The organism is Vibrio sp. 10N.247.311.12 (assembly GCF_041467515.1).
GTDB classification, from domain to species: domain Bacteria; phylum Pseudomonadota; class Gammaproteobacteria; order Enterobacterales; family Vibrionaceae; genus Vibrio; species Vibrio crassostreae_C.
Map to the genome: position 1 here is coordinate 114,823 of NZ_JBFSUV010000003.1, position 56,430 is coordinate 171,252.

The following is a 56,430-nucleotide window of genomic DNA, read 5'->3' on the forward strand; positions in this document are numbered from 1 at the left end:
AAACAACCCAATCGAAGGCTTAAACGATTCAAAAAAACTGTCTGAGAAAAAGCGCCTTGCTCTGCTTCCTGAAATTAAAGAGAAAGCATTGGCGTGGTCGGTTGGTCGTTGTTCACCACAAGAAATTGATGAGTTGAACATCCTGCAGGCAACCATGGTCGCCATGCAGCGCGCTATCGCTGGGTTGAGCGTTCAGCCTGACATGGCACTGATCGATGGTAACCGTGTTCCTCAACTTCCAATGGACGGTCTGGCTATTGTAAAGGGCGATTTACGAGTAGCAGAGATCAGTGCGGCGTCTATTATCGCTAAAGTGGTTCGCGACCAAGAGATGGAAGAACTCGATAAGCTTCATCCGGAATTTGGCTTTGCTAAACACAAAGGTTACCCGACTAAGGCGCATTTTGAAGCCATTGAAAAGCACGGTGTTACCGAGCATTACCGCAAGAGCTTTAAGCCAGTAAAGCGTATTCTTGGTATAGATTAAACGCTACATGGCTCAGAGCTAAGCTTCGAATAAATTTGCTTACTTGCTGCAGAAAAAAATAGAATACACTCAGTTGTAATCCTAGGCCCTAGCCTAGAACTCAGGAAAAATAATGTCAGATCCAAAATTTGTTCACCTACGCGTACACAGTGACTTTTCTATGGTGGATGGCCTGTCTAAGGTGCCACCGTTAGTTAAGAAAGTCGCTGAAATGGGTATGCCCGCCCTAGCATTGACCGATTTCACTAACCTGTGTGGTTTGGTGAAGTTTTACGGTACTGCCCATGGGTGTGGGGTTAAGCCAATTATTGGTGCTGATTTCCTCATGCAATCTCCAGAATTTGGAGATGAACTGACGAAACTGACGGTGTTGGCGTCTGATAACAAAGGTTATAACAACCTTACCTTGCTGATTTCAAAAGCTTACTTGCGTGGTCACGTGCAACATCAGCCGGTGATCGACAAAGAGTGGTTAATCGAAAACGCTGAAGGATTGATCATCTTATCCGGTGCGAAGGAAGGTGAGATCGGTAAGGCATTGCTGAAAGGTAACCGTGATCTCGTCGCGAGCAGTGTCGAGTTTTACAAGACTCACTTCCCCGATCGCTTTTATTTAGAGTTGATTCGTACAGGGCGTGCCGATGAAGAGTCTTATCTGCACTTTGCACTAGAACTTGCTGAGCAGGAAGACTTGCCTGTTGTTGCAACCAACGAAGTAGTATTCCTAACTGAAGACCTGTTTGATGCCCATGAAATCCGCGTGGCAATTCATGATGGTTTCACTATGGTCGATCCTCGTCGTCCTAAAAATTACAGCGCGCAACAGTATCTTCGTAGCGAAGAAGAGATGTGCGAGTTGTTCTCCGATATCCCTGAAGCACTTGAGAACAGTGTTGAGATTGCTAAGCGTTGTAATGTAACGGTTCGTCTGGGCGAGTACTTCCTGCCTAACTTCCCAACGGAAGGTTTGGCGATTGAAGACTTCTTGATCAAGAAATCTGAAGAAGGCCTTGAGCGACGTCTAGCGTTCCTATTCCCAGATGAAAAAGTGCGTGCTGAGCGCAGACCGGAATACGATGAGCGACTCAAGATTGAGCTCGAAGTTGTTAACAACATGGGTTTCCCAGGTTACTTCTTGATCGTAATGGAGTTCATCCAGTGGTCAAAAGACAACGATGTGCCAGTAGGTCCTGGCCGTGGTTCTGGTGCCGGCTCTCTAGTCGCTTACGCCTTGGATATCACCGATCTCGATCCACTTGAATACGATCTACTTTTCGAACGTTTCTTGAACCCAGAACGTGTATCCATGCCCGATTTCGATATCGACTTCTGTATGGATAAGCGTGACCAAGTTATTGATCACGTGGCTGAAATGTACGGTCGTGATGCCGTTTCTCAGATCATCACCTTTGGTACCATGGCGGCAAAAGCGGTAATCCGCGATGTAGGCCGTGTACTGGGTCACCCGTTTGGTTTCGTCGATCGAATTTCAAAGCTTGTACCGCCAGATCCGGGTATGACGCTAGAGAAAGCATTCCTTGCTGAACCTGCATTGCCAGAGCTTTACGATGGCGATGAAGAAGTTCGTGAGCTGATCGATAAGTGTCGCATCCTTGAAGGTTGTACGCGAAATGCCGGTAAGCACGCGGGCGGTGTTGTTATCTCACCCACCACGATCACCGATTTTGCGCCAATCTATGCCGATGCAGAAGGTAACTTCCCAGTAACGCAATTCGATAAGAATGACGTTGAAACCGCCGGTTTGGTTAAGTTCGACTTCTTGGGTCTACGTACTCTGACCATCATCGATTGGGCGTTAGGCCTTGTAAACCCTCGCCTGAAGAAAGAAGGCAAAGAGCCGGTTCGTATCGAGTCGATTCCTCTTGATGACCAAGCGTCATTTAACCTATTACAAAATTCTGAAACCACCGCGGTATTCCAGCTGGAATCGCGTGGTATGAAAGACCTTATCAAACGTCTACAGCCCGACTGTTTTGAAGATATTATCGCATTGGTAGCCCTGTTCCGTCCGGGTCCTCTGCAATCAGGCATGGTAGATAACTTTATCGACCGTAAACACGGCCGTGAAGCGGTTTCTTACCCTGATGAAACGTGGCAACACGAATCGCTGAAAGAGACGCTAGAACCTACGTACGGCATCATCCTGTATCAAGAGCAGGTAATGCAAATCGCACAGATCCTTGCTGGCTATACGCTTGGTGGAGCGGATATGTTGCGTCGTGCGATGGGTAAGAAAAAGCCAGAAGAGATGGCAAAGCAGCGTGGTACCTTTAAAGAGGGTGCTGAAGCCAATGGTGTTGATGGCGAGCTGGCCATGAAGATCTTTGACTTGGTAGAGAAATTTGCGGGCTACGGCTTTAACAAATCTCACTCCGCAGCATATGCACTGGTTTCTTATCAAACGCTATGGCTGAAAACGCACTACCCAGCGGAATTTATGGCTGCGGTAATGACGGCAGATATGGATAACACCGAGAAGGTTATTGGCCTTGTTGATGAATGTTTCCGTATGAAGCTCAAGCTTTTACCACCAGATATCAACTCGGGTCTGTACCGCTTTAACGTGGATGAAGATGGCGCGATTGTTTATGGCATCGGTGCGATCAAAGGGGTCGGTGAAGGCCCTATTGAAGCGATTATTGAAGCGCGAAATAAAGGTGGTTACTTTAAAGACTTATTCGACTTCTGTGCACGTCTTGATCTGAAGAAGGTTAATAAACGTGTTATCGAAAAGTTGATTCTATCCGGAGCCTTAGATAGATTAGGTCCTCACCGAGCGGCGATGATGGCATCTTTGAAAGATGCGGTGAAGGCAGCGAGTCAACATCACCATGCCGAGTCTTTTGGTCAATCTGATATGTTTGGCGTGTTGACCGACGCTCCGGAAGAGGTTGAACACAAGTATACCCAAGTGCCTAAATGGCCTGAGAAGGTTTGGCTTGAAGGTGAACGTGAAACGCTTGGTTTGTATTTAACGGGTCACCCGGTTAACGCTTACATCAAAGAGTTAGCGAAATACACCAGCTGTCGTTTGAAAGATGCCACGCCAACGCGTCGTGACCAATCACTAACAATTGCAGGCTTGGTGATTGCTGCGAGAGTGATGACGACGAAGCGCGGCACGCGAATTGGTTTGATGACACTTGATGACCGTTCGGGCCGAATGGAAGTGATGTTGTTCTCGGATGCGCTCGATCGCTACGCAGAATTGCTCGAAAAAGACAAAATTGTGGTCGTTTCCGGACAGGTCAGCTTTGATGATTTCAATGGCGGGCTTAAAATGTCCGCGCGCGAGGTCATGGACTTAGGAAGCGCCCGTGAGAAATATGCTCGTGGGGTGTCGATATCTATCGACCAATCCCAAATTAACGGTCAATTTTTTGAACGCTTTAGTCAAATCTTAGAACCTTATAGAGCCGGAACGGTCCCAGTCAATGTATACTACCAGCGTGCCGACGCTAGAGCGCGGTTAACATTGGGCACAGAATGGCGCGTGACGCCAAGTGATACATTACTAGACGAATTAAAACAGCTGCTTGGAAATAGCCAAGTAGAACTCGAATTTAACTAAAATTTAGCTTCGCGAATGCGGAGCTGAATCAACAAGGATTCATAGATGAGCCTGAACTTTCTAGAATTTGAAAAGCCTATCGCTGAACTTGAAGCAAAAATCGAAGCGCTACGTGACGTTTCGCGTCACGGTGGTGACACAGCGGTAGATCTAGACAAAGAAATCGAACAACTAGAGAAAAAAAGCTTAGAGCTTAAACAGAAAATCTTTAGTGACTTAGGTGCATGGCAGGTAGCTCAACTTGCTCGTCACCCTCAACGTCCTTACACCAAAGATTACCTGGAGCATGCATTCACAGAGTTTGAAGAGATGGCGGGCGATCGCGCTTACGCTGACGACAAAGCTATTGTGGGTGGTATGGCTCGTCTAAATGGCCGTCCTGTTATGGTTATTGGTCACCAGAAAGGTCGTGAGACTAAAGAGAAAGTGATCCGTAACTTTGGTATGCCAAAGCCAGAAGGTTACCGTAAGGCGCTACGTCTAATGGAAACTGCTGAGCGTTTCAACATGCCTATTATTACTTTCATCGACACAGCGGGCGCATACCCAGGTGTTGGTGCTGAAGAGCGTGGTCAATCTGAAGCTATCGCTAAAAACCTAAAAGTGATGGCTGGCCTTTCAGTTCCTGTTATCTGTAACGTTGTGGGTGAAGGCGGTTCTGGTGGCGCACTAGCGATTGGTGTTGGTGACTACGTGAACATGCTTCAGTACTCTACGTACTCAGTAATCTCTCCAGAAGGTTGTGCTTCAATCTTATGGCGCGATTCAGATAAAGCACCACAAGCAGCTGAAGCGATGGGCCTGATTGCTCCTCGTCTTAAAGAGCTTGAGCTTATCGACGAAATCATTCCTGAGCCTCTAGGTGGCGCGCACCGCGACCCTGCACAAACCGCTCAAAACATGAAAGACATGTTAGTTAAACAGCTAGAAGAGCTAGAGCAGTTTGATAACGAAACGCTGCTTGAGCGTCGTTACCAGCGTCTAATGAGCTACGGCTACTGCTGATAACTTGCCTTAGCGATAAGGCTAGCTATACGAACAAATGATGAAAGGGTTGGACTCAGTGCCAACCCTTTTTTATTATTAAAACATTATCCCTTAAAACACGATCTCTTGGTTTATTAGCCTCATGACACACTTAATTGATACCTTCACATCTGTACTTGATCAAAGCGCGCTTAAGCCTTGTCGGTTGATCGTCGCTTTCAGTGGTGGTGTCGATTCACGAGTGTTGTTGGAGTTGGCTGCCCAATTCGCTAAGTCCCATCACATCGATTGCTGTGCGGTACATGTTCACCACGGCTTAAGCAACAATGCTGATTATTGGGCAGAGCAGTGCAAAACATGGTGTGATGCTTTGTCGGTATCCTTGTTCATTGAACGAGTCTCGCTAGATATTAGCCGTGGAGAAAGCGTTGAAAAGCTGGCTCGAGACGCGCGATACCAAGCCCTTAAAAAGCATATTAGACAAGGTGATGTGTTAGTGACAGGCCAGCACATCGATGACCAAGTCGAGACCTTCTTGTTAGCTCTTAAGCGTGGCAGTGGTCCGAAAGGGCTCTCTTCAATGGCGAAAGTGATGCCATTTTCAGGTGCTCATATCGTTCGCCCACTGCTGTCGGTGACGAGAACGGATATTGAAGTGGCGGCGCGCGATATGGCTTTAACTTGGGTAGAAGATGAGAGTAATCAAGACGTTCGCTTTGACCGTAATTTTATTCGTCATCAAGTCACTCCGACACTGACCGAGCGTTGGCCTAGTTTTCGAGAATCGGTCAGTCGTAGTGCTCAGCTATGTGCAGAGCAAGAGTTACTGTTGGATGAGTTGTTAGAATCTCACTTACAACAAGCTTTGACTGAGAAGCACAGCTTAAGTATTGAGGTATTATCTCAGTACTCTGATTTACTGCGTGCACGCTTATTAAGAATGTGGCTGAGCCGCTGTAATCAACCGATGCCGAGCCAAAAGCAGCTCAAACTTATATGGGATGAGGTGGCATGTGCTCAGGCAGACGCCAACCCTAAGCTGGTGTTGAATGAGGTTGAGGTTAGACGTTTTAATCATCAGCTCCATGTCGTAAAAGAGACCAAAGACTTGTCGAACTGGCAAAGTGATATCTCGATGGAAGAGAGCTTAGTTTTGCCTGGCGGTTTAGGGGAACTACACTTAACTTCAGCGGCGAGTGATGGTGTATCTAACCACTGTGATGCGCAACATTTTAGTCTCAACACAACGAGAGGAACACTGCGAGTTATATTTAACCCTGAGGGATTGTCAGCACACCCTGTTGGGCGCGGTCATAGCAGGAAGCTTAAGAAGTTGTTTCAAGAGTACCAAGTACCCAGTTGGTTAAGACGCAGAACGCCGATATTAATGGATGGCGATCGAGTGATCGCTGTTTTAGGCTTATTCGTAGATAAAAACTACGAAGGTCAAGATTGTGAAGCGCTTTGGAGCAAGTAGAAAAAGTTTATGTCACAATTCACCGTCACTTTAATAAAAATAATTAATGGAATATGCAATGAAGAAAATTACACTAGGATTAGTTCTTGGATTTGGACTATTGAGTGGTAACGCTCTGGCGGCTGATGTTGCTGCGGGTCAAGCTAAAGCAGCAATCTGTGCGGCATGTCATGGTGCAGACGGTATCGCAGTGATCCCTGGCTATCCAAACCTTAAAGGTCAAAACGAGCAATACATCGCTTCATCAATTAAGGCCTATAAGAATGGCCAGCGCACCGGCGGTTTGGCCGCTGTAATGCAGGCTCAAGCTTCAATGCTGAGTGATGAAGACATCGCGAATCTAGCCGCTTACTACGCAAGCCTTAAGTAAAACCTTCTCAAAGCGCTGATTAAACAAGATGATAAATTTCGAGCCAGAGCTTTAAAGCTCTGGCTTTTTTCATTGAATGTTTACTATAGCTAACCGATAATGAGCCATTCGCACAGTTTAAGGGATGAACATGAAAAAGATTGAAGCCATTATCAAGCCATTCAAACTTGATGATGTACGTGAAGCACTTGCAGAAGTGGGTATTACGGGTATGACAGTATCTGAAGTTAAAGGCTTTGGACGTCAAAAAGGTCATACTGAGCTATATCGCGGCGCAGAGTACATGGTCGACTTTTTACCTAAAGTGAAACTAGAAATCGTTGTGACCGACGAAGTGGCTGACCAATGTGTTGATACCATCATTGAGACGGCTCAAACAGGTAAAATTGGTGACGGTAAGATCTTCATTACTGAAGTTGAACGTGTGGTACGTATTCGTACTGGCGAAGAAGACGAAGACGCCGTATAAAAAAACTATTACCCTAAAAGGAGCGTTTATCGCTCCTTTTTCATCTCTGGTAGGGTGCTGTATGTTTAAGAAAACCATCATTGTTATCACGTTATTGATAACGCTTGCTGTCGTTAGTTTTCATTTTATCTTCGTGATCCCGAATAAACCCAACCTGATCATTTCCTCTCAAAGTACCAGTAACGACATCTACAGTTGCTACCAAAACTCTGCACCGAAAGCGATTGATGTGTCTGATGGCTTAGACATTACGGTGTGGAATATCTACAAGCAAAACCGAAATAATTGGCAGAGTGAGTTAAATAAGCTGTCGGCAGGTAGCGATTTAGTCTTGCTGCAAGAAGCTAGTATGACAGAAGGACTTCGCCAATGGGTAATGAGCGGACAGTGGGGAAGCACACGTGTTAATGCGTTTGAGGCCTTTGAGAAAAGTGCTGGGGTACTCAACCTAGCAACCCATTTACCGATTGAAGCGTGTGCTTATACTCATGAAGAACCTTGGCTTCAACTGCCTAAATCGGCGCTTTGGTCGCGTTACCAACTAAACAATGGCGAAGAGCTGGCTGTGATTAATATCCACGCTGTGAACTTTACCTTTGGTACGGAAGATTACGAGGCTCAGCTCAAGAGCTTAACTGACAATCTGCAAAAGTATCGTGGGCCGGTTATTTTTGCTGGGGACTTTAATAGCTGGAGTGAAGCTCGCTTTGCTGTATTGAAAGATGCGTTGGAGAAGGTTGGTTTGACGGAAGTTGCCTTTGAGCCAGATAACAGAACTCAGTTCATTACAGGACTGGTGCTCGACCATGTGTTCTATCGAGGGCTAGAGGTAGAAAAAGCAAAAGCGCCCATTACGGACGCTTCTGATCATAACCCTATGCGAGTGACCTTTAAGGCTAAATAGTGATTAGCTATTAGTCATTGGAACTTAACCATTCGCACGGTGGTTACCTTGGGAAATCTAACGGAACAATAGGCTAGAGAGTCTTCGCTAGCCTTATCTCTTCTACTTAAAAGATTAAAATGTAGAGCGCCCAGATTAGGTAGTAGCCAACCCATGGTAAGCCTGAAATCACAAGCGCTTGCCCGCGTTCAAACTCAGTCCACGTTAATACCGCAGCATAACCTAGCACGATGTACCATGGCAGAAGCAGTGGTAATGAGCTAGCAAACTGTGACCAATCATTAGTTAGCGGTAACTTGATCAAGCCATTTAAGCTGTTCAAGTCGGCAGCGTAGTTCATCACATGTCCATGCTTGAGTATCAGGCTTGCGTAGCTTGCTACATCACCTAAAACAGCTGGGAATATAACAACCGATGCCGCTGCAAACCATCGCCAAAAGCTGTGCTGATGTTGGCTTGGCTTGGTTGCTAGGTTAAACCAGAATGCCAATAGAACGATGGTTAATGTTCGGCCAAATACGTCGCTGATGATTTCACTTGCGAGTAAGGTATTGCTGTCAAGTAACGCCAATTGGTCAGGGTTCGTTTGAGCCAGTTGCTGCGAGAGCTCTGCACTTAACCATGCAAAATCTACATTCGAAAAATAAGCACCCCAAAACAAAAATGGGCTGAGCATTAATACGACGTAGGGTTGCCATCCCCAAGCACTTCGTTGATAAAGCGCTAAGAAACAAGCTGTTGGCGAACGGAATATATCCAACAGCATGACGAGTGGGTTACTTGACGGGTTCATACACTTACCTTAGTTACATCAACATACAGCTTCAGTTTTTGTCCTGGCTGTAGGTATTTTTTGTTCTGCAAAGTGTTCCATTTTACAACATCTGTACTTTTTACTTTGAACTTTGATGCAATACCGCTGACTGTGTCACCCGATCTTACGTTATAAAAGATCGTACGGATGATGGCGCCGTCTGAGCCGTTCTTCCAAATGACCAGTTCTTGACCAACTCTAAGCGTGTCGCGTGGTCCCATGCCATTCCACTTAGCCAGTGATTGATGAGAGACCTTATTTGCGCGTGCAATCGTCCATAGGCTGTCACCACTTCTTACAGTATGGCTGAGCTTATATTGACCACGACTCTTCGACTGTGTGCTTGCTAGGCGGTTTGAGGCGCTTAGGGCGTATGTCTTGTCGTCTTTGGTGGATGTTGGGATAAGTAAGTGCTGGCCAATACGAATATTGTTGTTGCTCAAACCGTTTGCAGAGCGGATCACTTTGCTGGTGGTGTTATATTTGCTTGCCAGTACGCTAATGCTGTCACCAGATTGAACCTTGTAACGCACCAACTTCATGCCTTTGCCTTTATTGGCAGCGACTTCTTTGTTGAATTTCTCAACTGAATCTAAAGGAAGTAATAGTTGTTGGTGTTTCTCTGGTGCCGTTGCCCATTGGTTGTAAGCCGGGTTGTAACCTTGAAGTTCTTTGACAGGAATGCCTGCGTAGTTCGCAGCAATGGCTAAATCAAGCTGTTCTTCAGGGTTAACCAGAGTCAGCACTGGCTTATTCGGGATCGCCGGAATATCGATGCCATACTTTTCTTGGTTGGCAATGACATCTGCTAGAGCAAGCAGTTTAGGTACATAGCTGCTGGTCTCTTTTGGTAAGTCCAAAGAGAAAAAGTCGATTGGCTTGCCAAGCTTCTTGTTCTTGCGGATTGCGCTGTTTACTCGACCACCACCACTGTTATAGGCAGCAATCGCATGATTCCAGTCGCCATCGAAACGTCGGTTAAGATCTGAGAGGAAGTCCAATGCGGCGTCGGTAGAGGCGGCAACATCGCGGCGGCCGTCATACCAAAAGTTCTGTTCAAGCCCGTAGTCTTTGCCAGTGCCTGAAATGAATTGCCATAGACCAGCAGCACTGCCATGAGAGTAGGCAAACGCATCGAAAGAGCTTTCTACAACGGGTAGTAGTGCCAATTCTAGTGGTAAGCCTTTTTCTTCAATCTTAGTCGTGATCAGATACAAGAAAGGTTCAGCACGCTTTGATACTGTTTTTAGATGACTCGGGTGCTTGAGATACCAAGTTCGGTAGTAGTCGACCTTCTTTTGGTCTGGCACTTCCATTTCAAGTTGCATCGCAATGCGTTTCCAAACATCTTCTTGTGTTTGTGGAGTAACGACAGGTGCTTCAACTTTTTGATCTTCTTTGGCTGTTGCTTCTGATGAAACGTTCGCTTGAGAAACTTCTTTAGTAGGAGATGTGTTGGTTTGCTCGGAAGCTTGGTCTGGATTCTCTGACTGAGTTAATTGGCAACCAGAAAGTAGTAATACCAAAGCCCAGCTGTACTTAACTCGCATGTTACAGCCTTTTTAATTAACGGCCGGTGATAATACTTGCCACCCCCTATGAGTGACAAGTCTGTATTTGTTAAAATTCGTTCTTCCACGCACGTAAAGCGGTAAATACCGATAAAGGATCGGTCTGCTCAGTACGATTAGATACTGATTTCACTACACTTGGCTCGGTATAGCGCAAGAAAGGGTTCACAAACTTCTCTTGTCTCAAATTTGTGGGGATGGTCGACTTATTCTGAGCTCGCAGTCGGTTCACTTGGTCGCGATATTGCTGCAAATGTTGGTTGTCAGGCTCAACAGCCAGTGCGAAAGCGATGTTCGCGGCGGTGTATTCATGAGCACAGTAAACCTCGGTTTCTTGAGGAAGTGCTGTGATCTTGTTCAGTGCATCGAACATCTGTTGTGGTGTGCCTTCCATGATTCGGCCACAGCCCGCAGAGAACAACACATCACCACAAAACAGTTTGGCATCGCCCACATAACCAATATGACCCGCAGTATGGCCACTGAGCCCTAGGACGAGGAATACTTCGCCAAACAGTTCTAATTGATCACCATCATCGACCTGATGAGTTAAGGTAGGGATAGGTTCATTCCTTGGACCGACAACATCCACGCCGGGAAATTGTCTAACGAGTTCTGGAACACCACCAATGTGATCGTGGTGGTGGTGTGTAATCAAGATTGCATCTAAAGTTAGCTCATGGTGTGCCAAGTACTCTAATACTGGAGCCGCATCACCAGGGTCGACGACAGCACAACGGCGATCGCTATTTTGAATCAGCCAGATGTAATTGTCGTTAAATGCAGGTATGCTTTTGATATGTAACATTATTGGTTCTCCAGTCACTTTTAGTGCGACAGAATAAGTGAGACAGATTATTGATGAAGCCAGCACGTAGCAGAAAGAAGTTTGAACGTCCTTACACTTGGGCGCAATTGCACAATGGGGACTGGTTGAGAGAATCTATTCAAACTCGACTCGATGAGTGGTGCCCAAAGCTATTTGGTTACCATATGCTCAAGCTCGGTGGCCTCAGTAGTGAGATTTCTAGCTGCACATGCAACATTCAACATCAAGTAAACCTAGATATCCAGAACCCATTACATAATGTGATAGCGGATGGCTATAATTTACCCTTTTTGGAGAAAAGCTTTGATGTTGTAGTGTTGAGTCATCAGTTAGATTATAGCAATGACCCGCATCGATTATTGAGAGAAGTCGATCGAGTGATGATGGACGATGGCTATATCATTATCACCGGCTTCAACCCAATCAGTGTCACTGGGCTTGCCAGTTTGATGCCTTGGCGAAAGAACAGCTTGCCTTGGAGTGGGCGTATGTACACGCCAAGTCGAATTAAAGACTGGTTAGGTGTACTTAACTATGAAGTAATTCATTGTGACACCTACGCGCTGTTTCCGATGAGTAAGTATCAAGCGATGTGGACGTGGTTGGAGAACAGCTTAGGTGGTTGTGCATCCTTCGCCGGAAGCCAATACTTTATTGTTGCTCGTAAGCGTACTTACCCGCTAAAACCCATCAAACCACATTGGCACCTTAAGCGACGTTTCTCGCCTGTTGGGGCAAGTTTTAGAACCAATACGCGCCGTACAATGGATTCAGCCAAAGCGTCATATCCGCTAAAAACAGAAAAAGCCGATTAGTTGTCGGCTTTTCATCTATCAATTCGATTGAGAAATTGTCAATTAGTTTAAGAAATTATAAATCGCTTTCTGAAATGTGCGTCTAATTAAAAAGACGATTAGCTTGGTTGATAGCCCGTATCTTCTAGAGTCGGATTCTCCGCTGCATTTCGCGCTAAATCATCACACATTTCGTTTTCTCTGTGTCCGGCGTGTCCTTTTACCCAGCGCCAATCAACGTTATGGCGAGCGGTTTCTTTATCGAGCCTTTGCCACAGATCGGCATTTTTAACCGGTTTCTTGTCGGCTGTTTTCCAGTCACGCTTTTTCCAGTTATGAATCCACTGTGTGATGCCTTGACGCACGTATTGGCTATCTGTGGTCAGAATCACAGAGCAAGGTTCTTTGAGGGTTTGCAGAGCCACGACAGCGGCGAGCATTTCCATACGGTTATTGGTTGTTAGCGTGAAACCTTCTGCTAGCGTCTTCTCGACTTTTTTGTAGCGAAGTACGATGCCATAGCCGCCGGGACCAGGGTTGCCTAAACAAGAACCATCAGTGAAAATTTCAACTTGTTTCGTCATGATTTGATACTATTACCTCAAGCACATTATCGGCATAGTCTGACACAGTTATCCTTATGAATACCAGTAGCACTCCAGAACAAAGCACGAACGAAAAAAACAGTTCGAACGAAAATAAGCGCATTGTTGTACTCGATACCGAAACCACCGGTATGAATACAGAAGGTGGCCCTCACTATATGGGTCACCGCATCGTTGAAATTGGTGCAGTAGAGATCATCAACCGTAGGCTGACCGGGCGTCATTTCCACGTCTACATCAAGCCCGATCGTGCGATTCAAGAAGAGGCGATTGGCGTTCACGGTATTACCGATGAATTCTTGATTGATAAGCCTGAATACCAAGACATTCATAAAGAGTTTCTCGACTTTATCAAAGGTGCGGAGCTGGTGGCTCATAACGCGCCCTTCGATACGGGCTTCATGGACTATGAGTTTGAGAAGCTCAACCCAGCGATAGGTAAAACGGATGACTACTGTAAAGTTACCGATACCTTGGCAATGGCGAAGAAGATATTCCCAGGTAAAAGAAACAACCTAGATATCTTATGTGACCGTTACGGTATCGATAACTCGCACCGCACTCTCCACGGCGCATTGCTCGATGCGGAGATCCTAGCCGACGTCTACTTATTGATGACGGGTGGTCAAACTTCGCTGCAATTTAACGCTGGTCAACAGGAAGGTGAAGCCGAAAGCATACGAAGAGTAGAAAGTGGTCGAAAATCCCTAAAGGTTTTACGAGCTACGGCCGATGAAGTAGAAGCGCATCAAAGTCGTTTAGATCTCGTCGAGAAAAGCGGAAGCTGCCTCTGGCGTCAGTAGGGAGAAAGTATGTTAAGGGTATTTGCTACCGGTTGCTTATTGCTGTTAAGTTTTGGCTTACATGCAGCAACAGAATCCGTTATGAGTTTATTGGACAACCGTTTTCGAGTTGATCCCAGTATTGAACAAGTCACCTTTGTGATTTATCGAGCCGATAACTCTAAACCTGTCGTTTTGGTTCGCCCTGATGGCAAGAAATACTACTCTTGGCGCAATGCTGATAATGTCCGTTGGTACGAAGAATCGTCCATGGACATTATCTCTATCGACAATCCGATGCCCGGCCCTTGGCAAGCGATAGGTAAAGTTTCCCCTAAGAACAATATCAAGCTGCTGTCTCATCTTGTTTTGGATGCTAATGAGTTCCCAGATAAGTTGTATCAAACAGAGCGCATCAAATTTACCGCTCGACTGACTTCTGATGGCAAGCCGCTGGTGCTGCGCGATTTTCTCGATCGCGTGAAGCTTAAGGTTACCTTTACTAAGTTTGTTGAAAACGAAGAGTCTTTGGTGAGAGAAGCGCGCCCGGTGCCGGTTGTGATGGGCGAGTTTGCCGATGATGGCGCTGATCTTGATGAAAAGGCCGGAGATGGTGTGTTCACTGTCTCTTTGCCAATTGATATCGAGCCCGGTAAATACCGAGCGCGTATTACCTCTGGTAATGGCGTGTTCCTGCGAGCGCAAGAGCAAGAAGTCTTGGTTTACCCAACACCGATCACTAGCACCTTCATTCAATCACGAAAAGAGGGTTTACCTCATACTATTGTGGTGTCTGGTGAACAGGGGATGATCGCACCGAGCTCGTTAGCGGTTCATGTTGAGCACAAGGCTCCTGATGAATATGTGATGTACAAGCAGGGGCAGGCTGAAGTCGACGCAATGAAAGTCGCTTTAGAGGTGCCTTATAATGGCGATTTAGGAATTTATAATTGGTCAGGGATGGTTTATGCCACTGATGCTTCAAGTCAGCGCCCGCTGATTTTTCCAATTACCGAGCAGTCGTACAGCGTTGTTGAAGATATCGACTTAGCAGAGTCACGACGTCTTCAAGAAGAAGCTCTTGCTGAACAGAAGCGTATCGCAACAGAGTTGATGATCCTTCAAAAACGTGAAGATGACAGACAGCGCAGTATTATCATTATTGCGGTGGGTAATGTGGTCGCGATTCTATTGGGCTTATTGATTTGGTTTGTGGTTCGTAAGGTCAAGGCGAAGAAAAAAGCTCAACCAGAGATGCAGCTTAAGGCTCCTAAGTAACTAGCCTATATTATTAGAGTTGTCTTGAGAGAGCAAACTTCGAGAGAACAAATCTCGAGAAAGTAAGCCTCGAGAAAGTAAGCATTAAAATTTGTGACAACGATGTCATGAACAAAAAAAACGGGACTCATAGGAGTCCCGTTTTTGTTTCTTTTTCTGGCCTTAAGCGACGTTATCAATCGATTGGTCTGGGTACTGAGATTTTGCTGCAAGCTCCTCTGGTGAGAAGTCATCCACGTTAATCGTGTACAGTCTATGTTCCTCAGCGCTAATCAGAAGATTTGCTTCGTCTTGCGTTAAGATACCTTTCTCAAGTCCCAACTGAGCAACAAGATCAAGTCGTAAGAAGGCACGTTTTTGATGTGTCTCTTTGCAGACTTTGTCGAACAGAGGTTCAGCTTGAAGAATCACTTCTAGCGCTTTTTCAATCTTACCTACTGGGTTGTATTCCGTCGCTTCTAGGTATTGGCCGCGACCTATACGAGAGCGTGTTTCGCTTGGTGTTTGTAGAATGTGCGCAACTTTGCTATCGAGCTTGTCGTTTGGAGCACGACGGATACGACCAAATGGCATTAGCACAACACGAAGCAGACGACCAATCACAGGGTTAGGGAAGTTCGCTAAGAATTCATCAATCGCCACTTCAGTCTGACGTAAGCTATCTTGCATCCCCCAATGTACTAACGGTAGATCTTCTGCGTGGCTGCCTTCACTTTCAAAGCGCTTCAACGTTGCTGAACCGAGGTAAAGTTGACTTAAGATATCACCCAGTCTTGCTGATAAACGTTCTCTACGCTTCAGTGATCCGCCTAGAACTGCCATTGAAATATCAGACAGTAGCGCTAGGTTTGCACTGTAGCGGTTTAGCTGTTGGTAGTAACGCTGTGTCTGTTTATCTGTTTTATTTGAAGGTGTTGGCGCATCAGAACCACGACCATCGGTTAAACCAAACCACAAGCTGCGGACTAGGTTGCTCATCGTAAAGCTAACGTGCCCTGCTAACGCTGAATCAAACTTATCAAGCGCATCGCTGCTTTCAGAATAAGCCGCTTCCATTTCGTTCAGTACGTAAGGGTGACAGCGAATCGCACCTTGACCATAGATGATCATTGAACGAGTCAGGATGTTTGCGCCTTCAACCGTAATCGCGATAGGTGAGCCTTGGTAGCCACGAGCTAGGAAGTTCGATGGGCCTAAACAAATGCCTTTACCACCGACGATATCCATCGCATCAATGATGCTGCGTTGGCCACGGTGCGTACAATGGTACTTAACGATTGCAGAGATAACCGAAGGCTTTTCGCCAAGGTCAATACCTGCGACGGTTAGGTTACTTGCTGCGTCCATTACATAAGCGTTACCTGCAAGGCGTGCAAGTGGCTCTTCAACCCCTTCCATGCGGCCAATAGGCTGTTTGAACTGACGGCGGATACGAGCGTAAGCGCCAGTTGCAAGCGCGGCAGACTTGATGCCACCAGTTGAGTTTGAAGGCAGTGTGATACCACGACCAACCGACAGGCACTCAACCAGCATACGCCAGCCTTGACCGGCCATTTTCTGACCGCCAATGATGAAATCGATAGGCACGAAGATATCGTCGCCTTGCGTCGGGCCATTTTGGAAAGGTACGTTTAGTGGGAAGTGGCGGTTGCCAATTTCTACGCCTTTTAAATCCGTTGGGATAAGCGCACAAGTGATACCAAGATCTTTTTGATCACCAAGCAGGCCATCCGGGTCACGAAGTTTAAAAGCTAAGCCTAATACCGTCGCGACAGGCGCGAGAGTGATGTAACGCTTGTTCCAAGTTAGGCGCATGCCGAGTACTTCTTCGCCTTGCCAGTCGCCTTTACAAACCACACCGTAATCTGGAATAGAGCCAGCGTCTGAGCCAGCTTCTGGGCTAGTTAGTGCGAAACAAGGGATCTCTTTACCTTCCGCTAGGCGAGGCAGGTAGTGGTTTCTTTGTTCTTCTGTACCGTAGTGTTGTAAAAGCTCACCAGGGCCTAATGAGTTAGGTACGCCAACCGTCGATGACAATACACTAGAAACGCCTGTTAGCTTCTGTAGAACCAAAGATTGAGCGTAAGCTGAGAACTCTAAGCCGCCGTATTTTTTCTTGATGATCATGGCGAAGAATTTATGGTCTTTCAGGTATTGCCATACTTCTGGTGGCAAATCAGCAAGCTCATGAGTGACTTGGTAATCATTGACCATTTCACACACGATATTTACTGGACCATCTAAAAACGCTTGCTCAGCTTCAGAGAGTTTCGGGTCAGCAATGTTCTGAAGTTTCTTCCATTCAGGTTTGCCTTTGAACAGCTCTGCTTCCCACCATACTGTGCCGGCTTCTAGTGCTTCTTTTTCTGTCTGAGACATCGCCGGTAGAACTTTCTTAAATAAAGAGAGTGCTTTTTGGCTGATCAGTGTCTGACGAATGGTCGGTACAGCAAAGATCGCAACGGCTAATAGATAGCAAAGCCAGCCGGTAACAGCCACGCCGCCAAGCAGTGTTAATGCTACCATTGCGCCGGTTAATACAACTAATGCACGTACCAGACTAACTCTATGGTAAAGACAGACGCCTAAGATGGCGGTCATGCCGAGTAGGGAGAGCAATATGTTCATGATCGATTTCCTTTTCAGAGATCACTTATTGTTATTAAGTTTTAGGTAAGAGGTCTAACCAGTCAAGTGTAAACAAAATATTAAATATTTGTAAAACTCCAAGGTGAGTAAAAAGTGATCTCAATAGAGTTAAAATTCTAATTGTGAGAGGTTGGTGGCGAATATTTGGACGGATTTACAACGACAAGTTAATTAAGGTGGCAATCTTTGGGCTTAAGTGTCGACACTATTTCATGTTTGTGGGTAAACTCAGCTATAAAGAGGGAAAAACCCTCAGCTCTCATTTCACGTACCTTAAGTTGCGTAAAAAAAATATAAGAGATAAGCCTTATGTACCAAGACCTAATCAAAAGTGAATTGAACGAAGCTGCTGACGTTCTTAACAAGTTCTTGAGTGATGATCACAACATTGCTCAAATTGAAGCGGCTGCAAAACTGATTGCTGACTCATTCAAACAAGAAGGCAAAGTGCTTTCTTGTGGTAACGGTGGCTCACACTGTGATGCGATGCACTTCGCGGAAGAGCTAACAGGCCGATACCGTGAAAATCGCCCGGGCTACGCTGGCATTGCGATTTCAGACCCTAGCCACTTATCTTGTGTGAGTAATGATTTTGGCTACGACCACGTGTTTTCTCGCTATGTAGAAGCGGTGGGTCGTAAAGGTGATGTGTTGTTCGGTCTGTCGACTTCAGGTAACTCTGCCAATATTCTAAAAGCGATTGAAGCGGCTCAAGCGAAAGGCATGAAGACGATTGCATTGACGGGTAAAGATGGCGGTAAAATGGCGGGTTGTGCGGATATCGAAATCCGAGTACCACACTTTGGCTACGCAGATCGCATCCAAGAGATTCACATTAAGATCATCCACATTGTGATTCAGCTTGTCGAAAAAGAGATGGAATAATAGTTTTACAGACATTTGGAGCCCAGCTTTTTGGCTCCATTGGTTTTAATAGGGAGTAGATTAAACCATGTGTGAATTGCTCGGTATGAGCGCGAATGTGCCAACTGATATTTGTTTTAGCTTTACTGGTCTTATGCAGCGTGGAGGCAATACTGGCCCGCACCGCGATGGCTGGGGTATTACCTTCTATGAGGGAAAGGGTTTTCGTACATTTAAAGATCCTAACCCTAGCTGTGAATCTAAGATCGCTGAGTTGGTTCAAAACTACCCAATTAAAAGCCAAGCCGTTGTCAGTCATATCCGTCAAGCGAACCGTGGTGGTGTTAATCTAGAGAATACACACCCTTTTACTCGTGAGCTTTGGGGGCGATACTGGACCTTTGCTCACAATGGTCAATTAACGGATTACGACGATCTGATTAGTGGTCGTTTCAGACCGGTTGGCGAGACAGACAGTGAGCTCTCCTTCTGTTGGCTACTCAAACAACTTGAAGAGCGTTTCCCTGAGCCACCTCAAGATATGGAAGGTATGTTTCGCTTCGTAGCGGAATGTTGTGACCAGCTCCGCGAGAAAGGCGTTTTCAACATGTTGTTGAGTGATGGTGAGTACGTGATGACTTACTGTACTAACCATTTGTACTGGATAACAAGGCGCGCACCTTTTGGTAAAGCGAGCCTGATTGATGAAGATGTTGAGATAAACTTCCAAGAAGAGACTACGCCAAATGATGTGGTGACGGTGGTAGCAACTCAACCTCTTACGGACAATGAACAGTGGTTTAGAATGAAGCCGGGCGAATACGCACTGTTTCATTTTGGTGAGCTGATTGGCAACAACCATCAAGCGTTAGAAGATGTTGCTTATGCGCCGAAAAAGGTAGCGAGCCAAGCACCGACAGAGCCATTAAGCTAATGCTGTAGATCGTATTGCTTGAACCCGAACAAACGAAGGCCGCTTACTGCACTAACCAGTCAGTAAGCGGCCTTTTTGTTTTTCAGCAATTTGTTGTCTGAGAGTCGTTTGACGAATTACTCTTCTGCGTAACCGTGTTTACCTAATGCTTTACCGTCTAACACAGCCTGTCCATTGACCATTGATAAACGGTCTTCCGCGAACCACTTGCAGACCATAGGGTAAATGCAGTGTTCTTGAGTCAGCACTCGGCTTGCCAACATATCAGCATCATCATCTTCAAATACCGGCACCTTAGCTTGCAAGATCACAGGGCCGCCATCGAGCTCCTCGGTAACAAAGTGGACGCTAGTACCGTGTTCTTTGTCTTGCGCATCAATGGCACGCTGGTGGGTGTGTAGGCCTGGGTATTTCGGCAACAGAGAAGGGTGGATGTTGACCATTTTCCCTGCATAGTGACGAACAAACTCTGAACTCAGGATTCGCATGTAGCCAGCGAGTACGATTAAATCTGGCTGGTAAGCATCGATCTGAACCATCAATTCATGGTCAAACTCTTCACGTGAACCAAAGTCTTTTGGATTCACTGAATGTGCGCCAACACCTGCGGTTTTCGCTCGTTCTAATCCAAAAGCCTCTGCTTTGTTTGAAAAGACAGCCTTAACTGAAGCATCAATCATATTGTTATCACAGGCATCCAAAATTGCCTGTAAGTTACTTCCGCTTCCTGAAACTAACACAACGATGTTTTTATTAGAGTGACTGGTTTTATTTGAGTGATTGTTTTTCATAGAGTGGGTCATACGATTGATTAACTGAATTGTTTACAATGTACCTACATAAACTAAGGTTTTCTGCGGGCTAAATAGCAAAATGAGGACCATTAGGTCCTCATTGATTAACTAAGTAAGTGAGCGTATCACTTATTTAATTTCAACTTGCTCTTCGCCAGCTTCAGCGTTTGCGATCTCACCGATAACCCAAGCGTTTTCGCCTTCAGCTTTCAGTAGTTCAACAGCAGCGTCTGCTTGATCTTTAGGTAGAGCAACAACTAGGCCTACACCACAGTTGAAAGTGCGGTACATTTCGAATGTCTCCACGTTACCTTTCTCTTGTAGCCAGTTGAAGATAGCAGGCCATTCCCAGCTCTTGCCATCAATGACTGCTTTAGTACCTTCAGGAAGTACGCGTGGGATGTTTTCCCAGAAACCACCACCTGTGATGTGTGAGATAGCATGAATGTCATGCTCTGCAATCATCTTAAGCGCTGATTTGATGTAAATCTTAGTTGGTTCTAGTAGGTGCTCACCGATAGTGCGACCTTCTAGTTCTTCACTCTTATCAGCCCCAGAAACTTCTAGAACTTTACGAATTAAAGAGTAACCGTTTGAGTGTGGACCACTTGAACCAACAGCGATAAGTGCGTCGCCTGCTGCTACTTTAGTGCCGTCAATGATGTCCGCTTTTTCTACAACACCAACACAGAAGCCAGCTACATCGTAGTCGTCGCCTTCGTACATGCCTGGCATTTCAGCAGTTTCACCACCGATAAGTGCACAACCAGCTTGAACACAACCTTCAGCGATGCCAGAAACAACGTCTGCTGCTGTGTCTACATCTAGCTTACCTGTTGCGTAGTAGTCTAGGAAGAATAGAGGCTCACCACCTTGAACGATTAGGTCGTTCACACACATTGCCACTAGGTCGATACCAATGGTGTCGTGTTTTTTCAGATCCAAAGCAAGGCGAAGTTTAGTACCAACACCATCAGTACCTGAAACAAGTACTGGCTCTTTGTATTTCGTTGGAAGTTCACATAGGGCGCCAAAGCCACCAATACCGCCCATTACTTCAGGGCGACGAGTGCGTTTAACAGCACCTTTAATACGGTCTACTAGTGCATTACCTGCGTCGATATCAACACCAGCGTCTTTGTAGCTTAGAGAAGAAGTATTACCACTCACGGGATAGTCCTCGAACTTAAGTTGGATGTGAAAACGGCGCTATTCTAACAGGGCTTGAATATGAAGAGCAAACGTTTGCGCGGTTTTTTTTATTAGAATAAAGATTCTGAAATAACCTTAGAGTTCGTGTATAATTTACAGGTTTGTTTAAATATTGCCGGAGTTGGAAATGAAAGTTGTTGAAGTGAAACACCCGCTAGTAAAACATAAAATTGGCCTGATGCGTGAAGGTGAGATTAGCACTAAGCGTTTTCGTGAGCTAGCGACAGAAGTGGGTAGCCTTCTAACATACGAAGCGACATCAGACTTTGAAACTGAACGTGTAACTATTAATGGTTGGGACGGCCCAGTTGAAGTTGACCAAATTAAAGGTAAAAAAGTAACAGTAGTGCCAATCCTACGTGCTGGTCTAGGCATGATGGACGGTGTTCTTGAGCACATCCCAAGCGCACGTATCAGCGTTGTTGGTATCTACCGTGACGAAGAAACGCTTGAGCCAGTTCCATATTTCAACAAGCTTGCATCTAACATCGATGAGCGTATCGCTCTAGTGGTAGACCCAATGCTTGCAACGGGTGGTTCTATGATCGCGACTATCGACTTAATGAAAGAGAAAGGTTGTAAGCACTTCAAGATTCTTGTTCTTGTAGCGGCTCCTGAAGGTATTGCGGCTCTAGAAAAAGCGCACCCAGATGTTGAACTTTACACAGCTGCAATCGATGAGAAGCTAAACGACAAGGGTTACATTGTTCCTGGTCTTGGCGATGCTGGTGATAAGATCTTCGGTACTAAGTAATTCGGTTTCAGCTTAAGTGACTCTAAATCGTTTCTTAACTCGCTAAATTAGCCGTATTAATAAAAAGGGAGAGCATTCAATGCTCTCCCTTTTTTGATCTTGTTGGTTTGTGATTCTTTTGAATCTAGCCTTACCGACTCATTAATCGATTTGAGCTTTATCTACCACAGTGTTGTCACCTAGCTCTTCTGGAAGTACTAGGTTAAGTAGAATCGCAACGATACCGCACAAGCTTACGCCCTGTAGGCTAAAGTCACCGATACCAAAGGCCATGCCGCCAATACCAAAGACTAAAGTAATGCCCACAATCACAAGGTTACGTGATTTGTGTAGGTCAACATTGTTTTTGATTAGCGTGTTAAGACCCACTGTTGCGATAGAGCCAAACAGTAGAATCATGATTCCGCCCATTACAGGAACCGGAATCGTTTGAAGTAGTGCGCCTAGCTTGCCAACCAATGCAAGAACGATGGCTGTGACTGCAGCCCAAGTCATGATCACAGGGTTGAATGCTTTGGTAAGCATTACTGCGCCTGTTACTTCACTGTACGTAGTGTTTGGCGGCGCGCCCAGCATTGAAGCGGCAATTGTTGCCACACCGTCGCCAGTAATAGTGCGGTGTAAACCTGGTTTTTTAAGGTAGTCTTTACCGGTTACGTTAGATATCGCAAGCATATCACCTACGTGTTCAACGGCAGGTGCAATCGCGACAAATACCATAAAAAAGATAGCGTTGATGTTGAACTCTGGCGTTGTGAAGTTTGGCAGTGCTAACCAAGATGCTTGCGCTACTGGAGTGAAGTCTACCGCGCCGTATACCAAGCTGGTGATGTAACCCGCAACAATACCACCGAAGATTGGCAGTAGCTTAAGGAAGCCTTTTGAAAACACACTGATGACAATCGTCACTAACAGTGAAATTGAAGAGATCCACAGGGCAGCGTCTGCATCAACAAGCTGAACCGCACCATCGCCTGTCTTACCTAGCGCCATGTTAACCGCAACAGGCGCAAGGCCTAAACCGATAACCATGATCACAGGGCCAACCACGACAGGTGGAAGCAGTTTATGGATGAAGCCAACGCCACGAACTTTAATTAACGCGCCCATTAGTACATACACAACACCCGCCGCCATCAAGCCGCCCATGGTTGCACCAACACCCCAAGTTTGAATACCAAACATGATAGGCGCGATGAAAGCAAAAGAAGATGCTAAGAAGATTGGCACTGAACGGCGTGTAATAAGTTGGAATAAAAGGGTACCGATACCTGCGCCAAACAGTGCAACGTTGGGATCGAGTCCAGTCAGTAGCGGCACTAATACAAGCGCACCAAATGCTACAAACAGCATTTGCGCACCTTGCAGAGCATTTTTCATGTTATGTCCTTAAAAATGGTCGTTATATGAAAAGCGAAAAATAAAATTCGCGGGATTCTATCACTTGGCAATCGATTGCTACACCAAATAGATCAAATTTATTTATCTTAGTGATGTTTTATATCCATCTAAGCCCTAGAAATTCAGTTTATAAGTGAGCGATTTATCATGGTCAGGTGATATTTTGTGGTTATTAAACACAGTGGGCGCTATCGACCTTGCCCCTCAATCCATAGTTGCTTATCATCTAGGCACAAGATTTGAATATTAGGATCAGTATGCGCTACAAAGCATTGTTGTTGATGGGACTATTAGCCTCTCCGAGTTATGCCTTAACTCAAGTAGATATTTTTAGTGCTGAAGTTGCGATTAACGCTGAAGACAAACAGCCAGAACAAGTGGCAAGAAATACAGGTATGGAGCAGGTATTGATACGTGCGACTGGCCAAACTGATGTCGCTTCGAATGAGACGATTCAAAAGGCGATGCGCAAGAGTTCGCAGTACATGTCTCAAATGAGTTTTGGCGAAAGCAATGACCAATCAACATTGCGTATGCGTTTTAACGGTGCTCAAATCCGTTCTCTGTTGACTCAAGCACAGTTACCTTACTGGCCTGACACGCGTTCAAACATCCTTGTTTGGCTTGTGGAAGAGGACAACTACGACAAGAACATCGTATGGGAACACTCTAACTCACAGTTAGCAGCTAGCTTACAAGCGAACGCAAAAGAGCGTGGCTTGCCTCTAACGCTGCCTGTGGGTGACTTTGACGATATTACGGGTATTGCGACTTCTGATTTGTGGGGTAGCTTTGTTACGCCAATCAGTAAAGCGAGTCAGCGTTATCCTGTTGATGCTGTGTTGGTGATAAAGGCTCAATCTTCAGGCCTACGTTGGGCTCTATACGATCAAAAGCCAAGTCAATTGACGAGTGCACCAACATCGCCTGTAAGTGGTTCACTATCGGGTAACAGCGACACGACTTCTAAGAAGTTAGTTGACCAAATCAGTAACTACTACGCAGGCAAAAGTGCTGTGACGGTAGCGAGTGAGTCATCAGAATCGATTTTAACGCAGTTTATTAGCCTGAATAATGCTCAAGACTTCTTCCAGTTAGAGAACGCACTTAAGCGTCTAAACTCGGTGGCAAGCCTAGATATTCTGAAGATTCAGAACAACGAAGTCACTTTCCGAATTCACTTATTGTCGACTCAACAAGAGTTTGAGCAAGAAGTAGCAAGTATTCGCCAAGTTGCGAAGGTTGAAGAATCTTACATTGAGCCTGAAGTGAGCCCTGAATTTGAAACTCAAGACAACACAATGTCTGTAGGTGATGATTCAACAGACGCTGCTGAAGTCGTTGGTGACGAAACTGACTCAGGCGTACAAGTGATTAAGGGCAACGAGGTATCTGAGGATGCTGAGCTAACGAATACGCCTGACGCAACGTTAGAGGATTCTAGTACAGAAGATCTAACCATCACTGCGCCAGTACATGCTAAGCCAAGCTTGGTATACGAGTGGGTTCGCTCATAATTGTCAGCTGACATGACTGATTGAAATGAAAACTTGAAAAAAGCCCTGCAAGAGCAATCTCGCAGGGCTTTTTGTTTGTAAGCGGTCAGTTTAAAAGCATGGGCTCAATATTATTGCTCGAACTTAGCTTTCTCTCTCTTTTCTACTTCAGAAAGACGCTTCAACTTGATGCCTAACTCTTTGGCTCTAAAGCGAGTAAATAAGATATTGCCCGCGAAACCTAGAGTCGTCAGAAGCAGTTCTACAGCCGCTAATAAACGTTCACCATCGTCTACATACAAGATAGTTAATGCGTGTAGGAAATAGAGCATCAAGACGAAATTTGCCCATGCGTGCGTATAAGGTTTTCCTGCTAAAATGCCCGGTAATGGCAATAACAGCGGGATAGCCCAAGCAATCGCCAGTGTGACATTACTGAGATGAGGGTGCGGTGAAAGCGTCATCTGCCAAGCCACCACCCAGAATAAAAGCGACAAGTTGCCCGCTAAAGCAAGGTAGCGAAATAGCTTGGTTTTGGGAGACATAGCCTTCTCTGGCATATACATCATTGAGAAATTCCCTTCTGATTTATTGCGATGCGCGCTAGGCGTTTACCTAGGTTTTGCGCCAACTCAATCTCTTCTTTGCTAAGTGAAGCGCTCTCTCCAGTACTGCTTGCACCATAAGGCGTACCACCAGTTTGAGTGGTGTGCAGCGCCGGTTCTGAGTAGGGGATGCCCACGACTAACATGCCGTGATGAAGCAGGGGCAACATCATGCTTTGTTGTGTTGTCTCTTGACCACCATGCAATGATGAAGAAGAGGTAAATACACAACCTGGCTTATCGATGAGATCACCATTGATCCACATTGATGTCGTGCTATCCCAAAAGTGCTTCATTGGCCCGGCCATGTTACCAAACCAAACCGGACTGCCTAGCGCCAAACCATCACAAGATCGAAGCTCTTGTAACGAGGCAATAGGATCGGTTGGTTGATAGCGTGAATCAGGCTGCTCTTCTACCGTGTACACGTCGTTCACCGTTCTTAACATGGCTTCACAGTTTGGGATAGACTCAACCCCTCGTGCAATCTGCCTTGCTAGAGCTTGTGTGTTGCCGTGGCGGCTGTAGTAAAGAACAAGAATGTTAATGCTCATATTGGATTACAGAATCTCTAGCACTTGCTCTGGTGGACGACCAATTTTTGCTTTGTTGTTCGCGACAACGACTGGGCGCTCAAACAGTTTTGGATTGGTTGCCATCGCGGCGAAAAGATCTTCATCAGTAACTGAAGCATCGCCAAGGTTTGCTTCTTTGTAGTCCGCTTCTTTGGTGCGCATCATGTCGCGAACACTGTCAAAACCAAGCTGAGTGAACAGTACTTTCAGCTGTTCAACTGTTAACGGAGTCTCCAGGTATTTGATGACCTCTGGCTGTACGCCGTTTTCCTGAAGCACTTCTAGAGTTTGACGGCTCTTTGAGCAGCGTGGGTTATGATAAATCACGACAGACATGGTTCTTCCTCATTATTATTTTTGATTTAATTGCTTAGCTGAAGCCACCATATGTGACTTCTTTTTTGTGTAACGTTGAGCTTTCTTTTTATTCTGGTAACGAGCTGTTACCAGTAAACACTCTATTGTAGCGACAAGAAGCGCTCTCGTTGAATCATTAGCTGATCAATTCGAGCGTCGTAGCGTGCTTGTTTTAGGCTTCCTAATTCTGCGATTTGGCTTGCTTGCGTGTAGTACTGAATCGCTTTGTTCCAGTTGGCTTGCAGTGCCAAAATTTCTGCACGAGCAGCCAGTTCTTCGTCGCTATTACCAAGGCTCGTATTTACTTTTGAAAGTAAGTGCCAGCCATTGGTGTCATTCGGGTTATCGTGCGTGTAACGCTGCAATACGCGAACCGCTTCTTGAAGATCTTCATTTTCAATCAGTGCGTTGGCGTAGTTAATGGTCAGAACCGGGTTGTTTGGTTGACGAACCAGTGCCGATTTAAGTTCTTTAATCGCAATCTCAGGCTGCTTCTTCTCGATGTGCAGATCCGAAATAGCATCTAGATAAAACAGGTTGGTTGGATCGCTGTTAATCAGCTTGTTCAGGATGGGCTCTGCTTTGTCTAATTTTTTAGAGTCTAGGTAAACCAGTGCTTGGCCATATTCTAATGACGGAACCAAAGCTTTAGGGGCTTTCTTTAGCTGACGCTCAAACCAATCAAGAGCAGCATCATTATTAATGCCAGCATAGCGCGCAACAATGCGGGCTCTTGCTAGGTGGTAGTCCAGAGAGGGAGCCAGTTTCAGTGGCGGGTAACTACGAGCACGAGCACGTGAATCGGTAATTCGGTCTTCTGGTAATGGGTGAGTCAGTAGCATTGGCGGTGGTGTGCTCGCATAGCGATATTCATCAGCTAAACGGCCAAAGAAACGTGGCATCGCATTCACATCAAACCCAGCTTTTGCTAGCGTGTTGATACCAAAGCGGTCGGCTTCTTTTTCATTACTACGGGTGTAGTTGATTTGGCTTTGCATATTACCCGCAGTCGTTGCCGTTAGGGCTGCAATGCCGGCTTCAGGAGCTGCAATTGCCAGTAATACAGAGGCTGCTAGCGCTGCAATGGTTGCTGGAGAGCGGCGCGCTTGGTCTTCCATACTACGCGCTAAGTGACGTTGGGTTACGTGCGCGATTTCGTGCGCTAATACAGAAGCTAATTCACTTTCAGATTGTGCATGCAGGAATAGACCTGAGTGCAAAGCAACATAACCACCAAAGAAAGCAAAGGCGTTGATGTTGCGGTCACGGATCATAAAGAACTGGAAAGGTGTCTTTACATCATTTGCGTTCGCGACCAGACGATGGCCAAGAGTATCAATATATAGATTTAGAACTGGGTCGTTTACGATAGGCTGGCTACTTCTGATGATGCGCATGTAGGCATCACCATAGATAAGCTCTTGGTCGATAGTGAGTGTGCCGCCAGCAGCGGTACCGATATCTGGTAGCTCCAAACTATTGGTATTCGCCATAGTTGGGGTGCTTAATGTAGCTGCGATGCATAAGCAAGCAATTGAGCGAGCGCGTTTAAACATATTAGTCAGTAATACTCCGTTTCTTCTGACAGTAAGACAAGTGCAATGGAAATTGGTTCTTTATCTGATTTAACCTTTGCCAAGTGCGTGCGCTATCATGAAGGAGGATGAATGAATGATGGCGCGTTTTCAAAAACAGATTACAATACGACCCTTATAATAAGCATCGAGCTCAAGAATGACACCTAATATTCTAGATTTACGCCAAGAGCGCTGTCCAATGGCGCTATTATTAGCCAAGCGTCACAGTGTAAAGTTAGAAGTAGGGCAGTCATTGTCAATTTATGTGTCTGATAACAGTTCGATGAAAGATATTGTTACTTATTTGTCTAAGCAAGCCTATGACGTCATCACTGAGGTTTGCTCTAATTACCATCATCTCCTCGTCACTAAAAAGGAATTGCAGTCAGATGCTTGAAATGGTCAATCGTTGGTATAAACGACGTTTCTCTGATCCCCATGCTGTCAGTTTGGTTGCCATCATTCTCTTCGGCTTTATTACGATCTACTTCTTTGGTCACCTAATTGCACCACTCTTGGTTGCGATTGTGTTGGCTTATTTGCTTGAGTGGCCTGTTACCCAACTTCAAAGACTCGGTGTTCCAAGAACGCCTTCGGTGATGTTGGTGATCATGATGTTCTTTAGCCTGATGTTGCTGGCGCTGTTTGGTTTAGTGCCTACCATTTGGGAGCAAGTGGGTAACCTCATCAATGATATTCCAAGTATGTATGGCGGCTTACAGAAGTTCATCGCGACGATTCCTGAGCGCTATCCTGAGTTAGCAAACTTGCAGATCGTTGAATCGATTGTGTCTAACGCGAAAAACAAAGCATTAGGCTTTGGTGAAAGTGTTGTTAAAGGTTCTTTGGCTTCTCTTGTGAGCTTGGCTACGCTTGCGGTTTACTTGATTCTTGTGCCGCTGCTGATCTTCTTCTTATTAAAAGATAAAGAAGAGATGATCAGCATGGCGAGTGGCGTGTTGCCTAAAAACCGTCGTCTAGCGACCAAGGTTTGGGTTGAGATGAACCAACAAATCTCGAACTATATTCGCGGCAAGGTCCTTGAGATCTTGATCGTCGGTGGTGTCAGCTACGTGACCTTTGCGATTCTAGATTTACGTTATTCAGCTCTGCTGGCTGTCGCGGTTGGCTTCTCGGTACTGATTCCTTATATCGGTGCGGCGGCTGTGACTGTTCCTGTGGCGATTGTAGGCCTGTTCCAGTGGGGATTAGAACCTCAGTTTTACTGGTTGCTTCTCGCTTACGGTATTATCCAAGCGCTAGATGGTAACGTGCTCGTTCCTGTTCTTTTCTCTGAAGCGGTGAACCTGCACCCAGTGGCCATTATTGTTGCCGTGTTAGTGTTTGGTGGACTGTGGGGATTCTGGGGCGTGTTCTTTGCTATCCCGTTGGCAACGTTAGTTAAGGCGGTTTGGAATGCCTTACCGAGTCACGCATTAGACGATGACCCCGAACATCAAAAGTAATTGATCTTGTTATAGAAAAAGGCCGAACATCCATGATGTTCGGCCTTTTTGCTCTTAGCTTAATAATTAGCTTAATGAGTGTTGCTATTGCCTTAGAAAGTGATGAATCTAAGTCATTAACTCACTCAAATCGCCCTTAAGCTTCTTGATTGAAGTAATCTAGAACCACTTCGTGGTGAGTCTTAGTCTTGAACTTGTTGAAGACATGTTCAATCTGACCTTCTTCATCAATTAGGAAGCTAATACGGTGCAGACCGTCGTAGATTTTACCCATGAATTTTTTCTCGCCCCAAACGCCAAACTGTTCAGCAACGCTATGGTCTTCATCAGATAGCAGTGTGAAGTTTAGAGATTTCTTTTCAACGAAGTTTGGTAGGCGTTTTACTGGGTCAACACTCACACCTAGAACAACCACGTTTAGGTCATCAAGCTGTGTTTTGATATCACGCAGGCCTTCCGCTTGCACAATACAACCTGGAGTCATTGCTTTAGGGTAAAAATAGAAAAGTACTTTTTTACCTTTGAAGTCACCAAGAGATACGATATTGCCATCTTGATCTGGAAGAGAAAAAGCAGGTGCTGGAACACCAGCCGTTAGCGTATTCATGACATTTCCTTTTTAAAGACTGTTTTTGATAAAGTTGAGCGAGCCTTGGACTGATAGGCTCTGACACAGCGAATCGAATTCTTCTTGTAGCTGCATCAAGTTACATTCTGATTGCACAGAAGCGGTAATAGAGATATGGAATTGGTCGTTGTCGAGTTGAACCTTAGATTTATTGATGGTTCGTGCACTTAACGAATCGAGGCCGATGTTTCGGTCTGCGAAGAACTGGGTAAACTGCTCAGTAAGTCCGATTTTATCGTCTGACTCAACGAACACCTCTACTGTGTAAGAGTTCTCAATAACATCATGAGTTGAGGTTCGCTTCATAATCGTAATCAAGTCGTGCTCTTGTCCAAGCAAGGGCAAGGTGGTTTCAACGCGGGTAATGTTGTTTGCCTTTCCAGACAGCAGCATGATAAGCGTAAATTCTTCGCCAAACAGGGCGATACGGCTATCAATAATGTTACAGCCTGATTGGGTGACTAAATGAACCACTTGGTTGCATACACCTGGGCGATCAGTGCCCACAGCTGTGATTACTAGATGTTGAGTCATAAAATCACGTCTCTTTATATTCCATTGATTCATGCATGTTAGCACAGTTAGCTCGTGGAATAAGCGTGCGTGCGGGGCTTTTTATGTGCGACCTTGCTTCGAACATGCAACCAATGATAAGAATATCGAGCGCGTTAAAAAATGAGATAGAGCGATGAGAGCACAGCTTACTTGTTACTGACATCCAGTGATGTGCTATCCGCTAGATTGAGTGCAGGTTACCCAAATTCTAGGTAGAACGCCGTTAGAAGTCGTTTTACCTCAAACATACGACAATATTTAATGCAGATGTTGCCGGTAAGCCACTTTAATGTCTTGTGTTTATTGATTGGCTTACAGTAACATGCAAAAAGAATAAATTAAGGGAGATAGACATGTTTTCAGGAAGTATCGTTGCGCTAGTTACGCCATTTAATACAGATGGTGAAGTGGATTTCGACAGCCTTAAAAAGTTAGTTGAGCACCATATTGCTGCAGGTAGTGATGGTCTGGTTGCGGTTGGCACAACAGGTGAGTCTTCAACACTCACTATTGAAGAGCATGTCAAAGTCGTCAACAAGATCGTTGAATTTGCTGATGGTCGTATTCCCGTTATCGCTGGTACAGGTGCAAATGCAACTCATGAATCTGTTCTATTCAGCCGTTTGTTGAATGGTTCTGGTATTGCTGGTTGCCTGAGCGTAACGCCTTACTACAACAAACCGACTCAAGAAGGTTTGTACCAACACTACAAAGCGATTGCTGAAGTCAGTGACGTTCCACAAATTCTATACAATGTTCCAGGTCGTACTGCGGTAGACTTGTTGCCAGAAACGGTTGCTCGTCTTGCTGAGATCGAAAACATCGTTGCACTGAAAGATGCGACGGGTGATCTCGACAGAATTGCAATTCACCGTGAACTTTGTGGCGAAGACTTTATCTTACTAAGTGGTGATGACTTAACAGGCCTAGAATTTGTTAAGCGTGGTGGCGATGGCGTGATCTCTGTAACGAACAATGTTGCAGCCGCTGATATGGCAACCATGTTCAAGCTAGCAAAAGAAGGTAAGTTTGAAGAAGCGGAAGCGATCAATGAGCGTTTGATGCCTCTACATAAGAATTTGTTCGTTGAGTCTAACCCTATTCCCGTAAAATGGGCGGTTCATAAAATGGGTCTGATTGCTGAAGGTGGCTTACGTCTACCGCTGACTGAACTGTCAGAGCCAGCTCAACCTGTTGTTGCTCAAGCAATGACTGAAGCGTGCATTTACTAAAACGTATGAAGTGATGCCGAAGCGAACCTTCGGCATTTAGGAGTATAAATGAAGTATTCTCACCAGCTAGTGATTGGGTCACTGGCTGTTTTCGTTCTTACAGCATGTTCTGGCAACCCGACTCAACGTCGCCAAGCCAAAGATGATTTCGAATACTTAGAAACACCTGAGTTTTCACAATGGCAATTGCCTGTAGATGCTCAGCCTCAGTTCTACCCAAATTTTGACATCCCAAGCGGTGAATTCAGTGGTGGTACTGGTCGTGAAGTGGATATTCGTCCACCGCAACAGGTTCTTGAACTGATCCCGGGTGCTCGTGCTGAGCGTCAAAACGGTGAAGTGACACTATGGCTTCTTCGCGCAGAAGAGGCAGACCGCGTGTGGCAAACGGCTGTAGATATGCTGGCTCAACGTGGTATTGGTATTCGTGAGCAATCAGAGAATGAGATTGAGACCGATTGGGTAACTTGGGTTTCTGAAGATGAAGACGTAGAGATTGGTAGTCGTTACTCTATCTCTCGCTTCCAAGCAAACAACCGTCATGGCTTCAAGATTAATCTGATTGATTGGCGTGAAGGTACTGAAGAGAAAACAGTAACGGCAACCAATAAAGAGCGTTACAACGCGTTCCTGACCAACCTAGTTATGGCTAAGTACGATGAAAACCTTCGTGCTGAAGCGGCGCTGAAAGCGCAAGAGTTGGTGAAGCGTATTCCAATTTCAATGGGTGCTGACCGTAGTGGTTTCCCTGTGATTATTGCTCGTACGCCATACAATGTATTCTGGCAGCGTCTGCCTAACTTGTTGCCTGAAATGGGCTTTGAGCTTGAAGAACGCAATCAATCTCAGGGTACGGTGAAGGCGAAGTACGCAGCACCAGATGATGAGTTCTGGGAAGAAATTGGCCTACAGCCTATCGACTTAGCGCCAGGCACTTACAACTTCCTATTTGGTGACCTTGGCAACCGTACGTCAATCAACGTAACGGATGCATCAGGTAAGCCAGTAGAAGAAGAGCTGCTTAAGTCTATGGTTCCGGTATTAGCGCATATTGCTGACCAAACCAAAGATGACAAAGAAGCGAAAGCTGAGTAGTCATTCAAGCCGTCACAAGCTGAGTTAAATCAGCCTTGTGATTAGCAAAAGCAAATAAAAAAGAGGACACACTGTGTCCTCTTTTTTATTGTATTCGTTGTCATCAGGCTACATTGGTCAATCAAAATTGGTCAATCAAGCTGATTAGCCAAAGCAAAAGGCTATGCGTCTTTATTGTCTTTGGATTCTTCTTTTTCAGCTTTCTCTTGGTTAAGTTTATCCGAGCGATTGAGCTTATCTAAATCTCGCTCAGTTTTACCACGCCCCGTCAGATCCATATTGGCTGTCTGTTTGAGCGCTGCGATGTTACCCACAACAACGCTAACTACGATGATGATGATAACCCAAGGGTTTGTAAGCCACTCCAACATAAGCGCTCCTAATGACTGATATTCGCTACGAAGCGTGCATAGATCTCGTCTAGCTGCTCCATAATAATCTCATACCCTAATACTGGCTTAGATTGGAGTTGCTTGCCAAGTAAAGTCGGAGATAACTGTGATAAACACGACTCCGATACTTTGCGATGGCTGATATGCCATGGTTCGATCGCCACACCACCCAAATCTTGGCTGTAAGGAAAGAAGAAACCAAATTGTGCAGCATGAACTGATAGCCATTGGTAAAACGATTGCTGGTGGCCAGTAAGGTATTCCCATGGTTCTAATTGCAGATGTATGCCTTCAGGTAAGTGGTTACGAGCAAAGACATCGAAGTCACAACCCCAATGATGACGACTCGCGCCGGGAAGCGCAGACCATCTCAGGATAGCCGATAGCTTTTGTTGTTCGGTCAGTTTTGAAGCATCAAGAGGTTGGCTTTCTGAATCTAATATCGGAGCTTCGCCAGAAAACTTACGGTTCCAAATCAGAGATTGCCTTTCATAGTCGCGAAAGCCACTGGCAATCTCCATTTTAAAACCAGCGAGCTGAGCAGCTTCAATCAAATTATTCAGGTCATTCTTAACCTCACTGTGGACCAAGAAGGTCTTGGTGCCGATCAGGCTAGGCTCTAGATGAGAATCTGATTGTCCGGTAAGCTGCTCTGGTGTCATAACGAGTCTCTCAATAATTGGATGCTATGAATCGCTGATGAAAGACTATTTAGCGAATAGGTTCACTAATGTTCTTTCGTACATGTCAGTTAGCTTTTCTAAATCGGCTACCTTCACGCATTCGTTAACCTTGTGAATCGTTGCATTCACAGGGCCTAGTTCAACCACTTGTCCGCCCATACGTGCAATAAAGCGACCATCAGATGTACCGCCAGTCGTTAGCAGTGCTGGTTTCACATCATTGACGTGACCCACTGCATCAACAATAGCATCAAGCAGTGAACCTGCGTCTGTTAAGAACGGGTCGCCATTGAATGTCCATCTTAGGTCGTATTCGAAATCATACTTGTCGAGTGTCGTTGTGATGCGCTCGACGATGATGTCGTTGCTTAACTCTGTACTAAAGCGTAGGTTAAACTGAACATTAAACTCACCAGGGATCACGTTTGAAGCACCAGTACCCGCACTCACATTTGGAATTTGGAAACTGGTTGGCGGGAAGTAATCATTACCTTTATCCCACTCAGTTGTTGCTAGCTCATTAATAGCAAGCAGAGAGCTGTGTACTGGGTTGTTTGCTAGGTGAGGGTAGGCAACATGACCTTGTGTGCCTTTAATCGTTAGGTCGCCAGTGATAGAGCCACGACGGCCGTTCTTCACGACATCACCCACGAACTCAGTGCTCGATGGTTCACCAACGATACACATATCGATGTTTTCACCGCGCGCCATTAATGCTTCAACAACACGTACAGTACCGTTGATGAAAGGACCTTCCTCATCTGAAGTGATCAGGAAACCAATTGAGCCTGTGTGGTCTGGGTGTTTGGCAATGAACTGCTCGACGGCAACAATCATTGAAGCCAGAGAGCCTTTCATATCAGCAGCGCCACGGCCATGTAGGAAACCGTCTACGATAGTCGGTTCGAATGGCTTAGTGTTCCACTGTTCGATTGGGCCTGCAGGTACCACATCAGTGTGACCAGCAAAAGCAAACAGAGGCGCTTCAGTACCACGACGAGCCCAGAAGTTGGTCGTATCTTCAAATACCATCACTTCGATTTCAAAACCGAGTGCTTTTAAGCGTTCAATCATCAGGTCTTGGCAGCCTGCATCTTCTGGTGTTACCGATTGACGGCTGATTAGGTCTTTTGCCAGAGCCAAAGTTGGGCTATCTGTCATCCTTGAATTCCTTGTTTAAATAAAACGTCTAGTCATTAATTTTTAGGCGCTGATTCACTGATCAACGTCCTGTTGTCTGTCTATGTAAATACAACGATCTAAGCAAAAATAGCCGCGTATTGGTCGGCTTTAAATCCGATGTGAAGCTTACCCTCAACTTTTAAGATTGGGCGCTTGATCATTGCAGGTTGTTCAACAAGCAAAGTCACCGCTTTTTCTTCTGTTAGGGTGTCTTTCTGTTCTTGAGAAAGTTGGCGATAAGTCGTACCACGTTTGTTTAGCACAAGCTCCCAACCTAGCTCAGAGCAGAAGCTTGTTACTAGCTCTTCTGTGATGCCTTGTTTGCGATAATCGTGAAATTCGAACTCGATACCTTCAGCTTCGAGCCATTTCTTTGCTTTTTTAATGGTGTCGCAATTTGGGATACCAAACATGGTGATAGTCATTATTCTTCCTTTGAGTGATTTTATTTCATTGTTATGAGTTGAATCCTATCAGGAAGCAGCAACTCAGACAAAATAGAGTGATGAATATTTCATAGAGTGAAAAAAAAGCGTAAGAAAATGTCACTATTGGAGACTTATTGATCAGCCTCAACATGTTGTCAGCGAAAAAAGAAATAATTGAGCTGCACATATATAGGAGGTGTCAATGGAGTTGAGTCCTGTTTTTGCAAGGCGGCTATATTTAGCATTGTTAGTGGAAAGCCTTGATAGGCCAAATGTGCCTAAACTCATCGAAAAAACGGGGTGGCCTCGTCGTACTATTCAAGATGTACTCAAGGCGTTACCGGGGATCGGTATCGAACTTATGTTTGTTCAAGATGGGCGACGTCATAATGATGGCTATTACCAGTTATCCGACTGGGGGCCATTTGACAGTCAATGGGTTATCCAGCGTAAAGGCGATATAGCAACAAGCCTTGGATTTAGTGCATAAGCCAGCGAAAGCTGGCTTTCTTTTGGGTGTCATAAAATCAAAGCATATCGATATGCCGCTTTAGTTGCTTACTCGCACAGGTAGGCGGTACCAAGCATAGTCACGGAAGTGCTGAAATCTTGGGGTAGGGTAAAGATGACGGTGTCTGCGCCTAGCTCAATGGCATTCGATTTAAGCTCATTCATCGCACCTTGAATCAGGGTGTCATTGGGAAAGAACAAGTAGCTGTACCAATGACCTTCGCTGCCAGTGATTTCCCCTTTATACTCACACTGCTCGATGTTAATCAGGCCGTGGTAATCCATTTGTACCTTGTCCGCTTTACTATGAGGCGTTGATGTGGGTTTGGTACACCCGAGTAACATGCCACTCATAGCCAAAGCGACTAATTCCTTTTTCATACGTTTACCCTGCTATTGCATCAAATAAATCGCGAAGCCTACCCAGCTTGCGAACAGTAGTAACCACGGCAGTTTAGTGGCGTGATTTGATGGTGTTTCAACACTTGTTTCGATCGTGTCTTCTTGGTGTTGATTAGCTTGTTGAGTCTGTTTTTCTTTCTGTACGCGCTTCTTCGCTTTATCGGCTTGGCGGCTGCGTTCTTTTTGCTGTTTCTTGTACAGTGCGATGCCTTTCTCGATACCCTGAGCAATCAGTTTAGTTTGTTCTTTGGTTTGAGCTGGCTTTTGAGTCGCTTTGGCTATCTTCAGTGCTTCCTGTTGAGATTCAACAGAGGGCGTATTAGTTTTGTTTTTCATACTGAGTTCGACAATTAAAACGGATTGGCTACTAAGATAACGCAAAGCTAGTTAAGTATGAATGATTTGCGTTAAAGTGTTGGTTTGAAAATAAGTGAAAGTGAGATTTGTGCGGTACTCTATAGAACAATACGACAAGCACGGCTTTTTGAAAGCTCCAATCTTGCTCTGGCTAGGTTGGTTGTTTCTTGCGAAAGCCTTGGTCGTTTTCATTGTTGCAGGCGCAAGCCGAGAATCGGGAACCGATATTCTTGAGATAATCTACCCAGACCATCAGATGTTTTATGTCGGGATCGCGTTGAGTGTGCCTAGTTTGCTGCTGATGTGGTTATTTGGGCTAAGATCGCCAGATAGAAAGCGCCTTAACAAAGTCGTGTCATGGGGACGTTGGGTTACCATGATGGCTATCTTGGCACAGGGCTCCCATACGATTTATTTAATCTATTTGGATAACGGATGGTTCCGTTGGTCAAATGGCATCACCCTATTGTTGCTGCTGTGGTTAGCGCTTTATCTAACCAATAGCCATGCTGCAAGGGATTGCTTTAAAGTGGTTGAGCACGAAGACTGATTCTCATCAAAACATTTGTCCCATTCACAATTATACTTAGAAGCTAAAACTGGAAGGAATAATCTATGCTTAATGTTTCAAATGAGCAGCCTAACGTTCAAAGTGCTATTTTGCCTGAAGCTGGGCCTTTCGCGCTTTACGTTCAACTTAAAGTGAACGCTAATACTGCTAATGTACTAGCAGAAATTCAAAAGCTTCCGACTCTAATCGACGAACTAAACCAAACTCAGCCTGACGCGAACTTAACGGCATCGGTTGCGTTCTCAAAAGCTTTTTGGGATAAGTTCGAGCAAGCAGCGCCCGCTGATTTGATCGACTTCCCTGTGCTGGGTGAAGGTGATATCACCGCGCCGAGCACACTGTCTGATGTTCTGATTCACTGTCATTCAAACCGACATGATCTGCACTTCTTTATCTTGCGTAAATTGCTATCTGAAGTAGCAGCTGATGTTGAAGTGGTTGATGAAACTTATGGTTACCGCTTCCTAGACTCTCGTGACATGACAGACTTTGTTGATGGCACTGAAAACCCGAAAGACGCACAACGTGCTGAAGTCGCTATTGTGCCAGAGGGTGAATTCGCTGGTGGTAGTTATGTAATGGTGCAGCGTTTTGTGCATAACCTGCCAGCTTGGAATCGTTTGAATGTATCGGCACAAGAGAAAGTGATTGGCCGAACTAAACCTGATTCAATTGAGTTAGATGATGTTCCTGCGGCGTCTCACGTTGGCCGTGTGGATATCAAAGAAGAAGGCAAGGGGCTTAAGATTGTTCGCCACAGTCTACCTTACGGTACTGCTACGGGCGACCACGGCTTATTGTTCATTGCTTACTGTAACGTTCGTCATAACTTCGATGCGATGTTAGAGAGCATGTACGGCGTAACTGATGGCAAAACAGACCAACTGCTTCGCTTTACTAAAGCGGTGACTGGCGCGTATTACTTTGCTCCTTCAACTGAGATGTTGAGTGCATTAACGATTAAGTAAGTCGTCTCAAAAAGAATAAACAAAGGGAGCCTCAGGGCTCCTTTTTTATTAAAGCTTTATATGAATTGGTCGATATAAGAGCAATCGTGAGTTTTATTCCTCTTTTTGTAAGCGAAGGTCTATGGCTATAACTGTTAATACCAATGTCTCAGCGCTGGTGGCCCAGAGAAACCTCTCTAATGCCAATAACATGCTGAACCAATCTTTGGAGCGCTTGGCTTCAGGGAGTCGTATTAACAGCGCTAAAGACGATGCTGCAGGGCTACAAATTTCGAACCGCTTGGAAGCGCAGATGAGTGGTATTGATGTCGCTGTGCGTAATGCGAATGATGGTATATCTATCATGCAAACCGCTGAAGGCGCGATGAATGAAACCACCAATATCATGCAGCGCATGCGCGACTTGTCTCTACAAGCAAGCAACGGTTCAAATAGCCAGTCGGAAAGGACGGCGATTCAAGAAGAGATTACCGCCTTAAACGATGAGCTGAATCGTATTGCAGAGACCACTTCTTTTGGTGGCAAAAAACTTCTCAATGGTAATTTTGGTAGTACGTCATTTCAGATTGGTGGCAGTTCGGGCGAAGCCGTGCAGATTGGTTTGAAAAGTATGCGTACTGATGACATCAGCATGGGCGGCTTTAGCTACGTTGCTAATGGCATGGCCAGTGATTCATGGGAAGTGAAATCAAACCAGAATGATATGACGATGTCGTTTACCGATCGTTTTGGTCAGCCACAAGAGATCACCATCAACGCGAAAGCGGGCGATGATATCGAAGAGTTGGCGACTTACATTAATGGTCAAACGGATCTCTTATCGGCTTCTGTTAATGATGACGGACAACTTCAGATTTATATGTCAGGTGAAGATACCGCGGGTACCATCTCTTTTTCAGGTTCATTAGCCAGTGAGCTTTCGATGTCTGCGGGTTATTACGAATCAGTCGATGACATCAATGTAACGGATGTGGGTGGTGCTCAGCGTGCCGTCTCTATTTTGGATACGGCGATGAAGTATGTCGATAGTCATCGCTCTGAATTAGGGGCAATGCAAAACCGCTTTGATCATGCCATTAATAATCTTGAAAACGTTCATGAGAATCTGGCGACATCAAACAGTCGCATCAAAGATACCGACTATGCCAAAGAAACCACTCAAATGCTCAAGCAACAAATACTGCAGCAAGTGAGCACAACGATACTCGCTCAAGCCAAGCAAGCGCCGAATCTAGCTTTAACGTTATTAGGTTAATGAATTACCTACAATATTATAAAGGCATTTCAGCTTAGCCAGTGCTTTTTGGCGAATAAAAATACAATTTCCCACTCGACTGACTTCCCGGTAACTTTAGCGATTATCTCATCTTTTTTCGATAATTTTACGACCAGTCACGCTTTCTTCTCCTTTATCGCTATTTCTTTAATTTTGTTGTTTTTTTCCTAAAGGTTTCGCCAATCACGCCGTTATTAAAAGTAACTTAGAGATAACTACTTGGTTTTCCGAGACGTCGGAAACCGCTATACCGGAAAATCAATTGGAGAAGTCACCATGGCAGTGAATGTAAATACAAACGTATCAGCGATGACAGCGCAACGTTACCTAAACAACGCAAACAGCGCACAACAAACATCAATGGAGCGTCTAGCTTCAGGTTCTAAAATCAACAGCGCAAAAGATGACGCTGCAGGCCTACAAATCTCGAACCGTTTGAACGTTCAGAGTCGTGGTCTTGATGTTGCTGTACGTAACGCGAACGACGGTATCTCTATTGCACAAACTGCTGAAGGTGCAATGAACGAGACAACGAACATCCTGCAACGTATGCGTGATTTGTCTCTACAATCTTCAAACGGCTCAAACTCAAAATCTGAGCGTGTAGCGATTCAAGAAGAAGTAACAGCACTGAACGACGAACTAAACCGTATCGCGGAAACGACGTCTTTTGGTGGCAACAAACTGCTTAACGGTACTCACGGTACTAAGTCATTCCAAATCGGCGCAGATAACGGTGAAGCAGTAATGCTTCAACTGAAAGACATGCGTTCTGATAACGCTCAGATGGGTGGTAAGAGCTACCAAACTGAGAACGCGAAAGACAAAGACTGGAACGTTCAAGCGGGCTCTAACGACCTAAAACTGTCGTTCACTGACAACTTCGGCCAAGCACAAGAAATCGACATCAGCGCAAAAGCGGGTGATGACATCGAAGAGCTAGCGACTTACATCAACGGTCAACAAGATTCTGTTAAAGCGTCTGTTACTGAAGACGGCAAGCTACAAATGTTCACAGGCAACAACAAAGTGAGCGGCGATGTGTCTTTCTCTGGCGGTCTTGCGGGCGAGCTAGGTATTCAAGCAGCTAAAGACGTAACGGTTGATACTATCGACGTAACATCTGTTGGCGGCGCACAAGAGTCTGTAGCAGTAATCGATGCGGCCCTTAAGTATGTAGACAGTCACCGTGCTGAGCTAGGTGCTTTCCAAAACCGTTTCGACCACGCTATCAGCAACTTAGACAACATTAACGAGAACGTTAACGCATCTAAGAGCCGTATTAAAGATACCGACTTCGCGAAAGAAACGACTCAGATGACTAAGTCTCAGATCCTTTCTCAAGCTTCAAGCTCGATTCTTGCTCAAGCGAAGCAAGCACCGAACTCGGCACTTAGCCTACTAGGTTAATCGATTGAAAAGCCACGTTGACCGATAGTGTTGACGTTAGGCTTCCACAAATTAGCTCGTGGTGAGAGATGAGCGCTAAACAGACCCAGCTTCGGCTGGGTTTTTTATTGCCTGAAATTTGGAGAAGAGAGGGGAGTTGTGGTGTTGGTAGTTGATTGGAAAGCGAGATTCCCTATCACGTTCGTGCCTCACTGTAGGGAATGACGGGAGTTGGGTATTGGTGACTCTATAGCTAACTGTATAGAAGAGGTCGGTTTGAGTAACAATCACTCAGGCTTAAACCATAGTGTTTAATCGTCATCCCAGAATCGAACCGAGCGAGATGTCAGGGATCTCTGTTCGTGAGAGGCCCAAAGAAGAAGGGGATTTGTAGTTGTTAGGTATAAGGCCAAAGCGGCTGGTAATCTGGCATTAGAACTATATAGCAGGCACAAAAAACGCCACCCTTAGGTAGCGTTTTAATTAAAGCAGATAAGTAATCGAGATTACTTAGTTACTTTAAGAACTGGAGTTTCGCCAACAGTTACAGAACCAGAAAGCTTGTTCAGCTCTTTGATTTCGTCCATGTTAGAGATAACAACTGGAGTAAGCGTAGATTTCGCTTTCTCTTCTAGAAGCGCTAGGTCGAAAGTGATGATAGTGTCACCAGCTTTAACAGATTGACCTTCTTCAGCTACACGAGTGAAGCCTTCGCCTTTAAGTTCAACAGTATCGATACCGAAGTGAACGAAAAGCTCAACACCGTCGTCAGACTCGATAGAGAATGCGTGGTTAGTTTCGAAGATCTTACCGATAGTACCGTTAACTGGAGCTACCATTTTGTCGCCAGCTGGTTTGATCGCGATGCCGTCACCAACGATTTTTTCAGCGAAAACTACATCTGGCACATCTTCGATGTTTACGATTTCACCAGAAAGAGGTGCGATGATTTCGATTGCACCAGCATCAGCGCTGTCATCAGATACAAGCTTTTTCAGTTTGTCAAACAGACCCATTGTGTCATGCTCCTAACGTTTAGTTTTATTCTGTAGAATATACTATACCAATCTAACAAATTAGACGACTATTTTTAGCCGTCTAACGTTATTAAGCGATTGGCGATTACTGAGTTTTCTCAGCGATGAACTTTTCTACGCAAGCTTCAATTTCAGCAGCTGTTGGTAGAGATAGTGCTTCGTCAGCCATAGCTTTAACTTCAGCGAAGTTAGAGTTACGGATTACTTTCTTAACTTTAGGGATAGAGATACCGCTCATAGAGAACTCATCTAGACCCATACCAAGAAGAAGTAGCGTTGCACGCTCATCACCAGCAAGCTCACCACACATACCAGTCCACTTACCTTCAGCGTGTGATGCGTCGATCACTTGCTTGATTACTGTAAGAACAGCAGGAGATAGTGGGTTGTATAGGTGAGAAATCATTTCGTTACCACGGTCTACCGCAAGAGTGTATTGCGTTAGGTCGTTAGTACCGATAGAGAAGAAAGATACTTCTTTCGCTAGGTGGTGTGCGATTGCAGCAGCTGCTGGAGTCTCAACCATTACGCCGATTTCGATTTCTTCATCGAAAGCTAGGCCTTCAGCGCGAAGTTCAACTTTGTACTCTTCGATTGCTTTTTTCAGTTCACGGATCTCTTCAACAGAAATGATCATTGGGAACATGATACGTAGTTTACCGTGTGCAGATGCACGTAGGATGCCACGTAGTTGGTCACGTAGGATTTCACGACGATCCAAGCTGATACGTACTGCACGCCAGCCTAGGAACGGGTTCATCTCTTGTGGAAGGTCCATGTATGGTAGGTCTTTGTCGCCACCGATATCCATAGTACGGATAATCACTGACTCGCCTTCCATTGCTTCTGCTACTTCTTTGTAAGCAACGTATTGCTCTTCTTCAGTAGGAAGCGCGTCACGGTCCATAAATAGGAATTCAGTACGGTACAGACCAACGCCTTCACCGCCGTTACGCAGGATACCGTCACAGTCTTTTACTGTACCGATGTTGCCACAAACTTCTACACGGTGACCGTCTAGAGTTTCAGCGTGTAAATCTTTTAGTTTTGCTAGTTCAGCCGCTTCTGCTTCAAAATCTGCTTTGATTTTCTTAGCTTCTGCTAATTCAGCTTCAGAAGGGTTGATGATGATTTTGTTGTTCATCGCGTCTAGCACAAGCATGTCGCCGTTCTTAACTTGCTTAGTGATATCGTTAGTACCAACGATAGCTGGAAGCTCAAGAGAACGTGCCATGATTGAAGTATGAGATGTACGACCGCCGATGTCACAAGCGAAACCAAGAACGTAGTCTAGGTTGATTTGTGCAGTTTCAGATGGCGTTAGGTCGTAAGCTACTAGGATAACTTCTTCATTGATATCTGCTAGAGATACAATGTTGATGCCTAGAGCATTTTTAACGAAACGAGTACCGATATCACGGATATCAGTTGCACGTTCTTTTAGGTACTCATCATCAAGAGACTCTAGTGCAACAGCTTGCTCTTCGATCACAGTGTGGATCGCGTTGTCTGCGTGCATCTTGTCTTTCTTGATGAGTGCTAAAATCTCTTCTTCTAGCTCTTCATCTTCAAGCAGCATGATGTGGCCTTCAAAGATTGCTTCTTTTTCTTCGCCAAAAGTTTCAAGTGCTTTTTGCTTAACAACTTCAAGTTGTTGAGAAGATTTGTTACGAGCGTCAAAGAAACGCTGTACTTCTGCTTCAACTTGGTCGTCAGAGATAGATTGAGTGTTTAGGACAATTTCATCTTCTTGAAGTAGTAGTGCTTTACCGAAAGCAATACCAGGAGATGCTAGGATGCCTGAAATCATAGCCTTACCTTAGTTGTTCAACTGTAAACGGGAGAGTGTGTGACTTTAAGTCGTCGACTAATGTCGCGCTTATTCCTATCTATTTCGAACAAAGCCACTTTGCTATGCAAAATGGCTTTGAAAGAAGGAGACCGTATTAGTGTAGTTGATCCATAAGAGCAACTAGGTGGTCTACTGCTTGCTGAGCTTGAGGACCTTCAGCTGAAATAGTAACGTTAGTACCTTTTACTAGGCCTAAAGTTTGTAGTTTGAACAGGCTTTTCGCGCTAGCGCTTTTGCCGTTAGAAGTCACTGTGATGTCAGCGTCGAAAGATTTTGCTTCTTTAACGAACTGTGCAGCTGGACGAGTGTGAAGACCGTTTTCTGCTGTGATTTCTACTTGCTTCTCGTACATTTTATATACCCCAATTAATTTATTTTTTGTAAGTTTGTAACCAGATTAGCTTAACTGCTTTAGCCCAAATGCGCTAGAGGCTAGTACGCCATGTTCGTGTTAGAACTTAGACTGGTTATAAATTTTTATCCAGCCATGGTCGTCTTTTGCTGAGTACTCATGACTTTCAGAATTTGTTTATTGCTTCTTTTATTTTGAAGCGAAAAATAAAACAGACCTGATATTACCAAAGGTGGGGCAGGGATCAACAAAAAAGCCCCTAAACGGGGCTTTTTTGGACGAAAAATTGATTTGACCACATATTATTGTTGGTTCTCTTTTTCCGTAAAGAGGCCAGCAAATAGGGCTGTGCTTAGGTAACGCTCACCAGAGCTTGGTAGTACAGTAACGATAGTTTTTCCTGCAAATTCAGGTAGTTCGGCGATTCTGTTTGCTGCTACAACTGCCGCGCCAGATGAGATGCCTGCAAGAATACCTTCTTCTTTCATTAGGCGTTGAGCCATCTCAATCGCTTCTTCAGAAGTTACCGATTCAACACGGTCAATAATCTCTAAATCTAGGTTTCCAGGGATGAAACCTGCACCGATACCTTGAATTTTGTGTGGAGCTGGTTTGATTTCTTCACCTGCAAGTGCCTGTGCAATCACTGGAGACTCAGCCGGCTCAACCGCGACTGAAGTAATCGCTTTGCCTTTTTCACCTTTAATGTAACGACTCGTACCAGTGATAGTACCGCCCGTACCAACACCCGCTACAAACACGTCGATTTCGCCGTCTGTTGCTTCCCAAATTTCAGGACCAGTCGTCTGCTCGTGAATCTGTGGGTTGGCTGGGTTGTTGAACTGTTGAAGTAGTAGGTACTTGTCTGGGTCTGAAGCAACAATCTCTTCTGCTTTAGCAATCGCACCGTTCATACCTTTTGGTGCTTCAGTCAGCACTAGGTTTGCGCCAAGCGCTTTAAGCAGCTTACGACGTTCTAGGCTCATTGATTCAGGCATAGTTAGCGTTAGTTTGTAACCGCGTGCTGCTGCTACGAATGCAAGTGCAACACCTGTGTTACCACTGGTAGGTTCAACAAGCTCGATACCTGGCTTAAGCGTACCTGCTTTTTCTGCTTCCCAGATCATATTAGAACCGATACGGCACTTAACACTGAAGCTTGGGTTACGAGCTTCGATCTTAGCTAGGACGTTACCTTTGCTTACTTTGTTAAGGCGGACTAGAGGTGTGTTACCAATCGTTAGGGTGTTGTCTTCGTAGATCTTGCTCATGCGATATTCCTTCATTTAATGACAGAACTAAACGTAGTATATCAATCACTTTACCGTCTAGTGTCTTTCGATGTTTGTTCAGCTTGAATTTAGATTAAACAAGTTGAAAAAAAGGTAAAAGGATTAAAAAGTTATATCATATAGATATGTAGCAGAATTGACGCCTATCTTTATTGAAATCAGAACTTCAAAAAGATAGGCGAAACTAGGAAGTGTAGAAAGGGTTAGAGACGAGAACTATAGACGAGAACGCAGAGCTTGGTCTTTAAACTCAGCAACCCACATTGCCGTCGCGCCGCAAACGGCAACGGGCATTACGATCAGGTTTAGAATTGGAATTGTGGTGAACACAGAAACAAGCGCGCCAAAGCTGTAGCTCTTGCCTTGTTTTTGTTTCAAATTGTTTCTCATGTCATCAAATTTGATTTTATGGTTATCGAACGGGTAGTCGGCGTATTGAATCGCTAACATCCATGCTGTGAAAATGAACCATAAAAACGGAGCAACGGTTTGCCCTAGTGCTGGAATTAACAAAAGTAGGAATAAACCGATCGCTTTTGGCAGAATGTAGACAAGCTTGCGCCATTCTCTCGCTAATATACGTGGGGTATCTTTGAGGACATCAAGTAAACCATCGTCATTAACTTTTTTACCGCTCAACAACTCTTCAACTTTTTCCGCGAGTAAACCGTTGAACGGTGCGGCAATGAAGTTAGCGAGCGTGCTAAAGAAATACGAGAATGTGGCCAAGACGGTTAACACAAGTAATGGCCATAAAATGTATGACAACCACGACAAGAAACTTGGCAATGCACCAATCCAACCTTCAATCCAAGTGTTTAGGTTGGAGAAGATATAAAACAAGGCACCACCAACGAGTAACACGTTCGCGATAAGTGGCATTAGTACAAACTTACGAATGCTCGGTGATAAAGCGATTTTTATTCCGAAAATAAAATAGCCAAAGCCGGAGCGGGGAACAGATTCAATAGTCATATTTAAATTAGGTCACATGTGAATTTGGTTAAATAGCAAACATGTCTAGTGTACTCGACCGAAATTAAGAAAAAAAGCGTGGTGAAAATCACACCATGTAAGGAACTAATTGTATTAAGTTGTTCTAAAACAGTGGCTACTTTTGATAGAGTAGTGAGATTAGCCAAATTAACCCAACTTAGTGACAGCGTATTTATAGCTAGTTGACTAAGAAAGCTGAGAGCGAAAAATGCAGGAATTGCGATTTGTACTCATTATTGTTGGCGCATTAGCTATCGCCGCATTATTGTTCCATGGTCTATGGACGAGTAAAAAAGAAGGGAAAGCAAAGTTTGGAGATAAGCCGCTCGGTAAGCTTGATAACGACAGCTTAGATGAAGCAGAAACTATTCCAAACCGTTCATTCGCCCCAGAAGATGATTTTGAGATAATCCGAAAAGAACGTAAAGAGCCGGATTTTGCTGTTTCACCCTCTGATACTGATCCGCTGATCGACTCAGATCCGCTAACAGCGCCACAAGCGAAAGAAGCTTACGAAGATGATATCGAATTAAATGATCTTCCTTCTTTCAGCGTAGAAGACCCAATTAAGGTTGAAAGTGAACCTGAAGTGATTGAGGAAGAGAAGGACGTTGAGCCTGAAGTTCCAAGCTTTGAGTTGACTGACGAGCAAAAAGAAAACCATGCCGGCTTTAAAGTGCAGTACGGTTCGTTTGAAGAGCCTTCTGAAACAGTTGATGAGCCAGTCGTTCCAAACGAAACGCTTACTCAAAGAGAGCCCGTTGTTGCGAAAGAAGTCGTGACTCCGCAAAGTGCGACTGTTGAAGAAGCAAAACCAGATGAAGAACTTGGTTTAGAAGTGATCGTTCTTAATGTTCACTGTGCTGGAGAGATCCCATTCGTTGGGACTGAACTTTTCCGCAGCATGGAGAACAACGGTTTAACTTATGGTGAGATGTCTATTTACCACTGCTTTGCACAATCTACAGATGCACCAAAGGTTATTTTCAGCGTTGCAAACATGATGCAGCCAGGAACGCTAGAACATGATGATCCTGCTGACTTCACGACTAAAGGTATTTCGTTCTTTATGACGTTGCCTTGTTATGGTCAAGCTGATCAAAACTTCAATGTGATGCTGAGTGCGGCGCAGAAAATTGCTGACGATATGGGCGGAAACGTGTTGGATGAGTCACGCAACTTAATGACACCAAACCGTTTATCTGACTACCGCAAGCAAATCAGAGACTTTATGACGGCATCGAATACCTAGCCGTATTGTTTAGCCTTGTAAATAATCTATATTTATAGAAAAGGGCTCCTAAGGGAGCCCTTTTTGATATTTCAATCACGATAGAGAATGATATGAAAGAATCGATTCAAGTTACCTTAGAGCAGTTAAGAGAAACTCTGCATTATCACGCCGTTCGTTATTACGTAGAAGATAGCCCTGAGATCCCTGATGTCGAGTACGATCGATTAATGCAGCAATTGCTAAAGATCGAAGAAGAGAACCCGGAACTAGTGACGGTAGATTCTCCGAGCCAACGTGTTGGTGGTCAGCCTCTCGATGGTTTCACTCAAGTGACTCATGAGATCCCAATGCTTTCTCTGGACAATGCTTTCTCTGATGAAGATTTGGATGCGTTCAATAAGCGAATGTCTGATAGAGCGCCAACCGCTAACCTCAAGACTTTCTGTTGTGAACCTAAGCTTGATGGCCTTGCAGTTAGCCTACTCTATGTGAATGGTATTTTAATTCAGGCTGCGACACGTGGTGACGGTGCGACGGGTGAAAACATCACTGAAAACGTGCGTACGATCAGCTCTATCCCACTTAAGTTACAAGGTGAAGGCTGGCCGCAGCGTATTGAAGTTCGTGGCGAAGTGTTTATGCCAAAAGCGGGTTTCGATAAGTTGAATGAGATGGCGTTGAAGAAAGGCGAGAAAGTATTTGTTAACCCACGTAATGCTGCCGCAGGTAGCCTGCGTCAGCTTGATTCTCGTATTACTGCGAAACGTCCGCTAGCTTTCTACGCATACAGTGTAGGTGTTGTACAAGGCGCTGAGCTATCAAATAGTCACTACCAACGCTTTTTACAACTTAAAGGTTGGGGCTTACCTATGTGCCCCGAGACTAAGCAACTGAGCTCTCTCGAAGACGTGAAAGCCTATTACCAAGATATTATGACTCGTCGTGATGCTCTGGCTTACGAGATTGATGGCGTTGTTATCAAAGTCGACGATATCGCGGCTCAAGAAGTACTTGGCTTTGTTGCACGAGCGCCACGTTGGGCAATTGCTTATAAGTTCCCAGCTCAAGAAGAGATTACACTGCTCAATGACGTTGAATTTCAGGTGGGCCGTACTGGCGCTATTACGCCGGTTGCTAAACTTGAACCTATCTTCGTTGGTGGCGTGACAGTCAGCAATGCCACTTTACACAATGCCGATGAGATTGCGCGTTTAGGCGTGAAGGTAGGCGACAGCGTTATTATTCGCCGTGCAGGTGATGTTATTCCGCAAATTGTGGCTGTTGTACTAGATCGTCGCCCTGAAACGGCTAGAGACATTGTTTTCCCTGATGCTTGCCCTGTATGTAGCTCTACGGTTGAGCGTGTCGAGGGGGAAGCTGTAGCGCGTTGTACTGGCGGTCTAGTGTGTCAGGCACAGCGTAAAGAAGCGCTTAAGCACTTTGTGTCGAGAAAGGCGTTGGATGTCGATGGCCTTGGCGTAAAAGTGATAGAGCAGCTTGTGGACCGTGAAATGGTAGAAACGCCCGCTGACTTGTTCAAGCTTAGCGCGGGCGTAATTACAGTTCTTGATCGTATGGGGCCTAAATCGGCGCAAAATGTGGTGAGTGCGCTGAATAAAGCCAAAGACACAACGTTAGCACGTTTCCTCTATTCACTCGGTATTCGTGAAGTCGGTGAAGCGACGGCTATGAACTTAGCTCAACACTTTAAGACGTTGGAACTGGTTCAAGCAGCTACTCATGAACAATTAGTTGAAGTGTCAGATATTGGTGACATCGTTGCTAGCCATATCACCAGCTTCTTCTCACAAGAGAAAAACAGAGCGGTCGTCGATCAGCTGATAGAGCTAGGTGTGAATTGGCCAATCATCAAAGAAGCTGCCGATGACCAAGAGCTACCGTTAGAAGGTAAAGTGGTTGTGTTGACGGGTTCATTGTCGCAATTAGGTCGTAGTGAAGCGAAAGCCGCTTTGCAGGCTTTAGGTGCAAAAGTAACCGGTAGCGTGTCTAAGAAAACGGATATCTTATTCGCGGGTGAAGCCGCTGGTTCTAAACTGACTAAAGCACAAGATTTAGGTATCGAAATAAGAACAGAAGAAGATCTAATAGCCCTTATTTCGTAAGTAAATACAGATAAAAAAAGCTCAAAGGCACTCCTTTCAAGGGAGTGCCTTTTTTGATTCTGATATAAAAATGAGGGCTTTTTAATTGTTGAGAATTTTGTTCCTATACGAACTCTAAAATCAGGACAGTGACGCTGCTCAACATTAATGAAATACCATTGTAGTTGTATCAAAAATGCGAGTCATATCTATTTTTACAAAGTGATAATTACCTCAAGTTGTTGAATTAATTGGTATTAATTTTGTTTTGGTGAGGATTTTTCTATTTATCGATCTGGATCACTAAGTACCTATTAAATTTGCACCAACTCATATTTTTTTAGATGAAAATTAAGTTCTCATTGATCTTTTTGAGGGCGAAGTTAGTCTTAATGCCATGGATGCACATGATGTGTATAACCAGAAAGGAAATAGAGAATTCAGAGTTTAGGGTTCTCAAACAAGAAAAGGTATTTCTCTCTACGGCGGCCAACTTTAGGCGGGGAATATTCAAACAGCTATATCCATTTTTAGGAGTTTTATTCCATGGAAAACAAAATTTTCAAACGTACTCTACTAGGTGCATCCGTTGCACTTTTATCGACAGGCGTAATGGCGAAAGAAGTTGGTATCAACTCTGACTTTAACGTTGACGTATACGGTGTTGCAGCTATCTCTCTAGTTAACTACAACACAACTGACAACAGAGACGACAGCTCAGGTTACGCTGTAGAGAATGAATCTCGTATCGGCTTCCGTGCTCATAAAGAGATGTTTGATGACGTATTAATCACAATGCAGATTGAATCTGGCTACGTAGATAGCACAGACTGGGGTCATGGCGGCGTTTCAGGCGGTGTGCTTGGTTTCCGTGATACGTTCGTTGGTGCTTCTGGCTCTTGGGGTAACCTGCGTGTGGGTCGTGTTCTTACTCCACTATACGAAATCGTCGACTGGCCATTCTCTAACCCTGGTCTAGGTTCTGTATTCGATTGGGGCGGCATCAACGGTCACTACGATCGTCAATCTAACCAAGTTCGTTACGATTCAGCTAAATTTGGCGGTTTCTCTTTTGCAGCTTCTGTTGGTCGTGACGATAACGACAACGGTGGTGGTGCAGCAACTCGTGACGCAAACTTTGTTGGCGCAAGTGCTAAGTACAGCTTCGAGAAAGTAACATTAATGGGTGCGGTTGAATCTGGTACACGTGTCGTTGCCGCGTCTGGTGGTGATTGGTCTTTTGATGAAAACGGTAACCCAGTACAGGCTCCTGAAGTAGCTCGTTACGATGATGATACATTCGCATACATTGTTGGTTTCGAAGCTAGCCTACCAGCAGGTTTCGGTTTCGCTGCAGCATATAAAGGCGAAGAGCTAGATAACGGCATCCGTAAGCAAACACAAGATTCTTACTCAATTATTGGTCAATACTGGAACGGTCCAATCGGCTTTAAACTGGGTTACGCAGCGAACTTAGAATCTGAACTTAACGGTAAGAAAGAAGCTGACTCAGATAGCAACACTATCTCTGGTCAGCTAATGGCTGTTCACAACGGTTTCGTACCTTACCTACGTGTTGCGGGTCGTACTGTTGGTGACGCTGATACAGATATCGTAACTCGCGTTGGTCTTGAGTACGGTTTCTAAGCTAAAGTTATCAGCTTAAAAATAGTTAAATAAAATCAAAACGCTGGTAAATTATTTTGCCAGCGTTTTTCCATAGTGAACATAAGGAATTAGTCATAATGAATAAAGTTAGTGTAGTTGTATTATCATTATTTTTGGGAGCTTGTAGTTCACTCGATTCAAAAAGTAATTTTGCAGATTCAGTGGCGGATGTGCAGCCCAAAGGTGGTTACATTAAAGTAACCGGTCAATCTTACGTAGCAGAAAATAGAGCAAATGTAGGAGCAGACATTCTCAAGTCGTCGCTTTACTTTACATACAATAAAGAAGTAACACCAAATACTGCCCCAGAATCTTCAATTACTATGGACGTGAGTTACTTCCAAAGTTACAAAGAGTACGAAACGGTTAGTTTTTTTGGTAAAACGATAGAATTAGAAGATAGACAAGTACCAAGAGAAAGCTGCAGCGAACATTGCACAAAGACTCAATATATTAAATTCCCATTAAGCGACGCTGATATACAGCAAGCAAGAGAAAAGAACTTAGAGTTTACGCTTGATGGGCAAAACTCAGTCATGAGTACAACTTTCATTGTGCCGAAAGCGTATATCGACACAATCTATAATGGTGCAAATAATCATACGGCTATCGCTGTTGCTCCGGTTGCGGTACCTGTTGCGGCTGTAGTTGTTGAAGAACCAAAAGCGTCTCAAGCTCAAGAGATGGTTAATTACTGGTATGGTCAAGCGACAAAAGAAGAGCAATCTGCTGTGACGGACTGGGCATTCCAAAACCGTAAGAACGCGACGCCAGAATCACTAGAAGGCTCAAAAGAGATCGAAATGGTTTCATATTGGTTTAATAAGCTAGACAGTGAAGAAAAATCTCAAACTATGATTTGGTTGTTAGAACAAGAGTAAGTTTCTAACGTTACACCCTAGCTATGTTTTTCAGCCGCAGTATTGTATAACAGCAGTACTGCGGTTTTTCATTTTAGGCTTACAGGTAAGATTGTGAATATTGGTGAAGTAGCGAAGCGTGTTGGTACAACAGCGAAATCCATTCGTTTTTACGAAAGTAAAGGCATGATGAGCCCACCGCACCGATCAGAAAATGGTTACAGGCAATATGGCGAGATTCATATCGAACAGTTAGAGTTCGTTTTGAGAGCTAAAATGGTTGGTTTCACTCTCGATGAGTGTAAGTCACTGGTTGAGTTGGCAATGAATCCCAACAGACAAAGCTACGAAGTAAAGAAGAAGGCTACTCAGAAGTTAGATGAAATAGAGTTGAAGCTTGCGGAGTTAAACAAGATGAAGGTGCAGCTACAATCTTGGGTACATGACTGCCCTGGAGATACTTCAACGGAATGTCCTATCTTGAATAATCTATCTGGCCGCAGTTAGGTTATTCCAGTTCTAAATGATCGTCAGGCAGCAATTTCATTACTAGCCTGACTTTAATCACCTATCACAGCACCTATCACAGCACCTTTCCGCCGTAATGTTTACAGATCAACAGTGGTACATGAGTGACTGCGTTACCATCTGAACACTTAACGATAGGCCCCATGTTTCCGTTACCAGGAGACTGACTGCTCGCTAGAGCGCTTCCAAATGACAAGCTGAAAATAGCCGTTAGAATTATTAAAAAATGTCTCATACAAACTCCATTAGGTTTATCTCTAATTGAGATAATTGAAAGTATGGACAAGGAAAAGAAAATTTCAAAAATTGGACGGACTTAACATTTTTAATAATTATAAATAAGCGAGAGTAAGGTTAACTATTCATATATATATTGGGTAAGAAATCTGGCTTTCTTATACCTTTTTAGCTCAATCAAACTTTTTAGCTTTACGAAATAAGAACTTATTTTTTTTTCAATTCAATCTATCGCAATGATAATTCGAATATTATTAAGGTTCAAAAATAGAAAAAGCCTGCATTTATTGAAAATGCAGGCTTCATATAGCTCTTGTTTATAAAGGTTCTATTATTAGAACGATTCCGTCTAAAGCGACAATCTTAATTTCGGTTCCAGATGGAATATCTTGACTGGCCTTTGCTGACCAAGAAGAGTCACCGAACTTAATTCGACAGCTACCTTTCTTTACGTCTTCACTTAAAATAACGGTTTGACCTACCAATTGCTTTTCTCTTTGGTTTAACTCTCGCCCTGCATCCGATTGCTTGTCATTCGAGAGTTGTCTTCTCCACCACAACCAAGTGGTAATAAGAGAGAAGCTAGCAAAGGACAGCCATTGCACCTGCCAACCAATTGGTAATGCTCCTAATAGGGCACCGACCAGCATGGCAGATATGCCTATCCATAAAAAGTAACCAGCGGTTCCAATTAGCTCAAGCGCTAACAATGCTAGACCAAACGCTAACCAATGCCAGTGGTTTACTTGTTCTAGTAATTCGACCATAAGTTAGTCCTTACTACCTTTGTCATTCTTATGTGCAAACATCTCCGCGATACCCGCTACAGAACCCATAAGGCCAGTTGCTTCGAGTGGTAGCATGATGATCTTGCCGTTTTCAGCTTGGCCTATAGATTTCAATGCGTCGGTGTAACCTTGTGCAATGAAGTAATTGACCGCTTGCATGTCACCTTGAGCAATTGCCGTTGATACCATTTCTGTCGCTTTAGCTTCTGCTTCTGCGGCACGCTCACGGGCTTCTGCTTGCAATATTGCCGCTTGCTTCTCACCTTCTGCTTTCAGGATCTCTGATTGCTTGTGGCCTTCTGCTTTCAAGATCTCAGCTTGTCGTACACCTTCTGCTTCTAAGATATCAGCACGTTTATTACGCTCGGCTTTCATCTGGGCATTCATCGCAGCAGTAAGGTCTGCTGGTGGCTGTACGTCTTTAATTTCGATACGGGTGACTTTTACGCCCCAAGGGTTTGTCGCTTCATCAACGATGTTCAGTAGCTTGGTATTGATCATGTCACGCTGACTCAGCATCTCATCCAGTTCCATCGAGCCAAGCACAGTACGGATATTGGTGAGGGTTAAGTTACGGATCGCATGTTCAAGGTCATTCACTTCATAAGCTGCCTTAGGCGCGTCGATAACTTGAACAAAACAAACCGCATCGATAACCACATTTGCATTATCTTTGGAGATGACTTCTTGTGCTGGGATGTCGAGAACACGCTCCATCATGCTGATGCGCTGTCCAACTTTATCAATAAATGGAATGATTAAGTTAAGACCCGGTTTAAGGGTGTGTGTGTATCGCCCGAAGCGTTCAACGGTCCAGTTGTTGCCTTGTGGAACGGTTTTTACGCCAGCGAAGATAAATAACAGTGCGACGGCAGTAAAGACGCCGATAGTAATCAAGGTATCAATAGGCATACAAAATCCTTTGCAAGTTTGAGTTTTTGATAGTTCAGTATTGATACTGGCTCATATTTAAATTCTGAGCAAATTTATAAACGAGAAATGGGCCATAAAACATTGATTTTATGGCCCATTTTACATTCTATTATGCGATAAACTAATTGATTGAATTGTCAATTTTCGATGTTTAATCTACGGCTTTTTAGGTTTAACTAGTAAAGCAGAGAGTACAGTTGTCGACGGTACTTACTGGCAACTGGGTTACCTTGTCCAAGCGCACTCAAGATGTCCATGAACTCTTTCTTCATGTCACCATCGAGAGCATTAAGATCTTTGGCTAGGAAAGACCATAATAGATCCATAGCTTCTTCACTGCGGTTCACTTGGTGATATTGCAATGCTAATTCAGATGCTGTTTTAGCGTCGCTCGGATTTTGCTGAAGAGCGGCTTCTAATGCTTGTATTTCAGGGCTGTCTGCTGCTTGTTTATGAAGTTCAAGCTTTGCAACTAAGCCTTTGTAGTAGTTGTCTTGGTACTCAAGAGGGATAGTTGCTAGCTGAGTTTCAGCAAGGTCAAATTGTTGTGTTTCTAACAAACACTCTGCGATCGCCAGTTTTACTTCACCTTTATTCGTCAGCTCTGCTGGAAGTTGCTGCATTGCTGCTAGTGCCTGTGTGTGCTCGCCAGCTTGCATTTGCTCAAGAGCCTGACGCAAAGCAAGTTCATCTTGGCTAGGAAGGTGTTTGCTGAGCATATCTACAATAGCTTCTATGCTTTGAGGGCCACCGAGCCCATCGACTGGCTGACCATTAACAAACAGTGCAATAGTGGGCAGTGCTTGAACACCAAACTGGCTAGCAATAGCTTGCTCTTGTTCGCAATTGAGCAGGGCTAAGGTGAAGGCACCGTTGTATTGCTGAGTTAAAGTTTGCAGTTCAGGAATGACTTGGGCGCTCTCTTGGCTCATTGGTGCCCAAAAATGGATGAGTACAGGGGTCTGCATCGAACCTTCTAATACTTGACGAAAGTTCTGCTCATTAAGTTCAACAATATGCGGAGATTGCATTTACGTTCCTTGAGGTTTGTTTTGTGGATACGTTGCAAATATGGGGGGATTAGTCGGTAACTTCAAGATCTAACTCGGTTATCTCGGATAAAAAGAACCAAAAATAGAAAAACGCTATGCTTCGATGTTGATATAATTGTTATCTCAACATCGAAGGCATAGCGTTATCATCGAGGTAGTCAGTGAGGCGTTGCGTGAGATACTCAAAA

At 44.7% G+C, this 56,430-nt stretch carries 57 protein-coding genes (1 of these 57 only partly in view); 28 read left to right on the forward strand and 29 right to left on the reverse strand.

Translation table 11 applies throughout. The features are described 5' to 3' along the window. The 7 genes from rnhB to AB6E30_RS02930 form a co-directional block, all read left to right on the forward strand. A protein-coding gene (rnhB, locus tag AB6E30_RS02900) for a ribonuclease HII (RefSeq protein ID WP_017069379.1) crosses the window boundary here: on the forward strand, window positions 1-487 show its 3' portion. 134 nt of this gene lie to the left of the window's left edge; only the last 487 of its 621 coding nucleotides appear in the window; its start codon lies beyond the left edge, outside the window; its stop codon occupies window positions 485-487. 112 nt (window positions 488-599) lie between these two features. Next, complete coding sequence (gene dnaE, locus AB6E30_RS02905) at window positions 600-4,079, forward strand: DNA polymerase III subunit alpha (RefSeq protein ID WP_102394428.1); 3,480 nt, start codon at window positions 600-602, stop codon at window positions 4,077-4,079. A 45-nt stretch (window positions 4,080-4,124) separates the two neighbouring features. Then, window positions 4,125-5,084: an acetyl-CoA carboxylase carboxyl transferase subunit alpha gene (accA, locus tag AB6E30_RS02910; RefSeq protein WP_017060731.1), complete on the forward strand. Its 960-nt coding sequence runs from the start codon at window positions 4,125-4,127 to the stop codon at window positions 5,082-5,084. A gap of 124 nt (window positions 5,085-5,208) precedes the next feature. Then, entirely contained in the window at window positions 5,209-6,543 is a 1,335-nt protein-coding gene (tilS, locus tag AB6E30_RS02915) for a tRNA lysidine(34) synthetase TilS (protein ID WP_372102563.1), read from the forward strand. A 46-nt stretch (window positions 6,544-6,589) separates the two neighbouring features. Further along, window positions 6,590-6,913 carry a cytochrome c gene (locus tag AB6E30_RS02920; protein WP_170791809.1) on the forward strand — a complete coding sequence of 108 codons (324 nt, stop codon included), beginning with the start codon at window positions 6,590-6,592 and terminating at the stop codon, window positions 6,911-6,913. Between the two features lie 130 nt (window positions 6,914-7,043). Next, complete coding sequence (gene glnB, locus AB6E30_RS02925; RefSeq protein ID WP_017063373.1) at window positions 7,044-7,382, forward strand: nitrogen regulatory protein P-II; 339 nt, start codon at window positions 7,044-7,046, stop codon at window positions 7,380-7,382. Between the two features lie 61 nt (window positions 7,383-7,443). Then, window positions 7,444-8,286, forward strand: coding sequence for an endonuclease/exonuclease/phosphatase family protein (locus AB6E30_RS02930; protein WP_372102565.1), 843 nt, complete (start codon window positions 7,444-7,446; stop codon window positions 8,284-8,286). 106 nt (window positions 8,287-8,392) lie between these two features. Here the strand turns inward: AB6E30_RS02930 and AB6E30_RS02935 are convergent, their stop codons facing one another. The 3 genes from AB6E30_RS02935 to gloB form a co-directional block, all read right to left on the reverse strand. After that, window positions 8,393-9,079, reverse strand: a complete 687-nt coding sequence (locus tag AB6E30_RS02935) for a YIP1 family protein (RefSeq protein WP_017060727.1) — start codon at window positions 9,077-9,079, stop codon at window positions 8,393-8,395. Further along, the gene (locus tag AB6E30_RS02940) at window positions 9,076-10,650 is read right to left on the reverse strand and encodes a LysM peptidoglycan-binding domain-containing protein (protein ID WP_017063374.1); all 1,575 of its coding nucleotides are present in this window, start codon (window positions 10,648-10,650) and stop codon (window positions 9,076-9,078) included. The genes AB6E30_RS02935 and AB6E30_RS02940 overlap by 4 nt, the downstream gene beginning before the upstream one ends. Before the next feature lie 70 nt (window positions 10,651-10,720). Continuing rightward, a complete protein-coding gene (gene gloB / locus AB6E30_RS02945) occupies window positions 10,721-11,479 on the reverse strand; it encodes a hydroxyacylglutathione hydrolase (RefSeq protein ID WP_372102567.1) in 759 nt (252 codons plus the stop codon). A gap of 53 nt (window positions 11,480-11,532) precedes the next feature. Here gloB and AB6E30_RS02950 point away from each other — a divergent pair, with 53 nt between their 5' ends. Further along, on the forward strand, window positions 11,533-12,315 hold the full coding sequence (locus AB6E30_RS02950) for a class I SAM-dependent methyltransferase (protein WP_017060724.1): 783 nt from the start codon (window positions 11,533-11,535) through the stop codon (window positions 12,313-12,315). 98 nt (window positions 12,316-12,413) lie between these two features. Here AB6E30_RS02950 and rnhA read toward each other — a convergent pair whose 3' ends face one another. Then, window positions 12,414-12,878: a ribonuclease HI gene (rnhA, locus tag AB6E30_RS02955; protein WP_017063376.1), complete on the reverse strand. Its 465-nt coding sequence runs from the start codon at window positions 12,876-12,878 to the stop codon at window positions 12,414-12,416. 56 nt (window positions 12,879-12,934) lie between these two features. Here rnhA and dnaQ point away from each other — a divergent pair, with 56 nt between their 5' ends. Together dnaQ and AB6E30_RS02965 are read left to right on the forward strand one after the other, a co-directional pair. After that, complete coding sequence (gene dnaQ, locus AB6E30_RS02960) at window positions 12,935-13,702, forward strand: DNA polymerase III subunit epsilon (protein WP_017060722.1); 768 nt, start codon at window positions 12,935-12,937, stop codon at window positions 13,700-13,702. A 9-nt stretch (window positions 13,703-13,711) separates the two neighbouring features. Then, on the forward strand, window positions 13,712-14,959 hold the full coding sequence (locus AB6E30_RS02965) for a TIGR03503 family protein (RefSeq protein ID WP_372102569.1): 1,248 nt from the start codon (window positions 13,712-13,714) through the stop codon (window positions 14,957-14,959). Between the two features lie 162 nt (window positions 14,960-15,121). On the opposite strand, the gene fadE is transcribed toward AB6E30_RS02965, so the two are convergent. Next, the gene (gene fadE, locus AB6E30_RS02970) at window positions 15,122-17,587 is read right to left on the reverse strand and encodes an acyl-CoA dehydrogenase FadE (protein ID WP_029235127.1); all 2,466 of its coding nucleotides are present in this window, start codon (window positions 17,585-17,587) and stop codon (window positions 15,122-15,124) included. A 330-nt stretch (window positions 17,588-17,917) separates the two neighbouring features. Here fadE and lpcA point away from each other — a divergent pair, with 330 nt between their 5' ends. Further along, a complete protein-coding gene (lpcA, locus tag AB6E30_RS02975; RefSeq protein WP_017063379.1) occupies window positions 17,918-18,493 on the forward strand; it encodes a D-sedoheptulose 7-phosphate isomerase in 576 nt (191 codons plus the stop codon). A gap of 67 nt (window positions 18,494-18,560) precedes the next feature. After that, a complete protein-coding gene (locus tag AB6E30_RS02980; RefSeq protein ID WP_065583986.1) occupies window positions 18,561-19,406 on the forward strand; it encodes a class II glutamine amidotransferase in 846 nt (281 codons plus the stop codon). Window positions 19,407-19,522: 116 nt separating this feature from the next. Here AB6E30_RS02980 and purN read toward each other — a convergent pair whose 3' ends face one another. Further along, a complete protein-coding gene (gene purN / locus AB6E30_RS02985; protein WP_372102571.1) occupies window positions 19,523-20,197 on the reverse strand; it encodes a phosphoribosylglycinamide formyltransferase in 675 nt (224 codons plus the stop codon). 132 nt (window positions 20,198-20,329) lie between these two features. Continuing rightward, entirely contained in the window at window positions 20,330-21,370 is a 1,041-nt protein-coding gene (gene purM, locus AB6E30_RS02990; RefSeq protein WP_008222945.1) for a phosphoribosylformylglycinamidine cyclo-ligase, read from the reverse strand. Window positions 21,371-21,539: 169 nt separating this feature from the next. Between purM and upp the strand changes: the two genes are divergently transcribed. After that, entirely contained in the window at window positions 21,540-22,166 is a 627-nt protein-coding gene (gene upp / locus AB6E30_RS02995; protein WP_004738627.1) for a uracil phosphoribosyltransferase, read from the forward strand. Between the two features lie 141 nt (window positions 22,167-22,307). Here upp and AB6E30_RS03000 read toward each other — a convergent pair whose 3' ends face one another. After that, window positions 22,308-23,546 carry a uracil-xanthine permease family protein gene (locus tag AB6E30_RS03000; protein WP_017060715.1) on the reverse strand — a complete coding sequence of 413 codons (1,239 nt, stop codon included), beginning with the start codon at window positions 23,544-23,546 and terminating at the stop codon, window positions 22,308-22,310. A 278-nt stretch (window positions 23,547-23,824) separates the two neighbouring features. Between AB6E30_RS03000 and AB6E30_RS03005 the strand changes: the two genes are divergently transcribed. Continuing rightward, window positions 23,825-25,084, forward strand: coding sequence for a DUF2066 domain-containing protein (locus tag AB6E30_RS03005; RefSeq protein WP_372102573.1), 1,260 nt, complete (start codon window positions 23,825-23,827; stop codon window positions 25,082-25,084). A gap of 110 nt (window positions 25,085-25,194) precedes the next feature. Here AB6E30_RS03005 and AB6E30_RS03010 read toward each other — a convergent pair whose 3' ends face one another. The 4 genes from AB6E30_RS03010 to AB6E30_RS03025 all read right to left on the reverse strand — a co-directional run bounded on the left by AB6E30_RS03010 (window position 25,195) and on the right by AB6E30_RS03025 (window position 28,156). Next, on the reverse strand, window positions 25,195-25,632 hold the full coding sequence (locus AB6E30_RS03010) for a DUF2069 domain-containing protein (protein ID WP_017060713.1): 438 nt from the start codon (window positions 25,630-25,632) through the stop codon (window positions 25,195-25,197). Beyond that, entirely contained in the window at window positions 25,629-26,222 is a 594-nt protein-coding gene (gene wrbA, locus AB6E30_RS03015; protein WP_017060712.1) for an NAD(P)H:quinone oxidoreductase, read from the reverse strand. The genes AB6E30_RS03010 and wrbA overlap by 4 nt, the downstream gene beginning before the upstream one ends. A gap of 6 nt (window positions 26,223-26,228) precedes the next feature. Continuing rightward, the gene (gene arsC / locus AB6E30_RS03020; protein ID WP_017060711.1) at window positions 26,229-26,579 is read right to left on the reverse strand and encodes an arsenate reductase (glutaredoxin); all 351 of its coding nucleotides are present in this window, start codon (window positions 26,577-26,579) and stop codon (window positions 26,229-26,231) included. Between the two features lie 122 nt (window positions 26,580-26,701). Then, entirely contained in the window at window positions 26,702-28,156 is a 1,455-nt protein-coding gene (locus AB6E30_RS03025) for a M48 family metallopeptidase (protein WP_017060710.1), read from the reverse strand. A gap of 178 nt (window positions 28,157-28,334) precedes the next feature. On the opposite strand from AB6E30_RS03025, the gene AB6E30_RS03030 reads away from it, so the two are divergent. Together AB6E30_RS03030 and AB6E30_RS03035 are read left to right on the forward strand one after the other, a co-directional pair. Next, window positions 28,335-28,574, forward strand: a complete 240-nt coding sequence (locus AB6E30_RS03030) for a sulfurtransferase TusA family protein (protein ID WP_017060709.1) — start codon at window positions 28,335-28,337, stop codon at window positions 28,572-28,574. Further along, window positions 28,567-29,643, forward strand: coding sequence for an AI-2E family transporter (locus tag AB6E30_RS03035; protein WP_017060708.1), 1,077 nt, complete (start codon window positions 28,567-28,569; stop codon window positions 29,641-29,643). The genes AB6E30_RS03030 and AB6E30_RS03035 overlap by 8 nt, the downstream gene beginning before the upstream one ends. A gap of 136 nt (window positions 29,644-29,779) precedes the next feature. On the opposite strand, the gene bcp is transcribed toward AB6E30_RS03035, so the two are convergent. Together bcp and AB6E30_RS03045 are read right to left on the reverse strand one after the other, a co-directional pair. Continuing rightward, window positions 29,780-30,250 (reverse strand): thioredoxin-dependent thiol peroxidase, encoded by a 471-nt coding sequence (bcp, locus tag AB6E30_RS03040; RefSeq protein ID WP_017060706.1) that lies wholly within the window; start codon window positions 30,248-30,250, stop codon window positions 29,780-29,782. A 12-nt stretch (window positions 30,251-30,262) separates the two neighbouring features. Then, window positions 30,263-30,805 carry a glycine cleavage system protein R gene (locus AB6E30_RS03045; protein ID WP_017060705.1) on the reverse strand — a complete coding sequence of 181 codons (543 nt, stop codon included), beginning with the start codon at window positions 30,803-30,805 and terminating at the stop codon, window positions 30,263-30,265. A gap of 374 nt (window positions 30,806-31,179) precedes the next feature. On the opposite strand from AB6E30_RS03045, the gene dapA reads away from it, so the two are divergent. Beyond that, window positions 31,180-32,058 (forward strand): 4-hydroxy-tetrahydrodipicolinate synthase, encoded by an 879-nt coding sequence (gene dapA, locus AB6E30_RS03050; protein WP_017060704.1) that lies wholly within the window; start codon window positions 31,180-31,182, stop codon window positions 32,056-32,058. A 48-nt stretch (window positions 32,059-32,106) separates the two neighbouring features. After that, window positions 32,107-33,153 carry an outer membrane protein assembly factor BamC gene (gene bamC / locus AB6E30_RS03055; RefSeq protein WP_017060703.1) on the forward strand — a complete coding sequence of 349 codons (1,047 nt, stop codon included), beginning with the start codon at window positions 32,107-32,109 and terminating at the stop codon, window positions 33,151-33,153. Between the two features lie 161 nt (window positions 33,154-33,314). Here bamC and AB6E30_RS03060 read toward each other — a convergent pair whose 3' ends face one another. From AB6E30_RS03060 to AB6E30_RS03075, 4 genes are all read right to left on the reverse strand, one after another. Further along, entirely contained in the window at window positions 33,315-33,524 is a 210-nt protein-coding gene (locus AB6E30_RS03060; RefSeq protein WP_017060702.1) for a DUF2897 family protein, read from the reverse strand. Between the two features lie 8 nt (window positions 33,525-33,532). Next, the gene (locus AB6E30_RS03065; RefSeq protein ID WP_017063385.1) at window positions 33,533-34,207 is read right to left on the reverse strand and encodes a M15 family metallopeptidase; all 675 of its coding nucleotides are present in this window, start codon (window positions 34,205-34,207) and stop codon (window positions 33,533-33,535) included. 45 nt (window positions 34,208-34,252) lie between these two features. Beyond that, window positions 34,253-35,389, reverse strand: a complete 1,137-nt coding sequence (gene dapE / locus AB6E30_RS03070; RefSeq protein ID WP_017060700.1) for a succinyl-diaminopimelate desuccinylase — start codon at window positions 35,387-35,389, stop codon at window positions 34,253-34,255. Between the two features lie 98 nt (window positions 35,390-35,487). Beyond that, on the reverse strand, window positions 35,488-35,835 hold the full coding sequence (locus AB6E30_RS03075) for an ArsC family reductase (RefSeq protein ID WP_017060699.1): 348 nt from the start codon (window positions 35,833-35,835) through the stop codon (window positions 35,488-35,490). Between the two features lie 205 nt (window positions 35,836-36,040). Here AB6E30_RS03075 and AB6E30_RS03080 point away from each other — a divergent pair, with 205 nt between their 5' ends. Further along, window positions 36,041-36,328 (forward strand): helix-turn-helix domain-containing protein, encoded by a 288-nt coding sequence (locus AB6E30_RS03080; RefSeq protein WP_004734273.1) that lies wholly within the window; start codon window positions 36,041-36,043, stop codon window positions 36,326-36,328. A gap of 68 nt (window positions 36,329-36,396) precedes the next feature. On the opposite strand, the gene AB6E30_RS03085 is transcribed toward AB6E30_RS03080, so the two are convergent. Further along, complete coding sequence (locus AB6E30_RS03085; protein ID WP_017071060.1) at window positions 36,397-36,729, reverse strand: DUF4156 domain-containing protein; 333 nt, start codon at window positions 36,727-36,729, stop codon at window positions 36,397-36,399. Window positions 36,730-36,741: 12 nt separating this feature from the next. Then, on the reverse strand, window positions 36,742-37,086 hold the full coding sequence (locus AB6E30_RS03090; RefSeq protein WP_017060697.1) for a DUF2956 domain-containing protein: 345 nt from the start codon (window positions 37,084-37,086) through the stop codon (window positions 36,742-36,744). Between the two features lie 109 nt (window positions 37,087-37,195). Here AB6E30_RS03090 and AB6E30_RS03095 point away from each other — a divergent pair, with 109 nt between their 5' ends. The 4 genes from AB6E30_RS03095 (at window position 37,196) to AB6E30_RS03110 (ending at window position 41,332) form a co-directional block, all read left to right on the forward strand. After that, a complete protein-coding gene (locus AB6E30_RS03095) occupies window positions 37,196-37,657 on the forward strand; it encodes a DUF2919 domain-containing protein (RefSeq protein WP_136982704.1) in 462 nt (153 codons plus the stop codon). 65 nt (window positions 37,658-37,722) lie between these two features. Beyond that, window positions 37,723-38,646: a Dyp-type peroxidase gene (locus AB6E30_RS03100; protein WP_371724310.1), complete on the forward strand. Its 924-nt coding sequence runs from the start codon at window positions 37,723-37,725 to the stop codon at window positions 38,644-38,646. A 121-nt stretch (window positions 38,647-38,767) separates the two neighbouring features. Next, window positions 38,768-39,901, forward strand: a complete 1,134-nt coding sequence (locus AB6E30_RS03105) for a flagellin (protein ID WP_372102575.1) — start codon at window positions 38,768-38,770, stop codon at window positions 39,899-39,901. 297 nt (window positions 39,902-40,198) lie between these two features. Then, window positions 40,199-41,332 carry a flagellin gene (locus AB6E30_RS03110; protein WP_102300543.1) on the forward strand — a complete coding sequence of 378 codons (1,134 nt, stop codon included), beginning with the start codon at window positions 40,199-40,201 and terminating at the stop codon, window positions 41,330-41,332. Window positions 41,333-41,817: 485 nt separating this feature from the next. Here AB6E30_RS03110 and crr read toward each other — a convergent pair whose 3' ends face one another. From crr to cysZ, 5 genes are all read right to left on the reverse strand, one after another. Beyond that, window positions 41,818-42,327 (reverse strand): PTS glucose transporter subunit IIA, encoded by a 510-nt coding sequence (crr, locus tag AB6E30_RS03115; RefSeq protein ID WP_004737851.1) that lies wholly within the window; start codon window positions 42,325-42,327, stop codon window positions 41,818-41,820. A gap of 106 nt (window positions 42,328-42,433) precedes the next feature. Then, on the reverse strand, window positions 42,434-44,158 hold the full coding sequence (gene ptsI, locus AB6E30_RS03120) for a phosphoenolpyruvate-protein phosphotransferase PtsI (RefSeq protein ID WP_048660880.1): 1,725 nt from the start codon (window positions 44,156-44,158) through the stop codon (window positions 42,434-42,436). Between the two features lie 136 nt (window positions 44,159-44,294). Further along, a complete protein-coding gene (locus AB6E30_RS03125) occupies window positions 44,295-44,552 on the reverse strand; it encodes an HPr family phosphocarrier protein (RefSeq protein WP_004734263.1) in 258 nt (85 codons plus the stop codon). Window positions 44,553-44,854: 302 nt separating this feature from the next. Next, a complete protein-coding gene (cysK, locus tag AB6E30_RS03130; protein WP_372102577.1) occupies window positions 44,855-45,823 on the reverse strand; it encodes a cysteine synthase A in 969 nt (322 codons plus the stop codon). Between the two features lie 237 nt (window positions 45,824-46,060). Then, on the reverse strand, window positions 46,061-46,819 hold the full coding sequence (gene cysZ, locus AB6E30_RS03135; protein ID WP_029235129.1) for a sulfate transporter CysZ: 759 nt from the start codon (window positions 46,817-46,819) through the stop codon (window positions 46,061-46,063). 229 nt (window positions 46,820-47,048) lie between these two features. On the opposite strand from cysZ, the gene zipA reads away from it, so the two are divergent. The 5 genes from zipA (at window position 47,049) to cueR (ending at window position 53,211) form a co-directional block, all read left to right on the forward strand. After that, a complete protein-coding gene (zipA, locus tag AB6E30_RS03140) occupies window positions 47,049-48,092 on the forward strand; it encodes a cell division protein ZipA (protein WP_372102579.1) in 1,044 nt (347 codons plus the stop codon). A gap of 92 nt (window positions 48,093-48,184) precedes the next feature. Then, the gene (gene ligA, locus AB6E30_RS03145; RefSeq protein ID WP_372102581.1) at window positions 48,185-50,197 is read left to right on the forward strand and encodes an NAD-dependent DNA ligase LigA; all 2,013 of its coding nucleotides are present in this window, start codon (window positions 48,185-48,187) and stop codon (window positions 50,195-50,197) included. A gap of 525 nt (window positions 50,198-50,722) precedes the next feature. Further along, window positions 50,723-51,823 carry a porin gene (locus AB6E30_RS03150; protein ID WP_372102583.1) on the forward strand — a complete coding sequence of 367 codons (1,101 nt, stop codon included), beginning with the start codon at window positions 50,723-50,725 and terminating at the stop codon, window positions 51,821-51,823. A gap of 98 nt (window positions 51,824-51,921) precedes the next feature. Beyond that, the gene (locus AB6E30_RS03155) at window positions 51,922-52,725 is read left to right on the forward strand and encodes a DUF2057 domain-containing protein (protein ID WP_372102584.1); all 804 of its coding nucleotides are present in this window, start codon (window positions 51,922-51,924) and stop codon (window positions 52,723-52,725) included. Window positions 52,726-52,818: 93 nt separating this feature from the next. Further along, a complete protein-coding gene (gene cueR, locus AB6E30_RS03160) occupies window positions 52,819-53,211 on the forward strand; it encodes a Cu(I)-responsive transcriptional regulator (protein ID WP_017061928.1) in 393 nt (130 codons plus the stop codon). Window positions 53,212-53,287: 76 nt separating this feature from the next. Here the strand turns inward: cueR and AB6E30_RS03165 are convergent, their stop codons facing one another. The 4 genes from AB6E30_RS03165 to AB6E30_RS03180 form a co-directional block, all read right to left on the reverse strand. Then, window positions 53,288-53,467 (reverse strand): hypothetical protein, encoded by a 180-nt coding sequence (locus AB6E30_RS03165; protein ID WP_017061927.1) that lies wholly within the window; start codon window positions 53,465-53,467, stop codon window positions 53,288-53,290. Between the two features lie 319 nt (window positions 53,468-53,786). Next, complete coding sequence (locus AB6E30_RS03170) at window positions 53,787-54,236, reverse strand: NfeD family protein (protein WP_372102586.1); 450 nt, start codon at window positions 54,234-54,236, stop codon at window positions 53,787-53,789. A gap of 3 nt (window positions 54,237-54,239) precedes the next feature. Next, window positions 54,240-55,169, reverse strand: coding sequence for an SPFH domain-containing protein (locus tag AB6E30_RS03175; protein ID WP_017063395.1), 930 nt, complete (start codon window positions 55,167-55,169; stop codon window positions 54,240-54,242). Window positions 55,170-55,366: 197 nt separating this feature from the next. Beyond that, window positions 55,367-56,221 (reverse strand): co-chaperone YbbN, encoded by an 855-nt coding sequence (locus AB6E30_RS03180; protein WP_017061924.1) that lies wholly within the window; start codon window positions 56,219-56,221, stop codon window positions 55,367-55,369. Between the last annotated feature and the right edge of the window lie 209 nt (window positions 56,222-56,430).

Excerpts from the sequence above, each read along its gene's own strand:
- AB6E30_RS03005 (WP_372102573.1), top strand. The coding sequence starts at position 23,825 with ATGCGCTACAAAGCATTGTTGTTGATGGGACTATTAGCCTCTCCGAGT.
- AB6E30_RS03085 (WP_017071060.1), bottom strand. The coding sequence starts at position 36,729 with ATGAAAAAGGAATTAGTCGCTTTGGCTATGAGTGGCATGTTACTCGGG.
- AB6E30_RS03170 (WP_372102586.1), bottom strand. The coding sequence starts at position 54,236 with ATGGTCGAATTACTAGAACAAGTAAACCACTGGCATTGGTTAGCGTTT.
- AB6E30_RS03180 (WP_017061924.1), bottom strand. The coding sequence starts at position 56,221 with ATGCAATCTCCGCATATTGTTGAACTTAATGAGCAGAACTTTCGTCAA.
- AB6E30_RS03065 (WP_017063385.1), bottom strand. The coding sequence starts at position 34,207 with ATGACACCAGAGCAGCTTACCGGACAATCAGATTCTCATCTAGAGCCT.
- AB6E30_RS03080 (WP_004734273.1), top strand. The coding sequence starts at position 36,041 with ATGGAGTTGAGTCCTGTTTTTGCAAGGCGGCTATATTTAGCATTGTTA.
- dnaE (WP_102394428.1), top strand. The coding sequence starts at position 600 with ATGTCAGATCCAAAATTTGTTCACCTACGCGTACACAGTGACTTTTCT.
- glnB (WP_017063373.1), top strand. The coding sequence starts at position 7,044 with ATGAAAAAGATTGAAGCCATTATCAAGCCATTCAAACTTGATGATGTA.
- fadE (WP_029235127.1), bottom strand. The coding sequence starts at position 17,587 with ATGAACATATTGCTCTCCCTACTCGGCATGACCGCCATCTTAGGCGTC.
- AB6E30_RS03045 (WP_017060705.1), bottom strand. The coding sequence starts at position 30,805 with ATGACTCAACATCTAGTAATCACAGCTGTGGGCACTGATCGCCCAGGT.
- AB6E30_RS02935 (WP_017060727.1), bottom strand. The coding sequence starts at position 9,079 with ATGAACCCGTCAAGTAACCCACTCGTCATGCTGTTGGATATATTCCGT.
- AB6E30_RS03100 (WP_371724310.1), top strand. The coding sequence starts at position 37,723 with ATGCTTAATGTTTCAAATGAGCAGCCTAACGTTCAAAGTGCTATTTTG.
- accA (WP_017060731.1), top strand. The coding sequence starts at position 4,125 with ATGAGCCTGAACTTTCTAGAATTTGAAAAGCCTATCGCTGAACTTGAA.
- AB6E30_RS03025 (WP_017060710.1), bottom strand. The coding sequence starts at position 28,156 with ATGTTTAAACGCGCTCGCTCAATTGCTTGCTTATGCATCGCAGCTACA.
- lpcA (WP_017063379.1), top strand. The coding sequence starts at position 17,918 with ATGTACCAAGACCTAATCAAAAGTGAATTGAACGAAGCTGCTGACGTT.
- bcp (WP_017060706.1), bottom strand. The coding sequence starts at position 30,250 with ATGAATACGCTAACGGCTGGTGTTCCAGCACCTGCTTTTTCTCTTCCA.
- ligA (WP_372102581.1), top strand. The coding sequence starts at position 48,185 with ATGAAAGAATCGATTCAAGTTACCTTAGAGCAGTTAAGAGAAACTCTG.
- purN (WP_372102571.1), bottom strand. The coding sequence starts at position 20,197 with ATGAAAAACAATCACTCAAATAAAACCAGTCACTCTAATAAAAACATC.
- gloB (WP_372102567.1), bottom strand. The coding sequence starts at position 11,479 with ATGTTACATATCAAAAGCATACCTGCATTTAACGACAATTACATCTGG.
- AB6E30_RS02930 (WP_372102565.1), top strand. The coding sequence starts at position 7,444 with ATGTTTAAGAAAACCATCATTGTTATCACGTTATTGATAACGCTTGCT.
- cysK (WP_372102577.1), bottom strand. The coding sequence starts at position 45,823 with ATGAGCAAGATCTACGAAGACAACACCCTAACGATTGGTAACACACCT.
- AB6E30_RS03010 (WP_017060713.1), bottom strand. The coding sequence starts at position 25,632 with ATGATGTATATGCCAGAGAAGGCTATGTCTCCCAAAACCAAGCTATTT.
- dapA (WP_017060704.1), top strand. The coding sequence starts at position 31,180 with ATGTTTTCAGGAAGTATCGTTGCGCTAGTTACGCCATTTAATACAGAT.
- AB6E30_RS03060 (WP_017060702.1), bottom strand. The coding sequence starts at position 33,524 with ATGTTGGAGTGGCTTACAAACCCTTGGGTTATCATCATCATCGTAGTT.
- AB6E30_RS03175 (WP_017063395.1), bottom strand. The coding sequence starts at position 55,169 with ATGCCTATTGATACCTTGATTACTATCGGCGTCTTTACTGCCGTCGCA.
- rnhA (WP_017063376.1), bottom strand. The coding sequence starts at position 12,878 with ATGACGAAACAAGTTGAAATTTTCACTGATGGTTCTTGTTTAGGCAAC.
- wrbA (WP_017060712.1), bottom strand. The coding sequence starts at position 26,222 with ATGAGCATTAACATTCTTGTTCTTTACTACAGCCGCCACGGCAACACA.
- ptsI (WP_048660880.1), bottom strand. The coding sequence starts at position 44,158 with ATGATTTCAGGCATCCTAGCATCTCCTGGTATTGCTTTCGGTAAAGCA.
- AB6E30_RS03150 (WP_372102583.1), top strand. The coding sequence starts at position 50,723 with ATGGAAAACAAAATTTTCAAACGTACTCTACTAGGTGCATCCGTTGCA.
- zipA (WP_372102579.1), top strand. The coding sequence starts at position 47,049 with ATGCAGGAATTGCGATTTGTACTCATTATTGTTGGCGCATTAGCTATC.
- dnaQ (WP_017060722.1), top strand. The coding sequence starts at position 12,935 with ATGAATACCAGTAGCACTCCAGAACAAAGCACGAACGAAAAAAACAGT.
- AB6E30_RS03110 (WP_102300543.1), top strand. The coding sequence starts at position 40,199 with ATGGCAGTGAATGTAAATACAAACGTATCAGCGATGACAGCGCAACGT.
- AB6E30_RS03000 (WP_017060715.1), bottom strand. The coding sequence starts at position 23,546 with ATGAAAAATGCTCTGCAAGGTGCGCAAATGCTGTTTGTAGCATTTGGT.
- AB6E30_RS03105 (WP_372102575.1), top strand. The coding sequence starts at position 38,768 with ATGGCTATAACTGTTAATACCAATGTCTCAGCGCTGGTGGCCCAGAGA.
- AB6E30_RS02965 (WP_372102569.1), top strand. The coding sequence starts at position 13,712 with ATGTTAAGGGTATTTGCTACCGGTTGCTTATTGCTGTTAAGTTTTGGC.
- crr (WP_004737851.1), bottom strand. The coding sequence starts at position 42,327 with ATGGGTCTGTTTGACAAACTGAAAAAGCTTGTATCTGATGACAGCGCT.
- AB6E30_RS03125 (WP_004734263.1), bottom strand. The coding sequence starts at position 44,552 with ATGTACGAGAAGCAAGTAGAAATCACAGCAGAAAACGGTCTTCACACT.
- AB6E30_RS02940 (WP_017063374.1), bottom strand. The coding sequence starts at position 10,650 with ATGCGAGTTAAGTACAGCTGGGCTTTGGTATTACTACTTTCTGGTTGC.
- arsC (WP_017060711.1), bottom strand. The coding sequence starts at position 26,579 with ATGTCTGTCGTGATTTATCATAACCCACGCTGCTCAAAGAGCCGTCAA.
- AB6E30_RS02920 (WP_170791809.1), top strand. The coding sequence starts at position 6,590 with ATGGAATATGCAATGAAGAAAATTACACTAGGATTAGTTCTTGGATTT.
- AB6E30_RS03165 (WP_017061927.1), bottom strand. The coding sequence starts at position 53,467 with ATGAGACATTTTTTAATAATTCTAACGGCTATTTTCAGCTTGTCATTT.
- bamC (WP_017060703.1), top strand. The coding sequence starts at position 32,107 with ATGAAGTATTCTCACCAGCTAGTGATTGGGTCACTGGCTGTTTTCGTT.
- tilS (WP_372102563.1), top strand. The coding sequence starts at position 5,209 with ATGACACACTTAATTGATACCTTCACATCTGTACTTGATCAAAGCGCG.
- AB6E30_RS03075 (WP_017060699.1), bottom strand. The coding sequence starts at position 35,835 with ATGACTATCACCATGTTTGGTATCCCAAATTGCGACACCATTAAAAAA.
- AB6E30_RS03035 (WP_017060708.1), top strand. The coding sequence starts at position 28,567 with ATGCTTGAAATGGTCAATCGTTGGTATAAACGACGTTTCTCTGATCCC.
- AB6E30_RS03090 (WP_017060697.1), bottom strand. The coding sequence starts at position 37,086 with ATGAAAAACAAAACTAATACGCCCTCTGTTGAATCTCAACAGGAAGCA.
- AB6E30_RS02950 (WP_017060724.1), top strand. The coding sequence starts at position 11,533 with ATGAAGCCAGCACGTAGCAGAAAGAAGTTTGAACGTCCTTACACTTGG.
- AB6E30_RS03030 (WP_017060709.1), top strand. The coding sequence starts at position 28,335 with ATGACACCTAATATTCTAGATTTACGCCAAGAGCGCTGTCCAATGGCG.
- AB6E30_RS02980 (WP_065583986.1), top strand. The coding sequence starts at position 18,561 with ATGTGTGAATTGCTCGGTATGAGCGCGAATGTGCCAACTGATATTTGT.
- dapE (WP_017060700.1), bottom strand. The coding sequence starts at position 35,389 with ATGACAGATAGCCCAACTTTGGCTCTGGCAAAAGACCTAATCAGCCGT.
- AB6E30_RS03155 (WP_372102584.1), top strand. The coding sequence starts at position 51,922 with ATGAATAAAGTTAGTGTAGTTGTATTATCATTATTTTTGGGAGCTTGT.
- upp (WP_004738627.1), top strand. The coding sequence starts at position 21,540 with ATGAAAGTTGTTGAAGTGAAACACCCGCTAGTAAAACATAAAATTGGC.
- cysZ (WP_029235129.1), bottom strand. The coding sequence starts at position 46,819 with ATGACTATTGAATCTGTTCCCCGCTCCGGCTTTGGCTATTTTATTTTC.